The sequence below is a fragment of the Faecalibacterium tardum genome (assembly GCF_040096515.1).
GTDB classification, from domain to species: Bacteria; Bacillota; Clostridia; order Oscillospirales; family Ruminococcaceae; genus Faecalibacterium; species Faecalibacterium tardum.
On the sequence record NZ_JBBMEO010000021.1, the window covers coordinates 1 to 42,662 of the forward strand.

41 protein-coding genes and 2 tRNA genes are annotated in these 42,662 nt (G+C 59.1%); 20 read left to right on the top strand and 23 right to left on the bottom strand.

Features of this window, described 5'->3' with window-relative positions:
• Nucleotides 1-416 precede the first annotated feature (416 nt).
• The 4 genes from WMO44_RS10910 to WMO44_RS10925 form a co-directional block, all read right to left on the bottom strand.
• Nucleotides 417-1,187 (bottom strand): tRNA threonylcarbamoyladenosine dehydratase, encoded by a 771-nt coding sequence (locus WMO44_RS10910; RefSeq protein ID WP_349152604.1) that lies wholly within the window; start codon nt 1,185-1,187, stop codon nt 417-419.
• 10 nt (nt 1,188-1,197) lie between these two features.
• On the bottom strand, nt 1,198-2,301 hold the full coding sequence (gene mnmA, locus WMO44_RS10915; protein WP_349152605.1) for a tRNA 2-thiouridine(34) synthase MnmA: 1,104 nt from the start codon (nt 2,299-2,301) through the stop codon (nt 1,198-1,200).
• A gap of 68 nt (nt 2,302-2,369) precedes the next feature.
• Complete coding sequence (locus tag WMO44_RS10920) at nt 2,370-3,806, bottom strand: CCA tRNA nucleotidyltransferase (protein WP_349152606.1); 1,437 nt, start codon at nt 3,804-3,806, stop codon at nt 2,370-2,372.
• Nucleotides 3,803-4,741 carry a ribonuclease Z gene (locus WMO44_RS10925; protein WP_349152607.1) on the bottom strand — a complete coding sequence of 313 codons (939 nt, stop codon included), beginning with the start codon at nt 4,739-4,741 and terminating at the stop codon, nt 3,803-3,805. Before WMO44_RS10925 ends, WMO44_RS10920 begins: the two co-directional genes overlap by 4 nt.
• A gap of 113 nt (nt 4,742-4,854) precedes the next feature.
• Here WMO44_RS10925 and WMO44_RS10930 point away from each other — a divergent pair, with 113 nt between their 5' ends.
• Nucleotides 4,855-5,037 (top strand): hypothetical protein, encoded by a 183-nt coding sequence (locus tag WMO44_RS10930; protein ID WP_015537487.1) that lies wholly within the window; start codon nt 4,855-4,857, stop codon nt 5,035-5,037.
• Between the two features lie 278 nt (nt 5,038-5,315).
• Here the strand turns inward: WMO44_RS10930 and pyrB are convergent, their stop codons facing one another.
• Together pyrB and WMO44_RS10940 are read right to left on the bottom strand one after the other, a co-directional pair.
• Entirely contained in the window at nt 5,316-6,266 is a 951-nt protein-coding gene (gene pyrB, locus WMO44_RS10935; RefSeq protein WP_170126663.1) for an aspartate carbamoyltransferase, read from the bottom strand.
• On the bottom strand, nt 6,263-7,573 hold the full coding sequence (locus WMO44_RS10940; protein WP_435387735.1) for an adenylosuccinate synthase: 1,311 nt from the start codon (nt 7,571-7,573) through the stop codon (nt 6,263-6,265). Before WMO44_RS10940 ends, pyrB begins: the two co-directional genes overlap by 4 nt.
• A gap of 252 nt (nt 7,574-7,825) precedes the next feature.
• Here WMO44_RS10940 and WMO44_RS10945 point away from each other — a divergent pair, with 252 nt between their 5' ends.
• Nucleotides 7,826-8,737, top strand: a complete 912-nt coding sequence (locus WMO44_RS10945) for a LysR family transcriptional regulator (protein ID WP_097779228.1) — start codon at nt 7,826-7,828, stop codon at nt 8,735-8,737.
• A gap of 54 nt (nt 8,738-8,791) precedes the next feature.
• Here the strand turns inward: WMO44_RS10945 and WMO44_RS10950 are convergent, their stop codons facing one another.
• Complete coding sequence (locus WMO44_RS10950; RefSeq protein ID WP_349152608.1) at nt 8,792-9,583, bottom strand: YoaK family protein; 792 nt, start codon at nt 9,581-9,583, stop codon at nt 8,792-8,794.
• Between the two features lie 182 nt (nt 9,584-9,765).
• On the opposite strand from WMO44_RS10950, the gene WMO44_RS10955 reads away from it, so the two are divergent.
• Nucleotides 9,766-10,176 carry a NifB/NifX family molybdenum-iron cluster-binding protein gene (locus WMO44_RS10955; protein ID WP_349152609.1) on the top strand — a complete coding sequence of 137 codons (411 nt, stop codon included), beginning with the start codon at nt 9,766-9,768 and terminating at the stop codon, nt 10,174-10,176.
• 465 nt (nt 10,177-10,641) lie between these two features.
• Here the strand turns inward: WMO44_RS10955 and WMO44_RS10960 are convergent, their stop codons facing one another.
• The 4 genes from WMO44_RS10960 to WMO44_RS10975 all read right to left on the bottom strand — a co-directional run bounded on the left by WMO44_RS10960 (nt 10,642) and on the right by WMO44_RS10975 (nt 14,884).
• Entirely contained in the window at nt 10,642-11,523 is an 882-nt protein-coding gene (locus tag WMO44_RS10960; protein WP_349152610.1) for an aldose epimerase family protein, read from the bottom strand.
• Nucleotides 11,524-11,566: 43 nt separating this feature from the next.
• Nucleotides 11,567-11,719, bottom strand: a complete 153-nt coding sequence (locus WMO44_RS10965; RefSeq protein ID WP_181969051.1) for a hypothetical protein — start codon at nt 11,717-11,719, stop codon at nt 11,567-11,569.
• A gap of 75 nt (nt 11,720-11,794) precedes the next feature.
• Nucleotides 11,795-13,285, bottom strand: coding sequence for a UxaA family hydrolase (locus tag WMO44_RS10970; protein ID WP_118658762.1), 1,491 nt, complete (start codon nt 13,283-13,285; stop codon nt 11,795-11,797).
• Between the two features lie 84 nt (nt 13,286-13,369).
• Nucleotides 13,370-14,884 (bottom strand): tagaturonate reductase, encoded by a 1,515-nt coding sequence (locus WMO44_RS10975; RefSeq protein WP_055186780.1) that lies wholly within the window; start codon nt 14,882-14,884, stop codon nt 13,370-13,372.
• A gap of 321 nt (nt 14,885-15,205) precedes the next feature.
• Here WMO44_RS10975 and uxaC point away from each other — a divergent pair, with 321 nt between their 5' ends.
• From uxaC to WMO44_RS11000, 5 genes are all read left to right on the top strand, one after another.
• The gene (uxaC, locus tag WMO44_RS10980) at nt 15,206-16,639 is read left to right on the top strand and encodes a glucuronate isomerase (protein ID WP_349152611.1); all 1,434 of its coding nucleotides are present in this window, start codon (nt 15,206-15,208) and stop codon (nt 16,637-16,639) included.
• Between the two features lie 240 nt (nt 16,640-16,879).
• Nucleotides 16,880-17,764 carry a YitT family protein gene (locus tag WMO44_RS10985; protein WP_349152612.1) on the top strand — a complete coding sequence of 295 codons (885 nt, stop codon included), beginning with the start codon at nt 16,880-16,882 and terminating at the stop codon, nt 17,762-17,764.
• A gap of 188 nt (nt 17,765-17,952) precedes the next feature.
• A complete protein-coding gene (locus tag WMO44_RS10990) occupies nt 17,953-19,611 on the top strand; it encodes a glutamine--tRNA ligase/YqeY domain fusion protein (RefSeq protein WP_005920796.1) in 1,659 nt (552 codons plus the stop codon).
• Between the two features lie 27 nt (nt 19,612-19,638).
• Nucleotides 19,639-20,028: an FMN-binding protein gene (locus tag WMO44_RS10995; RefSeq protein ID WP_055186760.1), complete on the top strand. Its 390-nt coding sequence runs from the start codon at nt 19,639-19,641 to the stop codon at nt 20,026-20,028.
• A gap of 432 nt (nt 20,029-20,460) precedes the next feature.
• The gene (locus tag WMO44_RS11000) at nt 20,461-20,604 is read left to right on the top strand and encodes a hypothetical protein (protein WP_199680601.1); all 144 of its coding nucleotides are present in this window, start codon (nt 20,461-20,463) and stop codon (nt 20,602-20,604) included.
• A 140-nt stretch (nt 20,605-20,744) separates the two neighbouring features.
• On the opposite strand, the gene WMO44_RS11005 is transcribed toward WMO44_RS11000, so the two are convergent.
• Nucleotides 20,745-21,737, bottom strand: coding sequence for a D-2-hydroxyacid dehydrogenase (locus WMO44_RS11005; protein WP_349152613.1), 993 nt, complete (start codon nt 21,735-21,737; stop codon nt 20,745-20,747).
• Nucleotides 21,738-21,877: 140 nt separating this feature from the next.
• On the bottom strand, nt 21,878-22,225 hold the full coding sequence (locus tag WMO44_RS11010; RefSeq protein WP_118658755.1) for an Hpt domain-containing protein: 348 nt from the start codon (nt 22,223-22,225) through the stop codon (nt 21,878-21,880).
• Nucleotides 22,226-22,582: 357 nt separating this feature from the next.
• Here WMO44_RS11010 and WMO44_RS11015 point away from each other — a divergent pair.
• The 3 genes from WMO44_RS11015 to WMO44_RS11025 all read left to right on the top strand — a co-directional run bounded on the left by WMO44_RS11015 (nt 22,583) and on the right by WMO44_RS11025 (nt 25,984).
• A tRNA-Pro gene (locus tag WMO44_RS11015) sits at nt 22,583-22,655 on the top strand.
• Between the two features lie 229 nt (nt 22,656-22,884).
• The gene (locus tag WMO44_RS11020) at nt 22,885-23,574 is read left to right on the top strand and encodes a methionine synthase (RefSeq protein ID WP_349152614.1); all 690 of its coding nucleotides are present in this window, start codon (nt 22,885-22,887) and stop codon (nt 23,572-23,574) included.
• On the top strand, nt 23,561-25,984 hold the full coding sequence (locus WMO44_RS11025; RefSeq protein WP_349152615.1) for a homocysteine S-methyltransferase family protein: 2,424 nt from the start codon (nt 23,561-23,563) through the stop codon (nt 25,982-25,984). The genes WMO44_RS11020 and WMO44_RS11025 overlap by 14 nt, the downstream gene beginning before the upstream one ends.
• Before the next feature lie 718 nt (nt 25,985-26,702).
• On the opposite strand, the gene WMO44_RS11030 is transcribed toward WMO44_RS11025, so the two are convergent.
• From WMO44_RS11030 to WMO44_RS11040, 3 genes are all read right to left on the bottom strand, one after another.
• Nucleotides 26,703-28,190, bottom strand: coding sequence for a recombinase family protein (locus tag WMO44_RS11030; protein ID WP_349152616.1), 1,488 nt, complete (start codon nt 28,188-28,190; stop codon nt 26,703-26,705).
• Between the two features lie 278 nt (nt 28,191-28,468).
• Nucleotides 28,469-28,654: a hypothetical protein gene (locus WMO44_RS11035; RefSeq protein WP_005943483.1), complete on the bottom strand. Its 186-nt coding sequence runs from the start codon at nt 28,652-28,654 to the stop codon at nt 28,469-28,471.
• 439 nt (nt 28,655-29,093) lie between these two features.
• A tRNA-Val gene (locus WMO44_RS11040) sits at nt 29,094-29,170 on the bottom strand.
• Between the two features lie 271 nt (nt 29,171-29,441).
• On the opposite strand from WMO44_RS11040, the gene WMO44_RS11045 reads away from it, so the two are divergent.
• Nucleotides 29,442-29,609, top strand: coding sequence for a FeoB-associated Cys-rich membrane protein (locus WMO44_RS11045; protein ID WP_055186266.1), 168 nt, complete (start codon nt 29,442-29,444; stop codon nt 29,607-29,609).
• Nucleotides 29,610-29,666: 57 nt separating this feature from the next.
• Here the strand turns inward: WMO44_RS11045 and WMO44_RS11050 are convergent, their stop codons facing one another.
• Nucleotides 29,667-29,960: a hypothetical protein gene (locus WMO44_RS11050; RefSeq protein ID WP_055186265.1), complete on the bottom strand. Its 294-nt coding sequence runs from the start codon at nt 29,958-29,960 to the stop codon at nt 29,667-29,669.
• On the bottom strand, nt 29,957-30,220 hold the full coding sequence (locus WMO44_RS11055) for a hypothetical protein (protein WP_015536590.1): 264 nt from the start codon (nt 30,218-30,220) through the stop codon (nt 29,957-29,959). The genes WMO44_RS11050 and WMO44_RS11055 overlap by 4 nt, the downstream gene beginning before the upstream one ends.
• A 192-nt stretch (nt 30,221-30,412) precedes the next feature.
• Here WMO44_RS11055 and WMO44_RS11060 point away from each other — a divergent pair, with 192 nt between their 5' ends.
• The 4 genes from WMO44_RS11060 to WMO44_RS11075 are packed head-to-tail and all read left to right on the top strand — an operon-like array spanning nt 30,413 to nt 32,892.
• Nucleotides 30,413-31,033 (top strand): LexA family protein, encoded by a 621-nt coding sequence (locus tag WMO44_RS11060; RefSeq protein WP_349152617.1) that lies wholly within the window; start codon nt 30,413-30,415, stop codon nt 31,031-31,033.
• Between the two features lie 24 nt (nt 31,034-31,057).
• A complete protein-coding gene (locus WMO44_RS11065; protein ID WP_349152618.1) occupies nt 31,058-31,276 on the top strand; it encodes an aspartate dehydrogenase in 219 nt (72 codons plus the stop codon).
• A 14-nt stretch (nt 31,277-31,290) separates the two neighbouring features.
• Entirely contained in the window at nt 31,291-31,989 is a 699-nt protein-coding gene (gene tsaA, locus WMO44_RS11070) for a tRNA (N6-threonylcarbamoyladenosine(37)-N6)-methyltransferase TrmO (protein WP_349152619.1), read from the top strand.
• A gap of 12 nt (nt 31,990-32,001) precedes the next feature.
• Nucleotides 32,002-32,892 (top strand): LysR family transcriptional regulator, encoded by an 891-nt coding sequence (locus tag WMO44_RS11075; RefSeq protein ID WP_349152620.1) that lies wholly within the window; start codon nt 32,002-32,004, stop codon nt 32,890-32,892.
• Between the two features lie 465 nt (nt 32,893-33,357).
• Here WMO44_RS11075 and WMO44_RS11080 read toward each other — a convergent pair whose 3' ends face one another.
• Nucleotides 33,358-34,473: an ABC transporter ATP-binding protein gene (locus tag WMO44_RS11080; RefSeq protein WP_349152621.1), complete on the bottom strand. Its 1,116-nt coding sequence runs from the start codon at nt 34,471-34,473 to the stop codon at nt 33,358-33,360.
• Nucleotides 34,474-34,598: 125 nt separating this feature from the next.
• Between WMO44_RS11080 and WMO44_RS11085 the strand changes: the two genes are divergently transcribed.
• Entirely contained in the window at nt 34,599-35,444 is an 846-nt protein-coding gene (locus WMO44_RS11085; RefSeq protein ID WP_349152622.1) for a helix-turn-helix domain-containing protein, read from the top strand.
• Here the strand turns inward: WMO44_RS11085 and WMO44_RS11090 are convergent.
• Nucleotides 35,441-36,742: an MATE family efflux transporter gene (locus tag WMO44_RS11090; RefSeq protein WP_349152623.1), complete on the bottom strand. Its 1,302-nt coding sequence runs from the start codon at nt 36,740-36,742 to the stop codon at nt 35,441-35,443. The genes WMO44_RS11085 and WMO44_RS11090 overlap by 4 nt on opposite strands.
• Before the next feature lie 185 nt (nt 36,743-36,927).
• On the opposite strand from WMO44_RS11090, the gene WMO44_RS11095 reads away from it, so the two are divergent.
• Entirely contained in the window at nt 36,928-37,905 is a 978-nt protein-coding gene (locus WMO44_RS11095; protein ID WP_349152624.1) for a carbohydrate kinase family protein, read from the top strand.
• A gap of 92 nt (nt 37,906-37,997) precedes the next feature.
• Nucleotides 37,998-38,534, top strand: a complete 537-nt coding sequence (locus tag WMO44_RS11100) for a phosphatase PAP2 family protein (RefSeq protein WP_349152625.1) — start codon at nt 37,998-38,000, stop codon at nt 38,532-38,534.
• Between the two features lie 44 nt (nt 38,535-38,578).
• On the opposite strand, the gene WMO44_RS11105 is transcribed toward WMO44_RS11100, so the two are convergent.
• From WMO44_RS11105 to rlmD, 3 genes are all read right to left on the bottom strand, one after another.
• Complete coding sequence (locus WMO44_RS11105) at nt 38,579-39,094, bottom strand: hypothetical protein (RefSeq protein WP_349152626.1); 516 nt, start codon at nt 39,092-39,094, stop codon at nt 38,579-38,581.
• A gap of 56 nt (nt 39,095-39,150) precedes the next feature.
• Entirely contained in the window at nt 39,151-40,185 is a 1,035-nt protein-coding gene (locus tag WMO44_RS11110; protein WP_349152627.1) for a GGDEF domain-containing protein, read from the bottom strand.
• A gap of 90 nt (nt 40,186-40,275) precedes the next feature.
• Nucleotides 40,276-41,445, bottom strand: coding sequence for a 23S rRNA (uracil(1939)-C(5))-methyltransferase RlmD (gene rlmD, locus WMO44_RS11115; RefSeq protein WP_349152628.1), 1,170 nt, complete (start codon nt 41,443-41,445; stop codon nt 40,276-40,278).
• Between the two features lie 180 nt (nt 41,446-41,625).
• Between rlmD and WMO44_RS11120 the strand changes: the two genes are divergently transcribed.
• Entirely contained in the window at nt 41,626-42,546 is a 921-nt protein-coding gene (locus WMO44_RS11120) for an ROK family protein (RefSeq protein WP_249251319.1), read from the top strand.
• Nucleotides 42,547-42,662 lie beyond the last annotated feature (116 nt).

The window sequence follows — 42,662 nt, forward strand, 5'->3', positions numbered from 1 at the left end:
GAAGCGAAAAAAGCGTTAAAGCGATAGCGCCGACTGGCGCAGCGCTAGCTTTTTTGTGCTTCGACTTCTTCTTTAGGATTGTCAAGGGCGAGCAGCCCTTGGCCCGTTGCGGGGTGGGTGGAGTCCAGAGGTAGGGAGGGGGGACTCGGAACACCCCTCCCTGCCTCTGGCCCAGCGGAGCGTCTTTGCACGCTTGCGGCAAGCAGATACCTTTACCCGCAGCGCCGCGCTTTCGCAGAAAGCGGCGCTGCAACTGCTGTTTTTCTCCACGACCCCACCTGTGAAAATGGGGTTCAGAAACGCCCGCAGGCGTTTCTGAACCCCGAAATAAAAAATACTATTTCCTTAGCTTATGCGCAGAGCAACGCGGAGCGCATTCCAAATCGTCCCACGCAGTAAGGTAGCTGCGGCCTGTTTTACCCCTTCAGCGGTACAAAACCCACAAGGTCCTTGACCACCTCGCCGGCGATGATCAGACCGGCCACCGAGGGCACAAAGGCGTTAGAACCCGGCACGGTGCGCCGTGCAGTGCACTTGCGCTGAGTGCCCGGGGGACAGATGCAGTGGTTCTTGCAGCTGATGGAGTCATCCTCGATGGGAGTCATGACAGGCTCCTTGGAGTAGACCACCTTCAGGTGCTTGATCTTGCGCTTGCGGCACTCGATCCGCATCACCTTGGCAAGCGGGCAGACCGAGGTCTTGTAGATGTCAGTCACCTCAAAGCGGGTGGGGTCCATCTTGTTGCCTGCGCCCATGGAGCAGATGATGGGCGTGCCCGCCTCCTTGCACTTCATCACCAACGCCAGCTTGCCGGTAACGGTGTCGATGGCGTCCACCACATAGTCGTACTGGGTAAAATCGAAATCGTCCTGCGTATCCGGGCCAAAGAAGCACCGGTGGGTGGTCACCTTGATGTTGGGGTCGATATCGCGGATGCGCTGTTCCGCCACATCCACCTTATACTGCCCTACCGTGCTGCGGGTGGCGATGATCTGACGGTTGAGGTTGGTCAGACAAACCTTATCGTCGTCGATCAGATCCAGTGCGCCCACGCCGCTGCGTGCCAGCGCCTCCACCGTATATCCGCCCACGCCGCCAATGCCAAACACTGCCACCCGGGCGTGGTGCAGCTTTTCCATAGCCTCTGCACCCAGCAGCAGCTGGGTGCGGGAATATTGATCCTGCATTTTGTTCTCCTTACTTTTCTACGCGGGTGATGGTGCCGCCGCCCAGCACCACATCGCCCTGATACAGCACGGCAGCCTGCCCCGGGGTGGGGGCACGCTGAGGCTGGTCGAATTCCAACCGGAAACCGTTTTCTGCGGGGTAGACGGTGGCCTGCTGCTCGGCCTGATGATACCGGGTGCGGGCGGTGACCCGCAGCGGCCCGGTCAGTTCCGGGATAGCGATCCAGTTCACATCCTCTGCGTAAACGATGCGGTCAAACAGTTCACTCTCCGGCCCGACCGTAACGGTATTGGCCTGCATATCCTTGCCGCAGACATACACCGGCGCACCCAGCGCGAGACCAAGTCCCTTGCGCTGCCCCAGCGTGTAGCGCACTGCACCGCTGTGTGTGCCCACCACCTTGCCGCTCTGATCCAGAAAATCTCCGGCGGGGTAGTGCTTGCCGGTAAACTGCTCCATAAAGCGGGCGTAGTCGCCGTCCGGCACAAAGCAGATATCCTGACTGTCGTGCTTCTGGGCGTTGATAAAGCTGTGCTCCTGCGCGATCTTTCGCACCTCGGTCTTGTGCAGCGCACCCAGCGGCAAGCGGATATGCGCCAGCTGCTCCTGTGTGAGGTTATACAGCACATAACTTTGATCCTTGCCCTCGTCCAGCCCCTTTTTCAGCAGCCAGCGGCCGGTGGCTGCGTCCTGTTCCACCCGGGCGTAGTGGCCGGTGACCACATACTCCATGCCGTGCTCTGCGGCCCAGTCCAACAGGTGGCGGAACTTCATATATTTATTGCAGTCGATGCAGGGGTTCGGGGTGCCGCCCGTCTCGTAGACGCGGATAAACTTTTCAATGATCTGTGCCCGGAAGTCAGCGGTGAAATCCAGCACCTGATACGGCATATCCAGTGCAAAGGCCACCTCGGCGGCGTCCTCGATATCCTTTTCCGAGCAGCAGGTCTGGTAACCGGACTGTCCCAGCGTTTCGTTGTGGGTAAGCCGCATGGTGATGCCGGTGCAGTCGTAGCCTGCCTGCTGCATCAGACAGGCCGCCACCGAGCTATCCACGCCGCCGCTCATGGCAATGAGGGCGCGGGGACGGTTTGCAGGGTTCTGAGTGGTCATAGGTTCTCCTTTTATGGGTTCAACATACTAAAGCAGTAGTATAATACTACCGCAGCACAAACCGCTTGTCAAGACGCTATAATTTTCTGCGCCGCAGCCAGCAGCGCCGGTTTTTCGTTGGGATATTCTGCGCGGATGACGCCGTCCAGCAGCGCTTCCAGCACCCGGCGCAGCGCAGGCCCTGCCGGGATGCCCGCCGCCATCAGGTCGCGTCCGTTCACCGCCAGCTGGCTCACCCGGCAGCATACGCCATCGGCATCCAGCTGCCGCGCCCGCTGCGCTGCAAGGGCGCAATCCGGGGCATTCTGCGGGTGCAGCGCCGCGCACAGCGCACACAGCCGCTCCACGGTGCACAGCCCATATCGGCCTAAAAGCTGCCGGATGGCAACCTCTCCCGCGTGTGCGGGAGTTTCTCCGAGGACCGTCCGCTGGGGTGGGACCCTGCTGCCGCAGGCAGTAGGGCGGGCGATGGAATGGCCTGCAACGGCAACGACTGCCGCCTGCGGCGGAAACAAGGAGTTGCTGTTGGGGCAGCGGCCAACAGGATGCGAGTGCTGTTCAAGGCACGAAGCATCCGTTGGGTGCCGCAACTCGAACTCGTGTCCGAGGAGAAAGCTCCCGCACACGCCCTCCCCTGCCGTTTCCCGCACCAGCACTGCGGTTTCCTCGATGCAGGCATTAGAGCAGCGCAACCGTTTGAGTACCCGGCGGGTGTCGGTCTCGCCCAGAGCGCCCAGCAGCGCCGCCCAGCGCACCGGCAGGTTTTCCTCCCCCGCCGGGCAGGCATCCACCACCTGCTTTGCGGCTTCAAGCGCCGCCGGGGTCAGCTCCGGCAGCACCACAGCCAGCACGGCGGGCTCCAGATATGCCCCCGGCTGCGGGGCTGCCAGCAGCTTTGCCAGTTCCTCCTGAATGCGCTCGGCAGAGATGCAGTCTAAGTGGGGTGCCAGCTGCCGCGCCGCCCGGGCGGTGGCTGCGTCCAACGCAAAGCCGAACCTTGCGGCAAAGCGGTACAGCCGTAGGATACGCAGCGCATCCTCAGTAAACCGCTGCTGCGGCTCGCCCACCGCCCGCAGCAGACCATTTTGCAGGTCTTTTTGCCCGCCAAAGGGGTCTACCAGACCCTCGGCTTCATTATACGCCATGGCGTTGATGGTAAAATCCCGCCGGGCAAGATCCTCCCGCACGTCCGGTACGAACTGCACTTCGTCCGGGTGACGGCCATCGGTATAGCTGCCCTCGGTGCGAAAGGTAGTGGTCTCGTACAGCTGCCCGCCGTATTTGATGGTGACCGTGCCGTGCTGCAACCCGGTGGGGATGCACTGCTCTGCCCCGAACAGCTCCATCACCTGCTGCGGCAGGGCGCTGGTGCACAGATCCCAGTCGTGGGCGGTGCGCCCCAAAAGGCTGTCCCGCACGCAGCCGCCCACGGCATAGGCTGCGTAGCCCGCCGCGTGCAGGGTGTCCAGCAGGGCAGCTGCCCCGGGGTCAAGTGTCAGCTTCATTCCTCGTTCTCCTCGTAATGCAGGGTGATGCGCTTGCCGTCAAAGCCGCATTCTGCCGCCGGGAAGATGCTTTGCGCCTGTGCAAGCTGCTGTTCCGGGTCGGTGATCATGGGGGAATAGTGCACCAGCCACAGCCGCTTTACACCAGCCTTTGCTGCCAGCGCCGCGCTTTGACCAAAGGTGCTGTGTCCCCACTGCGCGGCCTGCTCCTGCTGCTCCGGCAGGGCATAGGTGGCATCGCAGAGCAGAAGGTCTGCGCCCTGCGCTGCCTGCTCCAGCGCCGGGCAGGGCGCACTGTCGCCAGAAAAGACGAACCGCAGCCCCTTGCGGGGCGCGCCCAGCACCTCGGCGGGCTGCACCATACGCTCTGCCAGCGGCACAGCCTGTCCCCGCTGCAAAAGCCGCCACTGGGTCACCGGTACGCCCAGTGCCCGCGCCTTTTCCGGGTCGAACCTACCCGCCCGGGGCAAGTCCAGCCGGTAGCCCAGACTGCGCACCCGGTGCTTTGTTGCCACCGGCAGCAGCATTGCCCCGGCGGGCCATCCATCCGAAAGAGCATCCAGTGCCACAGGCTGCCCGGCGCGGCAGACAAGCGGCTTTACTGCGTAAGGCAGCGGCCCGGTCAGAGCATACACTGCCCGCCAGACCTCCAAAAGCCCCTCCGGACCCAGCAGCACCAGCGGACGGGTACGCCCCTGCGCCCCAAGGGTCTGCAAAAGCCCGGGCAGGCCAAAGATATGGTCCCCGTGGTAGTGGGTCAGACAGATGGCGTCCGCGCGCATCAGGTTCACCCCGGCGCGGCGGGCAGCGGTCTGGGTGCCCTCGCCGCAGTCCAGCAGCAGGCTGTGCCCGCCGCACTCCGCCACCGCAGCGGTCAGGGCGCGCTCCGGCAGCGGCATGGTGGCAGCCGTGCCCAGCAGTGTAATGGTCAGCATAAGCAGTTCCTCCGTGGTTCTTCCCTGTTATCTTACCACAAACCCCGCTTGTGCACAATTCTTTCTGCCACGGCATAAACTGGGCAAAGCCTTGAAAAGGGAGGGCGCAGCCTATGCAGCGTGACCGCAGAAAACGCTATTCCCCTGCCCGGCATCCGGTGCTTTTGCGCAGGGTGCTTTTGGTGCTGTGCATTCTGGCGGTGCTGTGGCTGGGGTACAGCTGCATGATGCCGCAGCTGCTTTTTTCTGCCCGGGGCACCATGATCTTTATGCCGGACCCGCCGCTGCGGGGGTAGCGGGACGATTTGAAATGCGCGCCGCGTTTGCTTTGCGCATATTCAGCGGAAGAATTATTTAAAATTCGCAATTCTGGAAAATCTGCGGAGCTTGTCGGGGCAAAACCCCTCCATCTGCTAACGCAGACCGCTCTACCACTTAAAAGCCCCACTGGGGCTTTCATTGCTGCGCAAACGCGGATTTTCCAGAATTGCCTTTTCACGGGAGGGGTGTAAAGGCGAGAGACGCAAAAACAGGGCTGCTGCACATTGCTTTGTGCAGCAGCCCTGTTCACAACTTATATACTTTCCAGTACCTTTTTCCCGGTCAGCGGGTCGGGGATGCCCAGCAGTGCCAGTATAATGGCCATGCGGATATACACACCGTTATGCACCTGATCGAAATAAGCGGCGCGGGGGTCGTTGTCCACGTCCGGCTTGATCTCGTCGATGCGGGGGAGCGGGTGCAGCACCGGCATGGTGGGCGGCGCCAGCTGCAGCAGCTTTTCGTCCAGTGCATAGCAACCTTTCAACCGCAGATAGTCCTCCTCGTTGAAAAAGCGCTCCTGCTGGATGCGGGTCATGTACAGTACGTCCAGCCCGGGCAACTCGGCTTCAAGGTCGGCGGTCTCTTTATAGTTCTGGTGCAGCGGGGTCAGGGTCTCGTCCTTGACGTACTGCGGGATGCGCAGCTCCTCCGGCGAGATGAACACGAACCGGTTGCCCTCGAACTGGCTCAGCGCGGCGGTGAGGGAGTGCACCGTCCGGCCGAACTTGAGGTCGCCGCAGAAGCCGATGGTCAGATGATCCAGCCGCCCTTTGCGCTGGCGGATGGTCATCAGGTCGATCATGGTCTGGGAGGGGTGGGCATGGCCGCCATCGCCTGCATTGATGACCGGCACCCGCGCATACATGGACGCCCGCAGCGGTGCGCCCTCCTTGGGGTGGCGCATGGCAATGACGTCTGCATAGTTGCTTACCACGCGGGCGGTATCGGCCACCGTTTCGCCCTTGCTGGCGCTGGAAAGCTGGGCCCCTGCAAAGCCCAGCGTCTTGCCGCCCAGCCGCAGCATGGCGGATTCAAAGGAAAGGCGGGTGCGGGTGCTGGGCTCGTAGAACAGAGTGGCCAGAATGCGGCCGTCGCACAGGTGGGCGTAGGGGGCGGGGTCAGCCTCCATCCGGTCGGCAAGGTCGAGCAGTGCCAGCTGCTCAGCCAGAGAAAAGCTGCCGGGCTCAATAAAATGTCTCACAGCCATTCTCCCTTCAGCACAAACTTTTCGCGCTCGGCACCGGTGGAAACGAACTGGATCTCGTGCTCCAGCTGCTTTTCAAGGAATTCCACATAGGCTTTGGCTTCCTTGGGCAGCTCTGCCCAGCTGCGGCAGCCGGAGATATCCTTGTTCCAGCCGGGCAGCAGCGTGACCACCGGCTGCACACGGTCAAGGTCGGACAGAGTGTCGAAGCGGGGGACCTCCACACCGTCCAGCTTGTAACCGGTGATGACCGGGATCTGCTTCATGCCGCTCAGCACATCCAGCTTGGTCAGCGCGATCTTATCCGCACCCTGACACTGCAGGCCGTAGCGGCTGGCAACGCAGTCAAAGGGGCCCACCCGGCGAGGACGTCCGGTGGCTGCGCCGTACTCGCCGCCGGCCTTGCGCAGCTTTTCGTTCCACGCTTCGTCCATTGCATTCTCTGCTGCAAAGGGGCCTGCGCCCACACAGGTGGAGTAGGCTTTCAGCACACCCACCACATGGTCGAGCTTGCAATTAGGGATGCCCGCACCCAGCGGTGCGTAGGCTGCCAGCGTATTGGAGCTGGAAGTGAACGGGAAGATGCCGTAATCGATATCCCGCATTGCGCCCAGCTGCGCTTCCAGTACGATGCGCTTGCCGCTATCGTGCGCCTGCTGCAAGAAAGCGCCCACGTCGCAGATGAAGGGCGCAAAGTACGCCGCCTGCTGCCTGCACCAGTTCAGCAGGGCATCGTAGCTCATGGGCTCCTGATGGTAGCAGCCCGCCAGCTCCATGTTTTTGGCGTCCAGAATCATGTGCAGACGGTTCTGGGTGCGCTCCTCGTCCAGATGCAAAAGGTCACCCAGACGCAGGGTCTTTTTACGGTACTTGTCGCTGTAAGCGTAAGCAATGCCGCGCCGGGTAGAGCCGAACGCGCCGCCCTTCTTGGCAAGGCGGTCCTCTTCCAGCCCGTCCTGTACCTTATGCCACGGCATGGAGATAGTAGCCTTATCGGAGAGCTTCAGGTTCTCCGGCTCCACCTTCACCCCGCGCGCCTCGATGGCCTCCATCTCCCCGGCCAGATGCTCGAGATCGATCACCATACCGGTGCCCAGCACGCAGGTCACCTCCGGGTGCAGGATGCCGGAAGGCAGCAGGTTCAGGATGAACTTGCCCTTCTCGGTCACAACGGTATGACCGGCATTGTTGCCGCCCTGATAGCGCGCAACGATATCGGCATTTTCGGCCAGCAGGTCGATGACGCGGCCCTTGCCCTCATCGCCCCAGTTGATTCCAGTAACAGCAGTCAGCATAAACTTCATTTACCTTCTTTTTCATTCTTGTTTCCTGTTCGCGGTGTTTATTATACGAGCATGCAGAGAATATGTAAAAAGTATCCTGCGTATAGCAGCAATATGTTTTTTACATTGCAAAGGCTGTTGCCCGCATCCGGCACAGTCAAGCCGTAAAAAGCGCTTGCAATTCCGGCGCACCGTGCTATGATACAAGAAGAGCATAAAGCCGCTTCTGCCGCAGGCCGCGCCGGAAGCCCGACAGGAAAGAGGGCCGCACTCATGTATGTAGACTGGGAATACTACAAAATCTTTTACTATGTGGCAAAGTATCAGAACTTTACCCGCGCGGCGCGGGTGCTGGGCAATAATCAGCCCAACATCACCCACGCCATGAACCGGCTGGAAAGCCAGCTGAACTGCGTGCTGTTCATCCGCTCCAACCGGGGCGTCACCTTAACGCCGGAGGGCGAATTGCTGTATTCCCGCATTGCCTCGGCGGCGGTGCAGATCCAGGATGCAGAGGAAGAGCTGAGCGCCACCGCCACGCTGGAGCACGGTGCCATCAGCATCAGCACCACAGAGACCGCTTTGAATATCTACCTGTCGGAAAAGCTGCGCGCTTTCCATACCGAGTACCCGGGCATCCGGCTGCGCATCTCCAACCACTCCACTCCGCAGGCGGTGCAGGCGGTACGCAACGGCGAGGTGGATTTTGCCATCGTGACCACCCCCGCAGAGGTTGAAAACGGGCTGAAAATGGTAGAGCTGATGCCCTTTTATGAGGTGCTTGTGGGCGGAAAGACCTTTACGGCGCTGGCCAGCCAGACCCTGAGCCTGAAGGAACTGGCCGGTTATCCCCTGATCTGCCTGAACGAGGAGAGCATGACCCGCAGCTTTTACCGGCAATTCTTTTTGGAACATGACGCGGTGCTGAAGCCGGACACCGAGGCTGCCACCACCGACCAGATGCTCACGCTGGTCAAAAGCGAGCTGGGTCTTGCCTTTGTGCCGGAGCCCATGGCAGCACCCCTGCTGGCCAGCGGAGAGCTGGTGCAGCTGCACTTGCAGGAGATCATCCCCTCCCGCTCCATCTGCCTTGTGTACGATCATCACCGCCCGCTGAACACCGCCGCCCGCAAGTTCCAGCAGCTGCTGACCAAGGCCGGGGCACGGAGCACCGAACGCAAATAAGCCAAACAGCAAGGGGCTGCTGCACCAATGATGGTACAGCAGCCCCTTTTTCTGTTATTTCCGGGCGCTCTGTTTCAGCTCCCGCTGTTCTTCCTGCAATTCCTGCTTCAGGGCGCGGTCGATTTCCCGGGTCTCCTGCCGGATGACGGTCAGATCTTTTTCGATGACCGGGTTCTCTTCCAGCTCCTCCCGGATGAACATCAGCGCAAAGCTGACCAGCAAAAAGCAGCAGGAGATCCAGATGGCTCTGCCGCCCAGCTGCGCCGCGCTCTTGCTGCCCAGCCCTGCCCCCAGCGCGAACAGGAATATGATGCCGAAGTAGCGCACCATCCTATCCTTTGCGTGGGGCTCATGGGAGTTGCGCCAGATGCAAAAGGCCTCCACGCCGCTGCGCAGGTCACCGATACACATGGTACTGGCAAAGGCGTAGCCGTTCACCTTGCGGAAAGCCTGCACCTGCATGGCGCAGGAAAAAGAAACGATGGCGTTAGCCAGCAGGTTCTGCGATTGGGGCAGAAAGCCCACCGCGAACAGCAGCAGCACCTCGCCCAGCACCACCAGCTGCCGCCAGTGCAGCCGCTGCATTGCCTGAAAGCGCTCCCGCATTTCTTCCGCAGCCAGAACCCCCAGTGCAAAGGCGCACAAAGGCACCAGATAGTGCAGCACCTTATCCCACCGGCCATCCATGATATTGGCGCTCAGCAGCACGATATTGCCGGTCTGGGCATTGGCAAACACCTTGCCCCGGAACAGATAGGTGTAGGCATCCTGCAAGCCGCCGGACAGCGAAAGGAACACCGCTGTAAGAAAGGACTCGGACATTTGTCCGCGATGCTTTGTTTTCATACTTGTACCCTCTTTTCGGGCTCTATTATAATACATTTTGCAGCAGTTTCTGATATCATTTTTACATACCGGCTATGTTTTCCGCCCCAAAAGGCGCAAAAACCGCGGGTGCCCTTCCCTATTTCACCGCAATCTGTTAGAATAGGGAGAGAAAATCTCGTACACAGGAAGGAGTTTTTAGTATGAAGATCGCAATTCCTTATGAAAACGGTCAGGTGTTCCAGCACTTCGGCCACTCTGCACAGTTCAAGCTGTACACCGCCGAGGAGGGCCGCATCACCGGTGCCGAGGTGGTCTCCACCGACGGACAGGGGCACGGTGCACTGGCAGGCTTTTTGGTGCGCAACGGCGTGAACGTGCTGCTGTGCGGCGGCATTGGCGGCGGTGCACAGATGGCACTGGCACAGGCCGGCATCCGGCTGTGCGGTGGCATCACCGGCGATGCCGACAGCGCTGCGGCGGCTTATCTTGCCGGCACGCTGGTCTTTGACCCCAACGCCCGCTGCACCCACCATGACCACGAGGAGGGTCACAGCTGCGGCTCTCACGCCTGCCAAGCCGACAAGGGCGGCTGCGCCGGCAATTGTCACTAAAGGCCGCTCCCCTTTCCGGGCTGGACGATTTTGAATGCCCTCCGCTTGCGCTCTGGGCATAAGCTGAGGAAAAAATATTTATAATTTCGGAATACCGGAGCGTCTGCGGACGCTCCGGTATTCCATTTTCACAGGTGGGTCGTGGCTGAAAACGGCATTCGCAGCGCCGCTTTCTGCGAAAGCGCGGCACTGCGGGTCAGCGTGCTAAATTTTCTTTACTGAAATCAAAAGCTTTGCACCATCCTGAGAAGAGCGCTCCTTTCCCGTGAAAAAGGGGCTCAGGAAAGTCCGCGTTTGCGCAGCAATAAAAGCCCCAGTGAGGCTTTTAAGCGGCAGAGCGGTCTGCGCAAGCAGATGGAGGGGCTTTGCCCCGACAAGCTCCGCAGACTTTCCTGAGCCCCAAATTAAGAATAATTTTTCCGCTGACTATGCGCAAAGCAGCGCGGCGCGCATTTCAAATCAGTCTCAGACCTTCTCGATGGTGATGCTCCACTCGCTGGTCATGGCCTCGTCCGGCTCCAGCACCTCGTGCTTGCCTTCCTCGTTCACGCTGTTTGCCCAGCCGTTCCAAGGCTCCATGCAGACAAAGCTCTCAGCATCCTGCTGCCACAGCACGCCGTTTTCAAAGGTCTCGTCGGCGTCTACGGTCACCTTGTGGCCGTTGCCCTTGTCGGTCAGGGTCATGGGGAACTGCACGCCGGTCAGCAGGCGGACAGAGTTGTCTGCGCCCTCCTTGCGGGTAAGGGTGATTTTCTCCGGGGCGGCGGGCTGCTCGCCCTTGGCGTTGTCGGAGCAGGTGGCGCACTTGATATCAAACTCCACATTCTCCAGCTTGGAGGTGGTAAAGTAGGGATGGTAGCCAAAGCTGAAGGGCATATCCGTGTTGCCCTCGTTGATGACGGTCAGACTGACCAGTGCCTTGTTGCCCTCAAGATTATAGTTGAGCAGCAGGGTGAAATCGAACGGGTACAGGAACTTGGTCAGCGGGGTGGACTCCAGTGCCAGCGTCACGCCGTCCGGGCCAACGCTGTCCACTTCCCATGCGCACAGGTCGGCAAAGCCGTGGGTCTCCATGGGGTAGGCCTTGCCGTCAAAGATGTGCACGCCGTTATCCGGGTTGCCGCAGCTGGGGAACAGCACCGGCACGCCAAAGCGGGGACGGTTGCACTCGGAGAAATTGGGGCGGCGGGTCCAGACGAACTCCTCACCGTCCAGCGTAAAGCTGGTGATCATACCGCCGCGCTCGGGGGTGATGGTGAGGGCGGTCTTTGCCTCGGGGTCGGTGATGACGTACTGCTCGTAGCAGGCGCCGTTCTCGGTGATGTACCGGGTGGTGATCTGATTCATAAGTAAAAGCCTCCTATTATTGCCGCCGGGTCGCCCCGGCGGGTCATTCCTTGTGCTCGGTCTGCCGTGCATCCAGCTTTTTGAAGTAGTAATCGATGCCGTAGCGGATAAAATATTTGATCAATCGTACTGCACCATAAATGATAGCCGCATAAAGCAGCAGTGTCAACAGCAGCACTCCATTTGCGCCCAACATTTTATACACTTCCTTTCTTTTTATGCACAAAAAGGCCGCCGTACCGCATTTTGCCGTACAGCAGCCCTTTTTCAGTTACAGAACCACGCCGTCCTTGAAGATGGAAATCTCGCGGAAGCCGTGCTTTTCCGCCTTGGTCTGCTCACCGCTGGCTACGCGGATGACCAGATCCAGCAGATCCTTTGCAGCCTCGTCGATGGTCTTTTCACCGTCGGCGATGACACCGGTGTTGAAATCGATCCAGCCGCCCTTCTTCTCTGCCAGCGGGGTGTTGGTGGAGATCTTCAGAGTGGGAGCCGGTGCGGAGAACGGGGTGCCGCGGCCGGTGGAAAACAAGATCAGGTGTGCGCCTGCTGCCGTCATGGCAGTGGCGGAGACCAGATCGTTGCCCGGGCCGTAGAGCATATTCAGACCCTTGGTCACCACGGGGTCGCCGTAGCCGATGACATCCATGATGGGGGCAGTGCCGCCCTTCTGCACGCAGCCGCAGCTCTTATCCTCCAGCGTGGTGATGCCGCCGGCCTTGTTGCCCGGAGAGGGATTATCGTACACCACCTCGTTGTGGCTGATGAAGTAATCCTTGAAGCCGTTGATCATGTGCTCGGCCTTGACGAACACTTCCTTATTGATGCAGCGGTCCATCAGGAAACCCTCTGCACCGAACATCTCGGGCACTTCGGTCAGCACGGTAGAGCCGCCGCGCTGACCCATCATGTCGGAGAAGCGGCCAATGGTGGGGTTAGCGGTGATGCCGGACAGGCCGTCCGAGCCGCCGCACTTCATGCCCACCACCAGCTCAGACACGGGGATGGGCTGGCGCTTAAACTGCCCGGCGTAGGCGGCCAGCTCCTTCAAAATATCGCGGGCGGCGGCAAACTCGTCCTCCACGTCCTGACAGGTCAGGAATTTGACGCGGTCGTGGTCGTACTCGCCCAGCTCTTCCACGAACTGATCGTGCTGCAGGTTCTCGCAGCCCAGATGCAGCACCAGAACGGCGGCGGCATTGGGGTGGCGCACCAGCGCAGCCAGCAGCTTGCGGGTCTGTGCATGGTCGTGACCGGTCTGGCTGCAGCCGAAGGGATGGGTGAAGGTATACAGACCCTCGATGGAGCCGGTGACCAGATCCTGATTGTCGGCTACCATCTTCTTGGCGATATCGTTCACACAGCCCACGGTGGGGATGATCCAGATCTCGTTGCGGATGGCGGCGCGGCCATCCTTGCGGCGGAAGCCCATAAAGGTCTCCGGCTCGACCTTAGGCAGCGGAGCCAGATCCGGGGCGGGGTTATAGCTGTACTCCACCTCGCCGGACAGGTTGGTGTGCACATTATGGGTGTGCATCCAGGTGCCGGGGGCGGCGTCTGCAGTGGCGTGACCGATGGGGAAACCGTACTTGATGACGTTCTCGCCGTTCTTAATGGGCTTGACTGCCATCTTGTGACCCTGCGGGATATCCTCCAGTGCAGTGACGGCAAGGCCGTCCACCTCCACCAGCGTGCCCTTGGCAATGGGGTGCAGGGCAACGACCACATTGTCGATGGGGCTGATATGAATTGCCTGCGGCATAGTTGTTCTCCTTATCGTATCGCACAAAAGGGCTGCTGCCCAAAGCAGCAGCCCTTTGTTGTGCGGGTAGGTTGATTTTTCAGCTTACAGGCAGCTCTTGTAAGCAGCCTCGGCACCCTGCGTGCGGATCATTTCCAGATCTGCCAGCACAGCGGCCTCCAGACCCTCGATCTTGGTCAGATCCTGATCCCACATCTGGGTGTTGGTCAGCACAGCGTGCACCAGCTGCGCAGCGGTGTCGTCCTTGTGTGCATAGTAGAAGTCCAGAGCCCATGCGTCGTCCTGAATCTTATAGGTGTTGCCTGCGGGGCGCTTGCAGATCAGACCGTCAGCGGTGCGCTCCTGAATATCGTTGGAGTAGAAGGCGATGTAAGCAGCCAGAGACATGGTCAGGCACTTGGGCAGCTGCTTCTGCTCCTCGATGTAAGCCAGGAAGGAGGGCATATTGCGGGCCTTCCACTTGGAGGTGGAGTTCAGGGAGATGCTCATCAGCTCGTGGTTGACGAAGGGGTTGTTGAAGCGATCTTCAACAGCAGAGGCAAAGTCCTCCAGATCCTTCTTGTCCAGCGGCAGGGTGGGGATGATCTCCTCGTGCAGCATCTTGTTCATAAAGCCGCGCACGGTGTCGTTGTGCATGCAGTCGCGGACGATATCAAAGCCTGCCAGATAAGCGCCCAGCACAAAGCCGGTGTGTGCGCCGTTCAGGATGCGGACCTTGCGCTTCTTGTAGGGGGTAACGTCGGGCACGACCATGACGTTGACGCCGGCCTTCTTGAACGGCAGCTTGTCCTCCAGACCTGCGGGGCCCTCGATGACCCAGACGCCGAACACTTCGCCCACGTCCAGAACAGCATCGTGGTAGCCATTGGCCTCTTCCAGAGCGGCCAGCTCCTGCGGGTCACGGATGCGGCCCGGAACGATGCGATCCACCAGAGTGGAGCAGAAGGTGTTGGCAGTGTTCATCCAGTCGATGAAGGCGGGCTCCAGATCCCAATCCTTGGCATAGTTGTTGCAGCACTTCTGCAGCTCCTTGCCGTTGTTGTCGATCAGCTCGCAGCTCAGGATGACCAGACCCTTATCGGCAGCGCCGTTGAAAGCCTTGTAGCGCTCGAACAGCACGCGGGTCAGCTTTGCGGGGAAGCTGTTGGGGGGAACCTGATCGAACTGGCTGTCGCCCTTGGTGTAGGCAATGCCGGCCTCGGTGGTGTTGGATACAACAGTCTCCAGATCCTCGGAGCGAGCCAGAGCCAGAACCTCGTCCCACTTGTTATCGATGTAGGGGCACACGCAGTCGGACACGCAGGAGATCACCCGCTTTGCGTCCACCTTCTGGCCCTTTTCGCTGCCGCGCAGGTACAGGGTGTACAGACCCTCCTGCTCGTTGATCCAGTCTGCCATCTGGGGGAAGTTGCCGATGGGCTGCACCAGCTTGACCTTGCCGTTGTAGCCGGCCTTCTCGTTTGCAATATCGTAGAAATAGTCCACGAAAGCACGCAGGAAGTTGCCTTCGCCGAACTGCATCACCTTAACGGGAGCATCCTTTAGGATGTAGCCGTTGTAGCCAGTGCCTTCCAGAACCTTGTAGTTCAAAGTTTCCATCTTATTGATCTCCTTTATAAACTTGCTTTGCATGGCAGGCTCTCGTTTTCCCTGCCATCTTCTGCTCCTATTTTATGCTGTTGTATACAAAGAAGTCAAGTGTTTTGTGCAATGTTTTTAGTCCAAAAATGGCTATTCAGCGCATTTCCAGCGGTTTATACAATTCTGAGGGTGAAATTTTGGCAGTTTTTCAGTTGTATACATCGGCATTTTCCGGTATACTAAGGATAAGGCAGCCTGCCCGTCCAAAGCAGGTGCAATTTCATGCCCGTTTTTGTCTAAATTTTAACAAACTCATCAGAGAAAAGGAGTTAAAATCCCATGAAAGCATTTATGGATAAGGACTTCATGCTCCAGTCTGCTACCGCACGGCATCTGTATCACGACTATGCAGCTGCTATGCCCATCTGCGACTATCACTGCCACATCCCTCCCCGTGAGATCTACGAGAACCGCCGCTTTGAGAACATCACTCAGGTGTGGCTGGGCGGCCGCAACCCGGACGGCAGCTATTTCGGCGATCATTATAAGTGGCGTGTGATGCGTTCCAACGGCGTGCCCGAGGAGTACATCACCGGTGACAAGCCCGACCGCGAGCGCTTCCAGAAGTTTGCCGAGGCTCTGCCCATGGCCATTGGCAACCCCATGTACCACTGGACCAATCTGGAGCTGCACGTTTTCTTCGGCTACGACGGCGTGCTGAACGGCGACACCGCTGAGGAAGTTTGGAACCTGTGCAACGACAAGCTGCAGCACGATCCCAAGCTGACCGTCCGCGGCCTGATCGAGCAGAGCAACGTGGCCTTTATCGGCACCACCGATGACCCCATTGATGACCTGTACTGGCACAAGAAGATCAAGGAAGATCCCACCATCAAGTTCACCGTGGCTCCCTCCTTCCGTCCTGACAAGGCCGTCAACATCAGCAAGCCCGGCTTTGCCGAGTACATGGGCAAACTGGCTGCCGTTGTGGGCAAGGAAAAGCTGGCCTGCATCGACTGCGTGACCGATGCCCTGACCAAGCGCATCGAGTTCTTTGCCGAGATGGGCTGCCGCGCTTCTGACCACGGTCTGGACTACGTTCCCTACCGTGAGGCAACCAAGGACGAGGTGAATGCCATCTACCAGAAGGTGATGAACGGCGAGAGCTGCACTGTGGAAGAGGCTGAGAAGTACCAGACCTACATCCTGATCCATCTGGGCAAGCAGTACCATCGTCTGGGCATTGCCATGCAGATCCACTACAACTGCCTGCGCGGCGTGAACCGCAAGATGAACAGCCTGCTGGGCCCCGACACCGGCTTTGACATGATCAACACCGCCACCTGCGGCGGCGAGATCGCACAGCTGCTCAGCGCCCTGAACGACACCGACGAGTGCCCCAAGACCATCATTTACAGCCTGAACCCCGCCGACGATGCACAGATCGGCACCATTCTGGGCTGCTTCCAGAACAGCGAGATTCCGGGCAAGATCCAGCACGGCTCCGCATGGTGGTTCAATGACCACAAGATCGGCATGGAGGATCAGATGATCCGTCTGGCAAGCCTTGGCCTGCTGGGCAACTTTGTGGGTATGCTGACCGACAGCCGCAGCTTCCTGAGCTACACCCGCCACGATTACTTCCGCCGCATCCTGTGCAACATCATCGGCCAGTGGGTCGAGGACGGCGAGTATCCCAACGACGAGAAGGCTCTGGAGAAGATCGTCAAGGGCATCTGCTTCGACAACGCAAAGCGTTACTTCAACCTGTAAGTCCTTTTCCTGAACTGAATCCCCAGCGCCGCCCGCAGACAATGCCGTCTGCGGGCGGCGCTTTGTTTTGCCCTTTTACGTCTAAAATGCACCGGATATGCCTGTTTTTTCACCTTTCATCGGTCGTTTTCCGTCTTTTTCTACAACTTCTCCTTTATCCCTTGACTTCCCCGTATAAGGAGAGTATATTTTTGCATGGCATTCAGGCCAAATTACTGTATTTTTTGATGGAGGAAACCCATGAATGGTTTAAAAGAAGCCTTCAGCCGCGAAAATCTGCTGAAGAATCTAAATTTCTTTGCCCTGCTGAACCTCGGCCTTGTGCTCACGGCAGTGGGCATCGTATATTTTAAAAATCCCAACCACTTCGCCTTCGGCGGCACCTCCGGCCTGTCCATCCTGCTGGCAGACCTGTTCCCCCACATCAATGTGGGCGGCTTTATGTGGATCATCAACCTGGTGCTGGTGGTGCTGGGCTTTCTCTTTTTGGGCATCAAGTGCATGGGCTGGACGGTCTACTCCTCCTTCGCACTCTCCTTTTTCGTGTCCTGCTGCGAGTGGCTGTACCCCTCCGGCGTGTCCCTGAGCGGCGATGCCATGCTGGATCTGGTGTTCGCGGTGTTCCTGCCTGCGTTGGGCGCTGCCATCGTGTTTGATATCGGCGCTTCTACCGGCGGCACCGACATCGTGGCGCTGATCCTTGCCAAGTACACCTCTATGGAGATCGGCAAGGCGCTGATGGTCAGCGACATCCTCATTGTGCTGGCCGCCGCCGTGCGGTTCGGCATGGGCACCGGCCTGTACTGTATCCTTGGCCTCATCGGCAAATCCTTCGTGGTGGACGGTGCCATTGAAAACATCCGCCTGCGCAAGGTGTGCACCATTATGACTGCGAACCCGCAGCCCATTCTGGACTTCATCATCCACGACATGAACCGCTCTGCCACTGTGGAAAAGGCCTACGGTGCCTACACCCACCACGAGCTCAGCGTGCTGGTGACCGTGCTCACCCGCCGTCAGGCTTTGCAGCTGCGTAACTTCCTGCGGGAGAACGACCCCCACAGCTTTATCACCATCGTCAACTCCAGCGAGATCATCGGCAAGGGCTTCCGTTCCTTCAACTAAGACTGCTTCGTATCCTTTTTTCATCCATTTTCCGCTAAAGGCTTCCCCCGACCGGGGGAAGCCTTTATTCAGAGGAGTGCCCCCGTGTTCCGCGCAACTCCGTACTTGAAGAAAAACGCAAAATAGTGTATTATATAGTATTATGAGTAAAAGGGGGCACGCTGCGTGCCCTGACAGGGGGAACCTATATGGCTGATAAAAACTTTCTGACAGATATCATCGACGCCGACCTTGCCGAGGGCAAGGTGCAGCAGATCCACACCCGCTTCCCGCCGGAGCCCAATGGCTATCTGCACATCGGCAGCGCCAAGGCCATTTATATCAACTGGTCCATTGCCAACCAGTACGGCGGCAAATTCAACCTGCGTCTGGACGACACCAACCCCGCCCGCGAAGGCGAGGAATACGTCAACAGCATCATCGAGGACCTGCACTGGCTGGGTGCCGACCCCAACGGCGGTATCTTCTACGGCAGCGATTACTTTGACAAGTGCTATGAGTACGCCGAGAAGCTCATCACCGAGGGCAAGGCTTATGTGGACGACCTGACCCGCGAGGAGATGCGCGAGTACCGCGGCTCCGATGCCGGCAAGCCCTCCCGCCCGTCCCCGTGGCGCGACCGCAGCCCGGAGGAAAACCTCGACCTGTTCCGCCGGATGCGTGCCGGTGAGTTCAAGGAGGGCGAAAAGACCCTGCGTGCCAAGATCGATCTGGCAAGCCCCAACATGAATATGCGTGACCCGGCCATCTACCGCATCAAGTACGCCGAGCATCACCGTCAGGGTAACAAGTGGTGCATCTACCCCATGTACGACTTCGCCCACCCCATTCAGGACGCTATCGAGGGCATCACCCACAGCATGTGCAGTCTGGAATTCGAGAACCACCGCCCGCTGTACAACTGGGTCATCGAGAACATTTTTGGTGCCGAGTTCCCCAAGCAGCGCGAGTTTGCCCGCCTGAACATGACCAACACGGTCATGAGCAAGCGCTACCTGCGTGAGCTGGTGGAGATGGGCATCGTGGACGGCTGGGACGATCCCCGTATGCCTACCCTGTGCGGTCTGCGCCGCCGCGGCTACACCCCCACTTCCATCTTCACCTTTGTACGGGAGGCCGGCATCTCCAAGTCTGACAACCTGATCGATATGCGTCAGCTGGAAGCCTGCATCCGCAGCGAGCTGGACCTGACCGCACAGCGCCGCATTGCCGTGCTGGAACCGGTCAAGCTGGTGGTGGACAACTACCCTGCCGACAAGACCGAGTACTTTGACGTGGCCAACAACCCCAACCGCGAAGCCAACGATACCACCACCCGCAAGGTAGCCTTTACCCGCGAGCTGTGGATCGACGCCGAGGACTTTGCCGAGGTGCCGCCTCCCAAGTTCAAGCGCCTGACCGTGGACGGCGAGGTGCGTCTGATGGGTGCCTATATCGTCAAGTGCACCGGCGTGGATAAGAACGCCGACGGCAGCATTGCTGCCATCCACTGTACCGCCGACCTTGAGACCGGCAACGGCAACCCCGCCGATGGCCGCAAGGTCAAGGGCACCATCCACTGGGTAAGCGCCGCACACTGCGTGGATGCCGAGGTGCGCCTGTACGACAAACTGTTCACCGAAGCCAACATGAACGGCATTCCCGAGGGCAGCGACTACAAGGACTACCTGAACCCGGAAAGCGTCACCGTGCGCACCGGCTGCAAGCTGGAAGAAAGCCTGAAGGACGCAAAGCCCGGTGAGAAGTTCCAGTTCGTGCGCACCGGCTTCTTTACCCCGGACAGCAAGAACCCCGGCGTGTACAACCGGGTGGTCACCCTGCGCGACAGCTTCAAGCCCGCAAAATAATCACCCCCAAGGAGAAGATACCATACCATGACCGCAAAAATGACCCGTAATATCCTGCTCATGTTGGCAGCCACCGTGCTGATGGGCATTGTGCTGAACCTGTATATCCACAACACCGGCACCGTACCCGCCGCCGACAACGCCGCCCCCCTAACCGATGGCAGCTACACCTCCTCTGCACAGGGTTGCTTGAGTGAGGTGACCGTCACGGTCACCGTGACCGGCGGCAAGGTGACCGCCGTACAGGTGGACGCCTCTGCTGAGACCCCGGACTTGGGCGGCAAGGCCGCCGAGACGCTGGCAGCGCAGCTGACACAGACCGGCTCCACCACCGGTGTGGACGCCATCACCGGCTCCACCATGACCAGCGAGGCCATCTTTACCGCCATGGACGCCTGCCTTGCACAGGCGCAGTGATGCTGTAAACCACAAGAACAAAAACTGCCGCACAGTTGTGCGGCAGTTTTTTGTTTCTGTTCCTTCGTGCTGAACGATTTAGAATGCGCTCCGCGTTTGCTCTGCGCATGTTCAGCGGAAATACTATTTATACTTTCGTAGTGCCGGAGCGTCTGCGGACACTCCGGTACTACATTTTCATGGTTGAGGTCGTAAAGGAAAGCTACATATTGTGCCATCATCCTTACGAACACTGTGCCGCAGGCCGTTTTTCATTGCAGAACACGTTGGATTATGCTATACTTGGTCTGCCGCACCAAAAGCGGCAGGTGCTGTCTGCATTGCAGGTGGTCAGCTCCCTCCCGGCAGAAATGTCCGGAGAGAGTTACTTACTGTTCTCCTCCGGACGGTTTGAATGTTTTACAACAGGATACCCAAAGGAGGAGTTCCATCATGGAAGTTTTGAATATTGTTTTCAGTGCACTGAACCTTCTGGCCACAGTCATTATCGGTGTCATCCAGTTGACATGGACGATCTCGCGGGATGTCTTTGGGGACAAGCCGCGCGCAAAGCATTATTCTCACAACAAAAAGTAACGACCGCCCCAGCGTACCAATTCTGAGCGGTCGTTTACTTTTTTAATCGATTGCCAGAGAGGGTAGCTGACCATTGCAGGCAGCACCGTTTCTGTTTATAGTATAACGCTCCCACGCCGTTTTGTCAAGCAGCGCCGGTTTTACAGGGTGCTTTGCAGCCGTGCGCCGCTGGCGTACTGGGTGCGGCGGTCCATCTGGTTATCCAGCGGCTGACCGGCGGCATAGCGCTTGAGGTTGTGCGCAAAAATATCCACGATGTTGTCCAGCGTCTTGGGCAGGCTGAAACCGCCGCTGACATGGGGCGTAATGATCACATTGGGCTCTGCCCACAGGGGATGCTCCGGCGGCAGTGGCTCGGGGTCGGTCACATCCAGCCCTGCGCCGGAAAGCCGCCCGCTGTGCACGGCAGCTGCCAGTGCCTCGCCGTCCACGGCAGTGCCGCGCCCCACATTGAGCAGGATAGCACCGGGCTTGCAGAGCGCCAGCCGCTCTGCGTTGAACAGATGCAGCGTCTCCGGCGTGCCGGGCAGGCTCAGCGCCACAAGGTCAGCCTGCGGCAGCTCTGCGTCCAATTCGCTCTGCGCCACCACCCGGGTGCAGTAGTCCGGGCAGGGGGTATCCGGGTGCACGGTGCGACGCACGCCCACCACCTCGGCACCCAGCGCATACGCCCGCCGGGCAAAGTTCGAGCCGATATCGCCCATGCCCACGCACAGCACCCGGCTGCCCGCAATGCTGCCCACAGAGTGGCCGGTGGGTGCCCAGCGGTGCTCCCGCTGGTTGTCCCGGTAGGCGGGCAGCTCCTTGAGCAGGCTGAGCCACATTGCCAGCATACACTCGCTGATGGCCAGACCGTAAGCGCCGGTGGCGTTGGTCACGATGCACTTCTCCGGCAGCACCCCCGGCTCCAGATAGTTATTGGGGCCGGCTGCATTGGACTGGAACCACTCCAGATGATCGTTCTGCCGGATCAGCGGCACCGGCAGGTTGCCCAGCACCGCATCAGCCCACAGGGCATCCTCCGCCGTGGCGGTGTCCGGGGTAGTAAAGCGATATGCAAAGCCCTGCACCGCCTCAATGCGGGCCCTCTGCTCTGCACTGATGGGCAGGCAGACAAGGATATGTTTGGACATAATGGGACTCCTTCCCTCTTTTTTCTCTATCATACCGCAAACTGTGCGGCGGCACAAGAGGGTGGTTCTGTGCTTTCAGACGCATCCCGTAAAAGAACAATGCCGGGCAGCCCGAAAGCCGCCCGACATCGCATTATATTTTAGTCCAGTGCACGGATGGCGTCCACCGTGCAACGGTACTGCTCTGCCACCTTTGCAAACTGCTCCTGTGTGCCCTCCAGCTGCCCGGCGCGCAGGGTCTCGGTCAGGGTATAGGTAGGCGCGTACAGATTGGAAAAGCCCAGATTCTGGCAGACGCCTTTGAGGGTATGCGCCCCGCGGAACGCCTCTTTCACATCTCCCCTGCGCAGCGCTTCCTCCAGGATCTGAAAGCTGTCGTCCTGCAAGAACATCCGCACAAATTTGCAGATCATGGCTTCGTTATACAGCCGCCCAAGCACCTCCTGATAGTCTGCGCCCATCTTTTTATAGCATTCCTGTATCGTCATCGCTTACGCCGTGCCTTTCTTTTTTTGCTATCGTTTGCTTTCCCACCGCCGCATCTTACTACGCTTCACGGCGATATAGTGTTATGATAGCACCTTTCCGGCCATCTTGCAACTAGAGTGCAACAAGTTTTGCACTCTATCTAGTTTTTGCGTTCTCTTTTTGGCAGTTGCACCAAAACCGCACCCAGCTCTTCAAAAAGCGCCTGCTGCCGCGCCCTTTTCCGCTGCTGCCAGCTGCCGCTTCTGCCGGCTGAAAAAAGCGGACCGTGCAGCGCTGTCAACTGCGGATTCCGTATTGACGAACCGCACAAAAAACGATATACTATATTTCGGCGGTGCAGCTGTGCCGCCGAATACCGGGGTGTTGCGCAGTTGGTAGCGCGCCTGCTTTGGGAGCAGGAGGCCGCGAGTTCGAGTCTCGCCACTCCGATACTGCAAACGCACGTTGATTCGATAAGAGTCAACGTGCGTTTTTATTTTGCCGGTAAACTTGACGGGGAAAATCCGAATGCGTGCAAAAACTGCACACACTGCAAGGCCGCTTTTAAAAAACAGAGCAGCCTTTTTTCTTTTCCCCCCTTTTTGCGGGATTGATAAAAGCCCACAAGTGCGGTATACTGAATAGTACTTTATTTAAAAGAAGTAAGGAGGTGCGGCCCATGGCGATCGGTGTGCCCCGCCCGCTGGCGATAGAAAAACCGCAGGCCGTAGATCTTGTACAGGCGGCGCGGTATTTCGGTGCGCACGGCGAACCGGACGACGCCACGCTGGCACTGCTGCAAAAGTGCGCGGTGCCGCTGCTGGCGGCGGCGATGCCCCGGGCGGTGTGGCTGCTGGCAGACACCCCCGCCCTGACCGAGGCCGGGCTTCTGCCCGGTGAAGACGTGCACAAGCACCTGACCGGCTGCGGGCAGGCCATTCTGCTGGCAGTAACGCTGGGCCCCGGAGTGGATGCCCAGATCCGCCGGGCAGGCGTGGGCGATATTGCCGCCGGGGTAGCCTCCGATGCCTTGGGCAGCGCACTGGCCGAGCAGGCCGCCGATGCCGCCGAGGCGCAGCTGCGCCAGTGGGCGGCGACCGAGGGAAAGTATCTGACCGGGCGCTTTTCGCCCGGCTACGGCGATTGGGACATCGCGGTGCAGCCACTGGTGGCAGCGGCACTGGACACCGCGCGCAAGGCCGGGCTGTGCGTCACCGACACCAACCTGATGACCCCGCGCAAGAGCGTGACCGCCCTGCTGGGGGTCAGCGACCACCCGGTAAAGGGTCAACTGGCCGGGTGCGGCCATTGTGTGCTGCACACCCGCTGCGAATACAGAAAGAGGGGAAAGACCTGTGCAAGTGAATGAACTTTTCAGACAGAGCAATACCATCCTGCTGGACGGCGGCATGGGCACCATGCTGCAAGCTGCCGGGCTCAAGCTGGGCGCACGCCCGGAGGAGCTGAACATCACTGACCCGGCGCTCATCGAGGGCATCCATGGGCAGTACGCTGCGGCGGGCAGCCGCATCGTCAACGCCAACACCTTCGGCGCTTCTGCCCACAAGCTGGCAGGCAGTGCTTACACGCTGGAGCAGGTCATCACCGCAGGCATTGAAAACTGCAAGCGCGCCTGTGCGCCCTACGGTGCGCTGACCGCGCTGGACGTAGGCCCGCTGGGCGAGCTGCTGGAACCCAGCGGAACGCTGGCCTTTGAGGATGCTGTGGCTGAGTATGCCCGCATCGTCAAGGCAGGCGAAGCCGCCGGGGCAGACCTGATCTTTTTTGAGACCTACACCGACCTGTACGAGCTGAAAGCCGCCCTGCTGGCTGCCAAGGAGAATACTCATCTGCCCATTCTGGCCAGCATGAGTTTTGAGGCGGGCGGGCGCACCTTTACCGGCTGCACAGTGGAAAGCTTTGCCGCCACCGCCCGGGGCTTGGGGGCAGACGCCGTGGGCATCAACTGCTCGCTGGGCCCCAAGGAGATCTTCCCCATGGCAAAGCGGCTGGCCGAGGCTGTGCCCGGCAACTTCCCGGTGTTCGTCAAGCCCAACGCCGGTCTGCCCCGGGCGGACGGCAGCGGCTACGACATCACCCCGCAGCTGTTCGCCTTGCAGATGAAGCCCTACCGGGAGCTGCACCTGTTTGCCGCCGGCGGCTGCTGCGGCACCACCCCGGAGTTCATCAAGCTGCTCAACGGCACCTTTGCAGGCTGCACCCCGGGGCGTCCCGCGCACCGGATGCCATCGGTGCTGTGCACCCCGGTGGACACGGTCACAGTGGACGGCATCACGGTGGTGGGCGAGCGTATCAACCCCACCGGCAAAAAGCGCTTCCAGCAGGCACTGCGGGAGGGCGACATGAACTATGTGCTGGAACAGGCCGTCAGTCAGGCAGAAGCCGGGGCGCAGGTTCTGGACGTGAACGTGGGCGCACCCGGCGTAGACGAGCCGGTACTGATGGAACAGGTGGTCAAGGCTCTGCAAAGCGTGACCAGCCTGCCCCTGCAGCTGGACTCCTCCAACGTGGAAGCGCTGGCGCGGGGTCTGCGGGTATACAACGGCAAACCCATCGTCAACTCCACCAACGGCGAGCCGGAAAAGCTTGCCGCCATCCTGCCGCTGTGCAAGAAGTACGGTGCCGCCATCGTGGGGCTTGCCATCGATGAAAAAGGCATCCAGCCCAAAGCCGCAGACCGTGTGGCCATTGCCCGCCGCATCACCGAGGCAGCGCTGGCAGCAGGCATTCCCCGGGAGGATATCTACATCGACTGCCTCACCCTGACCGCCAGCGCCCAGCAGGAGGATGTGCTGGCCACGGTGCAGGCACTGGAAGCCTGCAAAAAGGAGCTGGGAGTGCGCACCGTACTGGGCGTGTCCAACATCAGCTTTGGTCTGCCCTGCCGCACCTACCTGAACACCACCTTCCTGACCATGGCCATGTACGCCGGGCTGGACCTTGCCATCATGAACCCTTCCAGCGAGGAGATGATGGCGGCGGTGTACGCCTACAACGTGCTGACCAACCGGGACAAGCAGAGCACAAAGTACATCGAGCGCTTTGCCGACCGTGTGCCCGCCAGCACTGCGCTGGCACAGGCTGCAAAAGCCGCACCTGCCGCCAGTGCTGCCGAAGCAGAACTTACCGGCCCCTACGCCGCCCTGATGAAAGCGGTGGAAAAGGGCTTGAAAGGTGACGCCGCCGCCCATACCCGCGCCCTGCTGGCAGAAAAGCAGCCGCTGGAGGTGGTGGACGAGGCGTTGATCCCCGCCTTGGACATTGTTGGTGCCAAGTACGAAAAAGGCACCCTGTTCCTCCCGCAGCTGCTGCAGGCCGCCAGCGCCGCCCAGAGCGCCTTTGAGGAGATCAAGACCGCCATTGCCCAAAAGGGCGAAGGCAGCGCCAGCAAGGGACGCATCGTCCTTGCCACCGTCAAGGGCGATGTGCACGACATTGGCAAAAACATCGTCCGGGTCATTCTGGAAAACTACGGCTTTGAGGTGCTGGACCTTGGCCGGGATGTGCCGGTGGAAACGGTGGTGGACACGGTGCGGGAAAAGGACGTGCATCTGGTAGGCCTTTCCGCCCTGATGACCACTACCCTGAAAAGCATGGAGGAGACCATCGCCGCCCTGCACGCCGCTAAGCTGGACTGCAAGATCATGGTGGGCGGTGCCGTGCTGACCCCGGAATACGCCGAGAAGATCGGCGCGGACTGGTACGCTAAGGACGCCAAACGCAGCGCCGACATCGCCAAGGAGTTCTTTGGGGTGTAACGCAAAAAAATTTCAGATTCAGACTGCTGAGAAGTGCGGACTTTTCAGCAGTCTTTTTTTATGGGCAGGGCGTTTATTTGCAAACTGTTCAAAATTACCACAAAAAATTGCCACGATTGTCTGGCATAATAAGGGTGCACTCAGGGAGAACGGAACGGACATCCCCCATAACCTCCGAAAGGTTCTCCCCGCAAAAGCCCATGCAGGCACATTTTCCTGCGGGTGCGGCCGCAGCAGCGGCGCACAGCAGGCCCATAAAAAACTGTCTCCCGTTTCTATGCGAGGCAATAGCCAGAACGGCGGACAGACTACCAAATCCCTCCTGACCAAGCCGCAATGTTCAGGGGTTCCTATACAGCAGGCAGTGTCGCTTTCCTCCTCCTTTCCACGACACTGCCTGCTTTTTGTTTGCGCCTTTTTCCGTGAAATACAGGCAGTCTCAAGGTCGGAATGTTGCCCTGCCGCCCGCTCCCCCGCATACAAAAAGCACCACCGTTATTCTGCACAAAATTCAAGGATAGAATTTTATGCCAAAAAACCTGCAAAAATTGGGTTTCTGAGGTCATTTTGCCGATCCTCCACGAATTTTGCTACAGATCTGCTACAAACGACTGAAAAGGGGGCCTCCTACACGTTTCATTATCAATATACAAAAGTGAATCTGCTTCACTTTTGCATATCAAAAAGCACGTAGATACAAAAAAAGCCGCTTACCTTTTCAGGTAAACGGCCTTACGTTTGGTGGAGCATTGTCCACGGCACTCGAACCCAACACTTCCTCACGGGTGACCGTTTTGGCATCGTCCGTGAAGTTGAAGTTGAGTACGACCCGGTCATCAAAGACGTAGACCGAGTTGACAAAGGTATCAATGATCTGCCGCTGGTGTTCCGTGCTGCCCACGTCACCCTTGCGGAATTTTTCAAGCCAGAACCGAATCCACTCACGGGTCAAGACGGGCTTTTTCAGCTCTTCTTCCAGAATGCTGGTGTTCAGAGCTTCTTTCCGGGCTTCCAGCTCGTCCAAACGCTGCTTGGTGGTCGGGGTCAGGATGCCCTGTTCAATGGCTTCCAGAAGGTTTGCCAGCCGCTTCTCCGTGTCCCTGAGCTGGTCTTTCAGGACAGGCAGCCGGGTGTTCTCCTTCTGCTGGGCTTCTATGACCAAATCTATCAGCTGTTCGATGATTTCATCGCTGAAAATCACCTTAATGGCAGTGTCCACCACGAACCGCTCCAGAGGCTCCTTGCGGATGGCTTTCAGGTCGCAGTGCGCCTTGCCGTGGCGTTTGGCGTTGCCGCACTTGTAGTAATAGTAGGTGTTTCCCATGTGGCTGGTGCCGCTTTCGCCGCCCATCAGGGTGCCGCACTTGCCACAGAACAGCTTGGTCGTCAGCAGATAGCTCACATCCTCTTTTGCAGGCCGACCGTGGGCGATCTTGTTTTGCTCGAAACGCTGCTGCACCCGGTCGAACAAATCCTTGTCAACAATGGCCGGAATGCCGCCCGGCGTCACGATGTCCTTGTAGCGGTATTCGCCGATGTAGCGGCGGTTGCGGAAGATCTGGAAGAAGCTGTTCTTCACGAACGGCTTCCCGGTGCGGGTACGCAGGCCGCGCTCGTTCAGGGATGCTGCAATCTTCTCAGCCGGTTCGCCGTCGGCGTACCAGGTGAAGATCTCCTGCACGATGGGAGCCGTTTCCGGGTCGATATGGTACAGCCTGTCCTTCTTGCCAATGGTGAAGCCCAGCGGAACCACACCGCCGTTATACTTGCACTGAAGGGCATTTTCGCGCTCACCGCGCGCCACTTTCAGGGCGAGCTCGGCGGAATAGTATTCCGCCATGCCAATCAGCATACTCTCCACCATAATGCCTTCAGGCCCCTGTGAGATGGGTTCCATGGCAGACACCAGATGGACACCGTTCTTTTCCAGCTGGTACTTGTAGTTCACGGCATCGAACCGATTCCGGGCAAAGCGGTCGAGCTTCCAGACCAGAACCACATCGAAGATTTTCTTCGCGCTGTCCTTGATCATCCTCTGGAAGTCTGGACGGTCATCCGTCTTGGCAGAGTAGGCACGGTCGATGTAGGTGCCGACCACTGTGATACCGTTCTTCTCGGCGTAGTCCTTGCAGTCGCGCAGTTGTCCTTCAATGGACGCTTCTCGCTGGCTGTCAGATGAATAGCGGGCGTAGATCACGGCGGTCATGGTTGCACCTCCTTGGCGTGTATTCGACTTGCCTTTATAGTATCGGGTCAAGCGCAGCTTGTCAACAATCTGCGAGCAGATTGAAATGTGAAAATTACGAAACGCAGCGAAAAAGGGGAGAGCAAGAATCGTCCCGTGGCCACAAATTTTCAATTTTTGAAAATTTTCTGCCCATCCGGGACTTCACTTCTTCACCTCTTGTGAGTTTCCGAAGTGCTCTTGTTGGGGCGTGCCTGCCCCAAACCCTGCTGGGAACGAGTACGGCAAACTGGAATTGTTTACTTCTTCATCTTAGGCGCAATAAGCAGCACGACTGTCACAAGAACATACAAACCATACAGTAACCAAGTAATGGTATTGTTCCAAGGAAAACTCATTTCTGGATGGTTCACCGCAAACATTATAAATGCAACAGCTATAATCAGCATTACCAAACCGACGATTCTTGATGCGCTCTTTTTCATGTAAATCACCTCGCCAAATTTTGATTTGTTGAACTAAGCCGAGTATACCATACTCTCCAATGAAAGAACACCCCGATATAGTGAAATTTTGCCGTTTTCCTGCGTACGTGCGTACACACTCCACAGGAATTCTAAGGAGCCTGCCCCCTTAGCACACGGACTTTGGAACAAAGTCTAGTGTGTTACACCTTGCCAGAGGTGTACAGGCTCCCGGTACGCACGTACGCAGCAATTGCCCTCAATGCGCCATATAGGTGGCGATCAAGTTCGCACAAAGCGAACTTGATTCCGCAAAGCAAAAGGCAGGATACCACTATCATAGTGATACCCTGCCTTTGCTCGTTTACCGTTCCGAGTAGTCCTTCCGCAGAACCTCCGATAAACAAAAAACGTACCCGAACCCTTTTTCGTAAAGAATTGGGTTCGAGTACGAACTGTATGGTGGAGAATTAGGGACTCGAACCCCAGACCCCCTGCGTGTGATGCAGGTGCTCTAACCAGCTGAGCTAATCCTCCATATTCGCTTGTGTTGTGCGCTCCGAACTGGAACGTGATTATTATAGCACGGCATTTGCCGAAATGCAAGCCCTAATTTAAAATTATTTTACTTTTTTCGAAACACTTTCCTTCCCAGCAAAAACGCCCTGCCGGGCTCCGGGCGTGCAACATTACCGCCGGGCAGCCGCACCGGCTGCGCCCTGCACAAAAAATGTGCGGCAGGCTGTTGCTCTTTGCCTGCAAATCGTGTATACTTGGGGGCAGAAAGCTGCATAAGAGAAATCGAGGGATGAATATGACACTTCGCGGGATCATCACGCTGGTAATATTGGCTGTGCTGTTTGCGCTGGCTGTGGTCTGGATCTCCAGACAGGGCGGCTGGAAGGGTGAGGGTTGCAACGGCAACTGTGCCTCCTGCCACAGCCATTGCGAGGACCCGGACGCCAAGAAGAAATAATCAAAACCGGGCTGCTGCACTTTATTTCGTGTAGCAGCCCGGTTTTATGGTTATGCCTCAGAACGCACCGCGCTGGGCGGCGTAGACAGCGATGGTGCTCAAAAGATCCTGCAATGCCTTCTGGTAGGTGGTGCGGCCGATGTGCAGCTGCTCTAAGATCTCGTCCTCCGGGCGCTGCTCAAAAAAACGCATCCGCAGCAGGTCTGCCCGCATGGGGTCATGCACCTGATAATAGTCGATGCCCTCATCAATGGCGCTTTGCCAGCGGCGGTTTTCCGGCGTGCGCGCCCAGTGGCGCTCGCCATACTTGCGCAGGGCGTTCCGGGTCAGGTCTCGCTGTTCCGGTGTCACTGGCGCTTCCCCCTTTTGGGCAGCTCCAGCGTTGCACTGCGCGAAAACCGGTTCTCGGCATCGAAAAAGCAGGCGTCCCGCTCGGCCATCGTCAGGCCAAGCATGGTGGAAAGCCGCTCGGCTTCGTCCAGTTTGAACTGAGTCTCACCCAGCAGCTTGTGCCGCAGGGTGTTGCTGCTGATGTGCAGCACACTGGCCACATATTGCAGCTTGTAGCCGCTGTCTTGGATGTAAGTGTAGATTAGGTTTGTGTTTGCCATGGCTTCTCTCCTTTTTTGTAGTTCGCCGCGTTTACGACAATCATTGGTTGTATTATACGCCGTTGTTGATTATCTGTCAACCTATAGTTTCCAAAACGCACCACAATTGTTGATTTTTAAGAAATTTTCTGCTATACTCAGAGCAGAAAGCCGTATTTCATACCACAACCCATAGTTTTCAGGAGAACTGTCATGTCCGATCTATCTACCCGTGTCCGGCTGCGCCGGGAGCAGCTGGGCCTTTCGCAGCAGGAGCTTGCCCGGCGCATGGGCTACCGCTCCCGTTCCTCCATCACCAAGCTGGAAAAAGGCATCAACGATCTGCCCCAGTCCAAGGTGGAGGAGCTGGCGCAGGCGCTGGAGACCACCCCCGCCGCCCTGCTGGGGCTGGACGCGCCCTGCGCCTGCCCCCTTGGCTTTGAGCCGCTGCCTGCCATGGTGCAGGTGCCGCTGATCGGCTCCATTGCCTGCGGCACCCCCATCACCGCCGAGCAGAACATTGAATGCTATATCGGGGTGCCCGCCGCGTGGCACGCAGATTTTGCCCTGACCTGCCACGGCGACAGCATGTCGCCCACAATATGCAACGGAGACATCGTTTGCATTCGTTGCCAGCCCGAGGTGGAGCAGGGCGAGATCGCCGCTGTGCGGGTGGGCGAGGAAGCTACCCTCAAGCACTTCCACCGGCAGGGCGATGCCGTGATGCTGCTGGCGGATAACGCCGCCGTCTGCCCGCCCATGTTCTACGTCGGCGAGCAGCTTTCGGAGCTGCACATTGAGGGCAAAGCCGTGGGGCTTTGCCGCGGTCTATAAGATAAGGAGAGAAAGGAGCAGCCTGTGTTCGGCAAAAAGAAAACGTCCCCCGCTTACGACCCCGCCGCCCAGAAGCCAGTGCTGCGGTGCAGCATCTGCACCGGGGAGCAGGTGGCCGGGTTTCAGGATCTGCACACCGGCCATTTTACCGAGGTGCAGCTAATCCGCAGCCCGCAGGAATTGCAGGCCTTCCGCAGCCGGTACGGCATCCCCGCCGACTGCCCCATTGAAAAGATCTATTGAGCAAGGAGTTCATCATGCAGCAGGCACCCGAAGCCATGACCCTGAAGGTCATTGCCCATATCCATACCGCCTTTCCCACCAAGTTCGGCATCCCGCGCCAGAGCGGGCTGGTAGAGGAGCTGCGGGGCGAGATCATCTTTACCCCGGAATACCGCAATCCCGACGCCCTGCGCGGGTTGGAGGGTTTCAGCCACATCTGGCTGGTGTGGCAGTTTTCCGGTGCAGTGCGAGAAAGTTGGTCTCCCACCGTGCGCCCGCCGCGCCTTGGCGGCAACACCCGTGTGGGCGTTTTCGCCACCCGGTCGCCCTTCCGGCCGAACCCGTTGGGACTTTCCAGCGTTAAGCTGGAAGCCATTGAGCAGCGCCCGGATGTGGGACCGGTGCTCATCGTGCGTGGTGCCGACCTGATGGACGGCACCCCCATCTACGATATCAAGCCCTACATCCCCTACGCGGACTGTCACCCGGACGCCGCCGAGGGCTTTACCGGGCAGACCCGCACCCACCATCTGGAGGTATTCTGCCCGGCAGCGCTGTGGCAGACCGTACCGGAGGCCGACCGCGCCGCTTTGCAGGGCGTGCTTGCCAGTGACCCCCGCCCCTCCTACCAGCACGACCCGCAGCGGGTATATGGCATGGAATTTGCCGGGCTGGAGGTGCATTTTACCGTGGACGGTGCTCAGCTCACCGTGCAGGACATCACCCTGTTATAAAAGGAGCCGTTCATGGAACTGCGGACTGTCAATACCTTTTTGCACATCGCCGAGCTGCACAGCTTTTCCCGCACTGCGCGGCAGCTGGGCTACTCGCAGTCGGCGGTGTCCTCCCAAATCGCACAATTGGAAGCCGAACTGGGCACCCCGCTGTTTGACCGCGTGGGCAAGACGGTGCGCCTGACCGATGCCGGGCAGACCTTTTTAGGCTACGCCCGCACTCTGCTGGAAACCGCCCAGCAGGCGCAGGCTGCCTTGCAGCCCGCCCAGCAGGTGCGGGGCAGCTTGCGCATCGCGCTGGCAGATTCCGTGTGCAGCACCTTTTTGCCGGGACTATTGCAGCGCTACCACGCCCGCTGCCCGCAGGTAGAGCTGGTGCTGCACACAGCCTCCACGGACGAGATGCTGCAACTGCTGAGCACCAATCAGGTAGACCTTGTCTACACGCTGGACCAGCCTCTTTTGCAGCCCACGCTGGTGCTGGCGGCGGACGTACCGGAGCCGGTGTGTTTCATTGCACCGCCGCAGCATCCGCTGGCGCAGGAAAGCGCCCTCCCGCTGGACATTCTACCCCGGCAGGAGTTTCTGCTCACCGAGCGGGGCATGAGCTACCGGGACGCGCTGGACCAGTGCATGGCGGCGCACGGCCTTGCCATCCATCCCTATCTGGAGCTGGGCAGCGCCGCGCTGCTGTGCCAGATGGTAGAACAGGGCATGGGGCTTTCCTTTTTGCCGGAGTACATCGTGCGCAGCGCACTGGCCGAGGGGCGTCTGGCCCGGCTGAACGTGCCGGACTGCACCGTCATGATGCACCGGCAGCTGTTCTATCACCGGGATAAATGGGTGACCCCCCAGATGAACGTATTCATCGAGCTGGTGCGGCAGGGTACACAGATAAAATGATTGGGAATGCCCGCCGCGTTGCTTTGGGCATAATCAGCGGAAAAAATATTTTTATTTCGGGGTTCAGAAACGCCTGTGGGCGTTTCTGAACCCCATTTTCACGGGAGGGGCAACCCTCTCAGTCACGCCTTACGGCGTGCCAGCTCCCCCGAAGGGGGAGCCAAGGTCTAAGGCTCATTGCTGAAGGTTTAAAGAACAATGAGAAAGTTTCCCGCAGTGCTCTTGCCTCTCCCTTTGGGAGAGGTGTCACCGCAGGTGACGGAGAGGGCGCACGCCGTTGCCCTTGTTGTTAAAGTACTAAGTGCAATAAGAAACCTTCCCGCCATGCTAAAAGCTCCCCCTTTCGGGGGAGCTGGCATCGCGCAGCGATGACTGAGAGGGTTTTCCAAAACGAAAAACCGCCGAAGGTTTTCCTTCGGCGGTCTTTCGTATGATAGGAGGATCAAAAATGATCTTTGCTAAGTCTTAGTTCAGGATGGTCTGCTCGGTCTCGATGTCGAACAGGTGCACCTTATGGGGATCGAATGCAACGCGGACGGTGTCTCCGTTGCGAGCCTTGGAGGTGGGAGCAACACGAGCGGTCATCTTGTTGCCCTTGTACTCCAAGTACAGGTAGATCTCAGCGCCCATCATTTCGGAAACATCGACCTGAGCATCCAGCTGGCAGTCGGTGTGCTTTGCCATAAACTCGGGCTCATCATCGATATCCTCGGGACGGATGCCCATCTTGATCTTCTTGCCAACGTAGGAATCCAGCTTGCCGTCGGCGGTCTTTTCCTTGGGCAGGGGGATCACGTCGCCGCCCAGGTCAACACCGTACAACTCGCCCTTCTTGATCAGGGTGCCGTCCAGGAAGTTCATCTGGGGGCTGCCGATGAAGCCTGCAACGAACATATTGCAGGGCATATCGTACAGGTTCTGCGGGGTATCGACCTGCTGGATGATGCCGTCCTTCATAACCACGATACGGTCGCCCATGGTCATAGCCTCGGTCTGGTCGTGGGTAACGTAGATGAAGGTGGTAGCCAGCTTCTTGTGCAGCTTGATGATCTCGGTGCGCATGGAGGTACGCAGCTTAGCATCCAGGTTGGACAGAGGCTCGTCCAGCAGGAAGACTGCCGGGTTACGAACCATTGCACGGCCCAGAGCAACACGCTGACGCTGACCACCGGACAGAGCCTTGGGCTTGCGGTCCAGCAGGTGCTCGATCTCCAGGATCTTAGCAGCCTCGTGCACGCGCTTGTCGATCTCGTCCTTCGGGGTCTTGCGCAGCTCCAGACCGAAAGCGATGTTCTTGTAAACGGTCATGTGGGGGTACAGAGCGTAGCTCTGGAACACCATGGCGATATCACGATCCTTCGGGGGAACGTCGTTGATCAGACGGCCGCCGATGTACATCTCGCCCTTGGAGATCTCCTCCAGACCGGCGATCATACGCAGGGTGGTGGACTTGCCGCAGCCAGAGGGGCCGACGAAGATGATGAACTCCTTATCCTGGATCTCCAGGTTGAAGTCGGTAACGGACGGGGCAGTTGCGCCCGGATAGATCTTGTAGATGTGCTGGCAGCTAATGGAAGCCATAATCGTTATCCTCCGTAAAATATTTGATGTTTCACGCCCTTGACGGCGTGTTGTTTCGTTGGTACTATAATAACAGATAATTTTGTGATATAAAATAGCATTTTATTGATTAGAGGTGTCAGATATTGCTGTTTGACTGGAACACCATCGCCGCACCGGCTGCGCTGCTGGATGTACAGCTTTCCGCGCCCCGCACTCTGACCGGCGAGGGGCTGTGGGTCTGCCTTGTTTCCAGCGGCAGATGCACCGCCTCCCTGCCCGGGGCGTCTGCCGCACCCGCCGGCGCTGTGCTGGTGCTGCCGCCGCAGTCCGCTGCGGCGGGGCACCTGATCCTGAGCCGCGCCCCGCTCACCCTGACCCCGGAGGACAGCTGCCATCTGCTGTGCGTCCAGCTGACCGGGCAAGCCAGCACGCAGTTTTTGAACGGCCTGCGGGAGCTGCCCTACCTTGCCAAAGGCGAGACCTGTCCTGCCGCCGCCGAGCTGATGGGGCGCCTTGCCGAGGAAAAGCCCACCCACAGCCGTGCCCGCAGCCAGCTGGTCTTTGCCCTGCTGTGCGAGCTGGCGGATGCCGACAGCGCCGCACCCGCCCTGCCGCCGCTGGTGCAGGCCGCCATAGAGGATATCCGCGCCAACTATGCCGGGCTGTACGGTGTGGAGGAGCTCAGCGAGCGGCTGGGCGTCTCCAAAAGCCATCTGGTGCGCACCTTTACCGCCGCCGTAGGCGTGCCGCCGGGCAAGTACCTGACCACCGTGCGCATCGAGGCCGCGCAGCGGCTGCTGCTGCACCGGGAGTACACATTGGACGTAGTGGCCAGCCTGTGCGGCTTTTCCGGGGCGAACTACCTGTGCCGGGTATTCAAAAAAGAAACCGGCCAGTCCCCTGCACAATGGCGGGCACTGACCGGTCGCGCCGCACAGGCCGGGCTTACGCCCGAGGAGACCATGCGGGAACAGGAGATGTATATTTAAGCCGTCTCGGCCTTTTTTCTGCGCAGCAGAAACAGGGTCAGCAACGCGGTGAGCAGTTCCGAGGCCGGGAAGGCCGCCCATACACCCGACATCCCGAACACCGCGCTGAGCACCAGCGAGCAGACCACGATGGCTACCATACCCCGGCAGATGGAGGTAACGGAAGCCTCCGCCGGGCGGTTCACGGCGCTCAGATAGCCCGCCGCCATGATGTTGAAGCCCGCAAAGAAGTAGCCCACAAAGTACATCCGCATCCCGGTGTGGGCGTACTGCGCCATCTGCAACGAGTTTTCGCTGTTGAACCAGCTTACAAAGGTATCGGTCAGGCCGAACACTGCGGCGTACAGCACCGCAGCCAGCACCAGCACCGTGCCACTGCCCAGCAGCAGCAGCTTCCGCGCCCCGGCGCGGTCGTTCTGGCCGTAGCAGCAGCTCACCAGCGGCTGTGCGCCCTGCGCCACGCCGTTGAAGATGGCCGTAGCCACCAGTGCAAAGTTTGCCACCACGCCGTAGGCTGCTACGCCCACGTTGCCCGCCAGACCCAGCAGCAGAAAGTTGAACACCGTGGTGGTCACGCCGGAGGAAAGCTCGCCCACAAAGCCGGAGACGCCCAGCTGACAGCTCTGCCCCAGCAGCCTTGCCGAGGGCATCTGCCGCACGAATTGCAGGGTGTTCTCCTTTTTAAAGAAGTGGCGGCTGCAGATTGCAATGCTGATAATAGGCGAGACCGCCGTTGCCAGCGCCGCACCGGCCAGCCCCAGACCCAAGGGGAACATGAAGATATAGTCAAATACCACGTTGAACAGACTGCCGCTCAAGGTCGCCACCATGGCAAGTGAGGGGTCACCGTCGTTGCGGACAAAGGCCGACACGATGTAGTTGCACATAAAAAACGGGGTGAACAGCAGAAAAATGCGGGCGTAGGGGATGCCCAGCGCCACGATGCCGACATCACCGCCCATGAGCCGCAGCAGCGCCCCGGGCGCAAAAACACCCGCCAGCATCCACGGGATAGACGCCAGTACGGCGCACAGGATGGCGTTGGAGAAATACCGCTGTCCCCGGGCATCATTCTGTGCCTTGGCAATAGCGTAGCGGGTCGCCGAGCCCAGCGCGATCATGGAGCCAATGGCAAAAATAAAGTTATAAATGGGCAGGCAGAGATTGAGCAGGGTAACGCCGTCTGTACCGGCGGCCTGTGCAATAAAATAGGTGTCGGCCAGAATATAGCACGAAGTACCCAGTAAGCCGAAAATATTCTGCGAGACATATTTAAAGAACTGTTTTGTCAGATCCATACACTTTTCCCTTTTTCCCTGTTTTTGTATACGTCTGGAAATTGTAGCATATCCGCCGCTGCAAGTCAACCGCAAAACCCGCCCATTACCGTATAAAAGAAGCAGTTGCGCACAGCGCCCTGCGGGTGTATACTGAACACTGCCGCACCTTGCGGCACACCTGTATGCAGAAAGGAAGAAGCCCTATGTCCGACAGGATCTTATTTTCCATCGGCGAAGCGCTGATCGATATGATCCCCTCCCGGGTGGGATGCAGCTTTGACGAAGTACCCGCCTTCAGCCCCCGGGTGGGCGGCGCTCCGGCCAATGTCTGCGCCGCCGTTGCCCGGCTGGGCGGGCGCAGTGCGCTGCTGAGCCAGCTGGGCGACGACCCCTTTGGTCATAAGATCGCCCGGGCGCTTGCCGCCTGCGGCGTGGAGCTCTCCCATCTGGAATTTACCAGTAAAGCCAGCACCGCGCTGGCCTTTGTCAGCTTAGCGGAAAACGGCGAGCGCACTTTCAGCTTCTGCCGCAAGCCCTCCGCAGACCTGCTGTATACCCCGGAGCAGATCGACCCGGGCTGGTTTTCGCAGGCCTTTGCCCTGCATTTTTGCAGCGTCTCACTGGTGGACAGCCCCATGCGCTACGCCCATCTGGCTGCCATCACTGCCGCGCGGGAGGCGGGCGCCATCCTCAGCTTTGACCCCAACCTCCGCTTCCCCCTCTGGCCGGACCGGGAACAGCTGCGTCAGACCGTGTGGCAGTTTCTCCCCCTGACCCATATCCTGAAGCTTTCGGACGAGGAGCTGCCCTTCCTCACCGGCACGGAGGATATTGAAGCCGCACTGCCCGCGCTCTTTACCGGAGATGTACAGCTGGTGCTGTACACCTGCGGCAGCAAGGGTGCCCGCGCCTACACCCGCACCGCCAGTGCCCGCGCCCGCTGCCCCAAGGTGACGGCGGTGGACACCACCGGCGCGGGGGACGGCTTTATCGGCTCGTTCCTGTGGCAGTTGCAGCGGGACGGCGTAACCGCCGCCGAACTGCCAAAACTTTCCCGCAAGCGCCTGACCGAGTATCTGACCTTTTCCAACCGCTTCTGTGCTATCAGCGTGCAGCACCACGGCGCGCTCGACAGCTACCCCACCTTGGCACAGATGAAAGCGGAGTATCCCCTGCCCTGAAGGCAAATTTACCGCACATTTTGTATTTTTTAACATTTATATGCTATATTGTATAAAAAGTCTGCTTTCTCACCACCCAAAAGGAGGAACCCATGCCCTTTGAGTTTGCTTTTCTGGACTGGCTGTACCAGTTCCGCAACCCGGTAATGAACACGATCTCCATCTTTTTTGATTACGCCGGTGCTCACGGCGAGATCTGGATCGCCTTCACCCTGCTGCTTCTGCTCTTCCGGCGCACCCGCAAAGCGGGCTTTGCCATGGCGGTGGCGCTGGTGCTGTACATGGCGGCGGGGCACTTCTTCCTCAAGCCGCTGTTTGCCCGTCCCCGCCCCTGCGATATCAACACTTCCATCACCATACTGGTGGCGCGTCCGCACGGGCACTCCTTCCCCTCCGGGCACACCGCCTCCGGGGTGGCGGCAGCCTACGCGCTCTGGCTGCAAAACCGGAAGCTGGGCGCGCCCGCGCTGGTGCTGGCAGCCTTTATCGCCTTTACCCGGCTGTACCTCTATGTGCACTTCCCCACCGATGTCCTCGGCGGCGCAGTGCTGGGCATCGCGCTGGGCACTGCGGCCTCCGCATTTGCAAACTATATGGCGAATCGCAAAAAGAAACAACAAATTGTATAAGAAAAGGTCGCTGCATCCATTTGTGCAGCGACCTTTTTGCTCTATTATTCTGCCGGGAGCTGTACTTTTCGGTTCTGTGCCGGATCCCAGCACACCAGCTCCAGCCGGCTGTCCGCAGGCAGGGCGGCGTCCGGCTTTGCCGCCTGCCAGCAGCGCTTGAGCACCGCAGCGGCTCCGGCGTCCTCTACGCCGGGCAGCTCGGTGCACAGCACCGTGCCCTGCCAGCCGTTTTCCGTGTACAGGCTCAGTGCGCCCGCCTTGCCGTCCAGAATGGCGGTGATATCCTGCTGCAGCTGCGTGTAGCCCTCGGCGGTGGCGGCGTACTCGCCGTGCCACTTTTCAAAAAACACCGAGAACTCCCCGCACAGCTCAATCAGCAGATCCTCTGTGCCGGTAGGGCTTTGCACCACCAGCGCCAGATCCTGCTCTTCCATGTAGTCAAAGTCCGGGTCGTCCCATGTGTGCACGGTGACCTGCTGCCGGCTGAGCAGCATCAGCAGCTCCCCCTGCTTTTCAGCGGTGTCAAAATCGCCCTGCGGGCTGTTCCAATCTGTGTTCATCGGTGTTCCTCCGTTTTTCTGTTGTACGGGCGGGGTTTCCCCGCTGTATGATCTGTTCAATTCTTCTCCTCGCTGCCATCTGCGGGCTTTGCCGCTGCGGCGCGGGCTTTCAGCTCGTTTTTAGCACAGTAGAGCGCGCGGTCGGCGCGGTCCTTCACTGCGACCACGTCCTCCCCGGAAAAGGCGGCAGAGCCAAGGGAGACCGTCGGCAAAATGGTAAGCGTCTTGCGCCGTTCTGCCAGCAGAGATTGCAGCGTTGCTGCGCAACGGGCTTCGCTTGCCTCGTCTTTCAGCAGCACGCAAAATTCATCGCCGCCGATACGGTAACAGTAGCCGCAGCGGGCGTAGGCTTTTTTGATGCAGTCCGCGATCTCGGCAAGGCAGACGTCCCCCTGTAAATGGCCGTAGCGGTCGTTGATCTGCTTGAAGTCATCCACATCGAACACCACCAGCACCCCGCCGCTGCGGCGCATCTCAATGGTGCGGTTCAGGTAGCTGTTCTGGTTCAAAAGTCCGGTCAGCGCGTCCAGCTGGTTCCACATCTCGCTGCAATAGATATAATACAGCACCGACAGCAACGTGACACACAGCCATGTGACGTGCAGCGCCGGCAGCGCGATCTGGATCACGGTCTCCGCGCCCAGAAACAGGGTCAGCGGGTAGATCAGCGTGCGGCTGCGGTTCTGAAAAACTGCCGCCGTGCGCACCGTAGCCACCATAAGGTACAGCATGGAGGCGTAATACATGATGACATAAATGAAAAAGTACCCACCCCGGGCGTAGAGGTTTTCCGCACTCACCGAGAACACCGGCCCATAGGGCAGCGTTGCCGCCAGAAAAAGCAGATACGCGCCCTCGTAGCACACCGCCGCCTTGAACCCGCGCCGGATGATGGTTTTTTTGTCCAGTACATACACAAGGCACAGCGCCACCGCTGGTGTCAGCCCGAAGCCCAGATAGTTGGACAAAATGTTCAGCCAGCGGTAACCCGGCGGTGTGCCGTCCACCACGATGGTGATGACCTCCAGCACCGAGATCGCCGCGATCAGCGCAAAGGCCAGAAAGAACCCGCGCTTCTGCTTTTTATTCAAAGATTCGCTCAGCTTTGTAAGAAGGCACATAAAGCCAAGCACAAAAAGATCAATAGTCGTTAAAACAAAAAAATATCTATCCATTGCAAATTATCTCACTCTGCGCGCTGATGCCTTTGATAAGGCACAGACAACCTCGATATGCTCTGTATGCGGAAACATATCCACCGGGGTAAAGCCCTCGGCCTTATAGCCCAGCTTTGTCAGGGTGGCAAGGTCGCGGGCGAGAGTGACGGGGTTGCAGCTGACATAGACCACCCGCTTCGGTGCCATGCGGGCCACGCTGGCAAGAAATTCCGGGGTGGAGCCCTCGCGCGGGGGGTCCATAAAGATCACATCTGCCTTCTCCCCCGCTGCGGTCGCTTCGCGGATCCAGCGGGTGGCGTCGGCGGCAAAGAAGCGGGCGTTCTTTACGCCGTTGTGTCTTGCGTTGCCAATGGCATCCTGCACGGCGTCCCGGTTCAGCTCCACGCCCACCACCTGCTTTGCATGGTCGGCGGCGGTCAGGCCGATGGTGCCGATGCCGCAGTAGGCGTCCAGCACCACCTCCTTGCCGGTCAGCTTTGCAGCTTCCACCGCAAGGCCGTACAGCACTTCGGTCTGGGCGTGGTTGATTTGATAAAAGCTGCGCGGGCTGATGGCGTAGGTCTTGCCGCAGAGGGTGTCCAAAATGAACCCCTTGCCGTACAGCACCTTTTCCGCTTCGCCCAGCACCACGCTGGTCTTGCGGCTGTTCACGTTCTGCACCACGGTGGTCACAGTCACGCCGCGCTGTGCGGTCTCCGCCAGCAGCGCCTTTACAAAGTTCTTGGCCCCCGGCAGCACCGGCTGCGCCGTTACCAGCACCACCATCACCTGCCCGGTGGCTACGCCCCGCCGCAGCAGACAGTGGCGCACAAGCCCGGTGCCCTTGTCCTCATCGTAGGGCTGGTAGCGGCAGGCGTTGGCGGCAGCCCGCACCGCCTGCATGGTCTTGTCCAGCACCTCGTCCTGCAGCAGGCAGCTTTCCACCGGCAATACCTTATGGCTGTTTGCCGCGTAGATGCCGGAGGTCAGTTTTCCACCCCAGCCGACGGCAAAGGTGGAAATCACCTTATTGCGGTAGTGGTAGGGCTGCTCCATGCCCCGGATGGGGTGCACCGGGCCGTATTTGCCCACAAGAGCACGCACTTTTTCTTCCTTTTGTTTCAGCTGCGCGGCATAGTCCAGCCCCAGCAGGGGGCAGCCGCCGCAGTTTTTGGCACGCAGTTTGCAATCCATGGCAGTTTCTTCCTTTATATAACAGATACTCTCTTTTCAGGATATCACAGGGCGGGGTGGATTGCAACTGCAAGGCGGGGCGATTTTTACAGTTTTCATTTTTACTGCCGGGTCTTTACTTTCCCGCGCTGATTTGCCATAATAGGGGCAGAAAACGACCGTTTACGGGAGGGCTACAAAATGAAGATCATGGTTTTTGATGTAGGCGGAACCGAGATCAAATACTCGGTCATGGATGAGCAGATGCACCGCACGGACAGCGGCGCGGTGCCCACGCCGCAAGATACGCAGGCACAGTTTCTGGATGCAGTCTACCGGCTGTATGCGCCCCACAAAGATGAAGTGACCGGCATTGCCATGGCGCTGCCGGGCTTTGTGGATAACCGCACCGGCTATGTGTCCAACGGCGGGGCGCTGCTGTACAACACCGCTACCCCGGTGGGGCAGCTGCTGGCAGAAAAGTGCGGCTGCCCTGTCATCCTGGAAAACGACGGCAAGGCCGCCGCCATGGCAGAGCTGGCAAACGGCGCGCTGAAAGGCTGCTGCAACGCAGCGGTGTTCATCATCGGCACCGGCGTGGGCGGCGGCATCATCGCCAACGGACAGCTGGTGCGCGGGGTGCACTTTACCGCCGGAGAGTACAGCTTTGTCAACACCAACGCCGAGGCGTGGGACGCCCCGGACCAGAACATGGCCTGCCAGTGCAGCACCAGCAACCTGCTCAAATGGTACCGCGCCCGCAAGGCGCTGCCGGAGGACGCCCCGCTGAACGGACGCAGCTTTTTTGCCGCCGCCAATGCCGGGGAGCCGGAAGCCTTAGAGGTGCTGCGGCGGTTCTGCCACGCGGTGGCGGTGCAGATCTACAACCTGACCGTTCTGCTGGATGTGGAAAAGGTAGCCATCGGCGGCGGCATCAGCAAGCAGCCCCTGCTGCTGGAAAGCCTGCGCAGCGCCTACGATGGACTGTACGCCTCCCGGGCGGGACAGGCTTACATGGAGGGCTTGCCCCGCTGCCAGATCGTGCCCTGTGCCTTCAGCAGTGAAGCCAATCAGGTAGGCGTCGCCGCTGCATATTTTGAAGCTATGCAGAAAAAATGTTGATTTCCAGCCGGTTTCATGGTACTATATCTGCCGTGCGCTGCAAATGGCAAAAAAGCAGCTGCGGGTCTAATATTTTCTTTATAAAAATGCAGAGCCGGACAGCCCGCGGGCTGTCC

Coding starts and splice junctions, on each gene's coding strand:
- WMO44_RS10910 (WP_349152604.1), bottom strand. CDS start 1,187: ATGCAGGATCAATATTCCCGCACCCAGCTGCTGCTGGGTGCAGAGGCT.
- mnmA (WP_349152605.1), bottom strand. CDS start 2,301: ATGACCACTCAGAACCCTGCAAACCGTCCCCGCGCCCTCATTGCCATG.
- WMO44_RS10920 (WP_349152606.1), bottom strand. CDS start 3,806: ATGAAGCTGACACTTGACCCCGGGGCAGCTGCCCTGCTGGACACCCTG.
- WMO44_RS10925 (WP_349152607.1), bottom strand. CDS start 4,741: ATGCTGACCATTACACTGCTGGGCACGGCTGCCACCATGCCGCTGCCG.
- WMO44_RS10930 (WP_015537487.1), top strand. CDS start 4,855: ATGCAGCGTGACCGCAGAAAACGCTATTCCCCTGCCCGGCATCCGGTG.
- WMO44_RS10940 (WP_435387735.1), bottom strand. CDS start 7,573: ATGAAGTTTATGCTGACTGCTGTTACTGGAATCAACTGGGGCGATGAG.
- WMO44_RS10945 (WP_097779228.1), top strand. CDS start 7,826: ATGTATGTAGACTGGGAATACTACAAAATCTTTTACTATGTGGCAAAG.
- WMO44_RS10950 (WP_349152608.1), bottom strand. CDS start 9,583: ATGAAAACAAAGCATCGCGGACAAATGTCCGAGTCCTTTCTTACAGCG.
- WMO44_RS10955 (WP_349152609.1), top strand. CDS start 9,766: ATGAAGATCGCAATTCCTTATGAAAACGGTCAGGTGTTCCAGCACTTC.
- WMO44_RS10960 (WP_349152610.1), bottom strand. CDS start 11,523: ATGAATCAGATCACCACCCGGTACATCACCGAGAACGGCGCCTGCTAC.
- WMO44_RS10965 (WP_181969051.1), bottom strand. CDS start 11,719: ATGTTGGGCGCAAATGGAGTGCTGCTGTTGACACTGCTGCTTTATGCG.
- WMO44_RS10970 (WP_118658762.1), bottom strand. CDS start 13,285: ATGCCGCAGGCAATTCATATCAGCCCCATCGACAATGTGGTCGTTGCC.
- WMO44_RS10975 (WP_055186780.1), bottom strand. CDS start 14,884: ATGGAAACTTTGAACTACAAGGTTCTGGAAGGCACTGGCTACAACGGC.
- uxaC (WP_349152611.1), top strand. CDS start 15,206: ATGAAAGCATTTATGGATAAGGACTTCATGCTCCAGTCTGCTACCGCA.
- WMO44_RS10985 (WP_349152612.1), top strand. CDS start 16,880: ATGAATGGTTTAAAAGAAGCCTTCAGCCGCGAAAATCTGCTGAAGAAT.
- WMO44_RS10990 (WP_005920796.1), top strand. CDS start 17,953: ATGGCTGATAAAAACTTTCTGACAGATATCATCGACGCCGACCTTGCC.
- WMO44_RS10995 (WP_055186760.1), top strand. CDS start 19,639: ATGACCGCAAAAATGACCCGTAATATCCTGCTCATGTTGGCAGCCACC.
- WMO44_RS11000 (WP_199680601.1), top strand. CDS start 20,461: ATGGAAGTTTTGAATATTGTTTTCAGTGCACTGAACCTTCTGGCCACA.
- WMO44_RS11005 (WP_349152613.1), bottom strand. CDS start 21,737: ATGTCCAAACATATCCTTGTCTGCCTGCCCATCAGTGCAGAGCAGAGG.
- WMO44_RS11010 (WP_118658755.1), bottom strand. CDS start 22,225: ATGACGATACAGGAATGCTATAAAAAGATGGGCGCAGACTATCAGGAG.
- WMO44_RS11020 (WP_349152614.1), top strand. CDS start 22,885: ATGGCGATCGGTGTGCCCCGCCCGCTGGCGATAGAAAAACCGCAGGCC.
- WMO44_RS11030 (WP_349152616.1), bottom strand. CDS start 28,190: ATGACCGCCGTGATCTACGCCCGCTATTCATCTGACAGCCAGCGAGAA.
- WMO44_RS11035 (WP_005943483.1), bottom strand. CDS start 28,654: ATGAAAAAGAGCGCATCAAGAATCGTCGGTTTGGTAATGCTGATTATA.
- WMO44_RS11045 (WP_055186266.1), top strand. CDS start 29,442: ATGAATATGACACTTCGCGGGATCATCACGCTGGTAATATTGGCTGTG.
- WMO44_RS11055 (WP_015536590.1), bottom strand. CDS start 30,220: ATGGCAAACACAAACCTAATCTACACTTACATCCAAGACAGCGGCTAC.
- WMO44_RS11060 (WP_349152617.1), top strand. CDS start 30,413: ATGTCCGATCTATCTACCCGTGTCCGGCTGCGCCGGGAGCAGCTGGGC.
- tsaA (WP_349152619.1), top strand. CDS start 31,291: ATGCAGCAGGCACCCGAAGCCATGACCCTGAAGGTCATTGCCCATATC.
- WMO44_RS11075 (WP_349152620.1), top strand. CDS start 32,002: ATGGAACTGCGGACTGTCAATACCTTTTTGCACATCGCCGAGCTGCAC.
- WMO44_RS11080 (WP_349152621.1), bottom strand. CDS start 34,473: ATGGCTTCCATTAGCTGCCAGCACATCTACAAGATCTATCCGGGCGCA.
- WMO44_RS11090 (WP_349152623.1), bottom strand. CDS start 36,742: ATGGATCTGACAAAACAGTTCTTTAAATATGTCTCGCAGAATATTTTC.
- WMO44_RS11095 (WP_349152624.1), top strand. CDS start 36,928: ATGTCCGACAGGATCTTATTTTCCATCGGCGAAGCGCTGATCGATATG.
- WMO44_RS11100 (WP_349152625.1), top strand. CDS start 37,998: ATGCCCTTTGAGTTTGCTTTTCTGGACTGGCTGTACCAGTTCCGCAAC.
- WMO44_RS11105 (WP_349152626.1), bottom strand. CDS start 39,094: ATGAACACAGATTGGAACAGCCCGCAGGGCGATTTTGACACCGCTGAA.
- rlmD (WP_349152628.1), bottom strand. CDS start 41,445: ATGGATTGCAAACTGCGTGCCAAAAACTGCGGCGGCTGCCCCCTGCTG.
- WMO44_RS11120 (WP_249251319.1), top strand. CDS start 41,626: ATGAAGATCATGGTTTTTGATGTAGGCGGAACCGAGATCAAATACTCG.